This is a genomic window from Anabaena sp. CCY 9402-a, assembly GCF_963920945.1.
Taxonomy (GTDB): domain Bacteria; phylum Cyanobacteriota; class Cyanobacteriia; order Cyanobacteriales; family Nostocaceae; genus Trichormus; species Trichormus minutissimus.
This window is the reverse complement of the sequence record NZ_CAWUDL010000011.1, coordinates 1-57,671: the sequence shown is the minus strand read 5'-3', so window position 1 is coordinate 57,671 and position 57,671 is coordinate 1. Positions and strand designations below refer to the sequence as shown.

General features: G+C 41.6%; 53 protein-coding genes, 1 tRNA gene and 1 pseudogene (1 of these 55 running past the window's edge). 27 read left to right on the top strand and 28 right to left on the bottom strand.

Annotated elements, in window-relative coordinates; translation table 11 throughout:
- A protein-coding gene (gene aroB / locus ACM0OR_RS06170; RefSeq protein ID WP_414575447.1) for a 3-dehydroquinate synthase crosses the window boundary here: on the bottom strand, window positions 1–301 show its 5' end (the start). 791 nt of this gene lie to the left of the window's left edge; only the first 301 of its 1,092 coding nucleotides appear in the window; it begins with the start codon at window positions 299–301; its stop codon lies beyond the left edge, outside the window.
- Window positions 302–404: 103 nt separating this feature from the next.
- Window positions 405–1,007 (bottom strand): Uma2 family endonuclease, encoded by a 603-nt coding sequence (locus ACM0OR_RS06165; RefSeq protein WP_414575446.1) that lies wholly within the window; start codon window positions 1,005–1,007, stop codon window positions 405–407.
- 158 nt (window positions 1,008–1,165) lie between these two features.
- On the opposite strand from ACM0OR_RS06165, the gene petL reads away from it, so the two are divergent.
- Window positions 1,166–1,261, top strand: a complete 96-nt coding sequence (gene petL, locus ACM0OR_RS06160; RefSeq protein WP_190709847.1) for a cytochrome b6-f complex subunit PetL — start codon at window positions 1,166–1,168, stop codon at window positions 1,259–1,261.
- Window positions 1,262–1,385: 124 nt separating this feature from the next.
- Here petL and bioB read toward each other — a convergent pair whose 3' ends face one another.
- Window positions 1,386–2,399 carry a biotin synthase BioB gene (bioB, locus tag ACM0OR_RS06155; RefSeq protein WP_414575445.1) on the bottom strand — a complete coding sequence of 338 codons (1,014 nt, stop codon included), beginning with the start codon at window positions 2,397–2,399 and terminating at the stop codon, window positions 1,386–1,388.
- A 229-nt stretch (window positions 2,400–2,628) separates the two neighbouring features.
- Here bioB and ACM0OR_RS06150 point away from each other — a divergent pair, with 229 nt between their 5' ends.
- On the top strand, window positions 2,629–3,204 hold the full coding sequence (locus ACM0OR_RS06150; RefSeq protein ID WP_414575444.1) for a GNAT family N-acetyltransferase: 576 nt from the start codon (window positions 2,629–2,631) through the stop codon (window positions 3,202–3,204).
- 412 nt (window positions 3,205–3,616) lie between these two features.
- Here the strand turns inward: ACM0OR_RS06150 and hisA are convergent, their stop codons facing one another.
- The 3 genes from hisA to ACM0OR_RS06135 all read right to left on the bottom strand — a co-directional run bounded on the left by hisA (window position 3,617) and on the right by ACM0OR_RS06135 (window position 5,161).
- Window positions 3,617–4,390, bottom strand: a complete 774-nt coding sequence (gene hisA / locus ACM0OR_RS06145) for a 1-(5-phosphoribosyl)-5-[(5-phosphoribosylamino)methylideneamino]imidazole-4-carboxamide isomerase (protein ID WP_414575443.1) — start codon at window positions 4,388–4,390, stop codon at window positions 3,617–3,619.
- 121 nt (window positions 4,391–4,511) lie between these two features.
- Window positions 4,512–4,817: a DUF3593 domain-containing protein gene (locus ACM0OR_RS06140; RefSeq protein ID WP_414575442.1), complete on the bottom strand. Its 306-nt coding sequence runs from the start codon at window positions 4,815–4,817 to the stop codon at window positions 4,512–4,514.
- Complete coding sequence (locus tag ACM0OR_RS06135) at window positions 4,814–5,161, bottom strand: DUF2499 domain-containing protein (RefSeq protein WP_414575441.1); 348 nt, start codon at window positions 5,159–5,161, stop codon at window positions 4,814–4,816. Before ACM0OR_RS06135 ends, ACM0OR_RS06140 begins: the two co-directional genes overlap by 4 nt.
- Before the next feature lie 284 nt (window positions 5,162–5,445).
- Between ACM0OR_RS06135 and csaB the strand changes: the two genes are divergently transcribed.
- Window positions 5,446–6,486, top strand: coding sequence for a polysaccharide pyruvyl transferase CsaB (gene csaB / locus ACM0OR_RS06130; RefSeq protein WP_323265929.1), 1,041 nt, complete (start codon window positions 5,446–5,448; stop codon window positions 6,484–6,486).
- Window positions 6,487–6,650: 164 nt separating this feature from the next.
- Here the strand turns inward: csaB and psaK (ACM0OR_RS06125) are convergent, their stop codons facing one another.
- Window positions 6,651–6,929 (bottom strand): photosystem I reaction center subunit PsaK, encoded by a 279-nt coding sequence (gene psaK, locus ACM0OR_RS06125; protein ID WP_414575440.1) that lies wholly within the window; start codon window positions 6,927–6,929, stop codon window positions 6,651–6,653.
- Between the two features lie 251 nt (window positions 6,930–7,180).
- On the bottom strand, window positions 7,181–7,435 hold the full coding sequence (gene psaK, locus ACM0OR_RS06120; protein WP_414575438.1) for a photosystem I reaction center subunit PsaK: 255 nt from the start codon (window positions 7,433–7,435) through the stop codon (window positions 7,181–7,183).
- A gap of 153 nt (window positions 7,436–7,588) precedes the next feature.
- Between psaK (ACM0OR_RS06120) and ACM0OR_RS06115 the strand changes: the two genes are divergently transcribed.
- Window positions 7,589–8,215 carry a phosphoribosylanthranilate isomerase gene (locus ACM0OR_RS06115; protein ID WP_414575437.1) on the top strand — a complete coding sequence of 209 codons (627 nt, stop codon included), beginning with the start codon at window positions 7,589–7,591 and terminating at the stop codon, window positions 8,213–8,215.
- Between the two features lie 196 nt (window positions 8,216–8,411).
- On the opposite strand, the gene folE is transcribed toward ACM0OR_RS06115, so the two are convergent.
- The 5 genes from folE to ACM0OR_RS06090 form a co-directional block, all read right to left on the bottom strand.
- Window positions 8,412–9,119 carry a GTP cyclohydrolase I FolE gene (gene folE / locus ACM0OR_RS06110; protein ID WP_414575436.1) on the bottom strand — a complete coding sequence of 236 codons (708 nt, stop codon included), beginning with the start codon at window positions 9,117–9,119 and terminating at the stop codon, window positions 8,412–8,414.
- Window positions 9,120–9,219: 100 nt separating this feature from the next.
- The gene (locus ACM0OR_RS06105) at window positions 9,220–9,945 is read right to left on the bottom strand and encodes an SDR family oxidoreductase (RefSeq protein ID WP_414575435.1); all 726 of its coding nucleotides are present in this window, start codon (window positions 9,943–9,945) and stop codon (window positions 9,220–9,222) included.
- A 362-nt stretch (window positions 9,946–10,307) separates the two neighbouring features.
- A complete protein-coding gene (locus tag ACM0OR_RS06100; protein ID WP_190709866.1) occupies window positions 10,308–11,288 on the bottom strand; it encodes an acetyl-CoA carboxylase carboxyltransferase subunit alpha in 981 nt (326 codons plus the stop codon).
- A 149-nt stretch (window positions 11,289–11,437) separates the two neighbouring features.
- The gene (locus ACM0OR_RS06095; RefSeq protein ID WP_190709868.1) at window positions 11,438–12,457 is read right to left on the bottom strand and encodes a long-chain acyl-[acyl-carrier-protein] reductase; all 1,020 of its coding nucleotides are present in this window, start codon (window positions 12,455–12,457) and stop codon (window positions 11,438–11,440) included.
- 289 nt (window positions 12,458–12,746) lie between these two features.
- The gene (locus ACM0OR_RS06090) at window positions 12,747–13,442 is read right to left on the bottom strand and encodes an aldehyde oxygenase (deformylating) (RefSeq protein WP_323265839.1); all 696 of its coding nucleotides are present in this window, start codon (window positions 13,440–13,442) and stop codon (window positions 12,747–12,749) included.
- A gap of 349 nt (window positions 13,443–13,791) precedes the next feature.
- Between ACM0OR_RS06090 and ACM0OR_RS06085 the strand changes: the two genes are divergently transcribed.
- A complete protein-coding gene (locus ACM0OR_RS06085) occupies window positions 13,792–14,619 on the top strand; it encodes a carbohydrate ABC transporter permease (RefSeq protein WP_414575434.1) in 828 nt (275 codons plus the stop codon).
- Between the two features lie 49 nt (window positions 14,620–14,668).
- On the opposite strand, the gene ACM0OR_RS06080 is transcribed toward ACM0OR_RS06085, so the two are convergent.
- Both ACM0OR_RS06080 and ACM0OR_RS06075 read right to left on the bottom strand, forming a co-directional pair.
- Window positions 14,669–16,267 carry an iron uptake porin gene (locus tag ACM0OR_RS06080; RefSeq protein WP_414575433.1) on the bottom strand — a complete coding sequence of 533 codons (1,599 nt, stop codon included), beginning with the start codon at window positions 16,265–16,267 and terminating at the stop codon, window positions 14,669–14,671.
- Between the two features lie 391 nt (window positions 16,268–16,658).
- Window positions 16,659–16,787, bottom strand: a complete 129-nt coding sequence (locus tag ACM0OR_RS06075) for a hypothetical protein (RefSeq protein ID WP_323265836.1) — start codon at window positions 16,785–16,787, stop codon at window positions 16,659–16,661.
- On the opposite strand from ACM0OR_RS06075, the gene ACM0OR_RS06070 reads away from it, so the two are divergent.
- Window positions 16,774–17,757: a metal ABC transporter substrate-binding protein gene (locus ACM0OR_RS06070; protein WP_414575432.1), complete on the top strand. Its 984-nt coding sequence runs from the start codon at window positions 16,774–16,776 to the stop codon at window positions 17,755–17,757. The genes ACM0OR_RS06075 and ACM0OR_RS06070 overlap by 14 nt on opposite strands.
- A 109-nt stretch (window positions 17,758–17,866) precedes the next feature.
- Entirely contained in the window at window positions 17,867–18,637 is a 771-nt protein-coding gene (locus tag ACM0OR_RS06065; RefSeq protein WP_414575431.1) for a metal ABC transporter ATP-binding protein, read from the top strand.
- Between the two features lie 46 nt (window positions 18,638–18,683).
- Here ACM0OR_RS06065 and ACM0OR_RS06060 read toward each other — a convergent pair whose 3' ends face one another.
- Complete coding sequence (locus ACM0OR_RS06060; protein WP_414575477.1) at window positions 18,684–18,950, bottom strand: ArsR/SmtB family transcription factor; 267 nt, start codon at window positions 18,948–18,950, stop codon at window positions 18,684–18,686.
- Between the two features lie 232 nt (window positions 18,951–19,182).
- On the opposite strand from ACM0OR_RS06060, the gene ACM0OR_RS06055 reads away from it, so the two are divergent.
- The 5 genes from ACM0OR_RS06055 (at window position 19,183) to ACM0OR_RS06035 (ending at window position 22,463) form a co-directional block, all read left to right on the top strand.
- Window positions 19,183–20,052, top strand: coding sequence for a metal ABC transporter permease (locus tag ACM0OR_RS06055; RefSeq protein WP_414575430.1), 870 nt, complete (start codon window positions 19,183–19,185; stop codon window positions 20,050–20,052).
- Window positions 20,053–20,130: 78 nt separating this feature from the next.
- Window positions 20,131–20,203 (top strand) — tRNA-Phe (locus ACM0OR_RS06050).
- 320 nt (window positions 20,204–20,523) lie between these two features.
- Window positions 20,524–20,877 carry a chromosome segregation ATPase gene (locus ACM0OR_RS06045; RefSeq protein WP_414575429.1) on the top strand — a complete coding sequence of 118 codons (354 nt, stop codon included), beginning with the start codon at window positions 20,524–20,526 and terminating at the stop codon, window positions 20,875–20,877.
- Window positions 20,878–21,138: 261 nt separating this feature from the next.
- A complete protein-coding gene (locus tag ACM0OR_RS06040; protein ID WP_414575476.1) occupies window positions 21,139–21,930 on the top strand; it encodes a class I SAM-dependent methyltransferase in 792 nt (263 codons plus the stop codon).
- A gap of 23 nt (window positions 21,931–21,953) precedes the next feature.
- On the top strand, window positions 21,954–22,463 hold the full coding sequence (locus ACM0OR_RS06035) for a hypothetical protein (RefSeq protein ID WP_414575428.1): 510 nt from the start codon (window positions 21,954–21,956) through the stop codon (window positions 22,461–22,463).
- A gap of 199 nt (window positions 22,464–22,662) precedes the next feature.
- Here the strand turns inward: ACM0OR_RS06035 and ACM0OR_RS06030 are convergent, their stop codons facing one another.
- Window positions 22,663–23,829 (bottom strand): extracellular solute-binding protein, encoded by a 1,167-nt coding sequence (locus ACM0OR_RS06030; protein ID WP_414575427.1) that lies wholly within the window; start codon window positions 23,827–23,829, stop codon window positions 22,663–22,665.
- A gap of 579 nt (window positions 23,830–24,408) precedes the next feature.
- Here ACM0OR_RS06030 and ACM0OR_RS06025 point away from each other — a divergent pair.
- Complete coding sequence (locus tag ACM0OR_RS06025; protein WP_414575425.1) at window positions 24,409–24,783, top strand: hypothetical protein; 375 nt, start codon at window positions 24,409–24,411, stop codon at window positions 24,781–24,783.
- Window positions 24,784–24,869: 86 nt separating this feature from the next.
- Here the strand turns inward: ACM0OR_RS06025 and cobT are convergent, their stop codons facing one another.
- From cobT to ACM0OR_RS06010, 3 genes are all read right to left on the bottom strand, one after another.
- The gene (gene cobT / locus ACM0OR_RS06020; RefSeq protein WP_414575424.1) at window positions 24,870–26,033 is read right to left on the bottom strand and encodes a nicotinate mononucleotide-dependent phosphoribosyltransferase CobT; all 1,164 of its coding nucleotides are present in this window, start codon (window positions 26,031–26,033) and stop codon (window positions 24,870–24,872) included.
- A 186-nt stretch (window positions 26,034–26,219) separates the two neighbouring features.
- Window positions 26,220–26,951 carry a DUF2232 domain-containing protein gene (locus ACM0OR_RS06015; protein WP_323267422.1) on the bottom strand — a complete coding sequence of 244 codons (732 nt, stop codon included), beginning with the start codon at window positions 26,949–26,951 and terminating at the stop codon, window positions 26,220–26,222.
- Between the two features lie 13 nt (window positions 26,952–26,964).
- Entirely contained in the window at window positions 26,965–27,639 is a 675-nt protein-coding gene (locus ACM0OR_RS06010; protein ID WP_190702670.1) for a Crp/Fnr family transcriptional regulator, read from the bottom strand.
- Window positions 27,640–28,290: 651 nt separating this feature from the next.
- Between ACM0OR_RS06010 and ACM0OR_RS06005 the strand changes: the two genes are divergently transcribed.
- Window positions 28,291–32,469 (top strand): hypothetical protein, encoded by a 4,179-nt coding sequence (locus tag ACM0OR_RS06005; RefSeq protein ID WP_414575423.1) that lies wholly within the window; start codon window positions 28,291–28,293, stop codon window positions 32,467–32,469.
- A gap of 51 nt (window positions 32,470–32,520) precedes the next feature.
- On the opposite strand, the gene ACM0OR_RS06000 is transcribed toward ACM0OR_RS06005, so the two are convergent.
- The 4 genes from ACM0OR_RS06000 to gmd form a co-directional block, all read right to left on the bottom strand.
- Window positions 32,521–33,333, bottom strand: coding sequence for a carbohydrate ABC transporter permease (locus tag ACM0OR_RS06000; RefSeq protein ID WP_190702707.1), 813 nt, complete (start codon window positions 33,331–33,333; stop codon window positions 32,521–32,523).
- A gap of 119 nt (window positions 33,334–33,452) precedes the next feature.
- Window positions 33,453–34,028, bottom strand: coding sequence for a 5-formyltetrahydrofolate cyclo-ligase (locus tag ACM0OR_RS05995; RefSeq protein WP_414575422.1), 576 nt, complete (start codon window positions 34,026–34,028; stop codon window positions 33,453–33,455).
- Window positions 34,029–34,255: 227 nt separating this feature from the next.
- On the bottom strand, window positions 34,256–35,200 hold the full coding sequence (locus tag ACM0OR_RS05990; RefSeq protein WP_190702678.1) for a GDP-L-fucose synthase family protein: 945 nt from the start codon (window positions 35,198–35,200) through the stop codon (window positions 34,256–34,258).
- A 24-nt stretch (window positions 35,201–35,224) separates the two neighbouring features.
- Window positions 35,225–36,307, bottom strand: a complete 1,083-nt coding sequence (gmd, locus tag ACM0OR_RS05985) for a GDP-mannose 4,6-dehydratase (protein ID WP_414575421.1) — start codon at window positions 36,305–36,307, stop codon at window positions 35,225–35,227.
- Between the two features lie 515 nt (window positions 36,308–36,822).
- On the opposite strand from gmd, the gene ACM0OR_RS05980 reads away from it, so the two are divergent.
- Window positions 36,823–37,869 (top strand): isochorismatase, encoded by a 1,047-nt coding sequence (locus ACM0OR_RS05980; RefSeq protein ID WP_414575420.1) that lies wholly within the window; start codon window positions 36,823–36,825, stop codon window positions 37,867–37,869.
- A 193-nt stretch (window positions 37,870–38,062) separates the two neighbouring features.
- On the opposite strand, the pseudogene ftsH reads toward ACM0OR_RS05980, so the two are convergent.
- Window positions 38,063–40,025: pseudogene (gene ftsH, locus ACM0OR_RS05975) on the bottom strand (ATP-dependent zinc metalloprotease FtsH).
- A 185-nt stretch (window positions 40,026–40,210) separates the two neighbouring features.
- Here ftsH and ACM0OR_RS05970 point away from each other — a divergent pair.
- The 3 genes from ACM0OR_RS05970 (at window position 40,211) to ACM0OR_RS05960 (ending at window position 44,400) form a co-directional block, all read left to right on the top strand.
- Window positions 40,211–40,390: a hypothetical protein gene (locus tag ACM0OR_RS05970; protein ID WP_414575474.1), complete on the top strand. Its 180-nt coding sequence runs from the start codon at window positions 40,211–40,213 to the stop codon at window positions 40,388–40,390.
- 90 nt (window positions 40,391–40,480) lie between these two features.
- Complete coding sequence (locus ACM0OR_RS05965; protein WP_414575419.1) at window positions 40,481–41,605, top strand: AI-2E family transporter; 1,125 nt, start codon at window positions 40,481–40,483, stop codon at window positions 41,603–41,605.
- 269 nt (window positions 41,606–41,874) lie between these two features.
- A complete protein-coding gene (locus tag ACM0OR_RS05960) occupies window positions 41,875–44,400 on the top strand; it encodes a cyclic nucleotide-binding domain-containing protein (RefSeq protein WP_414575473.1) in 2,526 nt (841 codons plus the stop codon).
- A gap of 1 nt (window position 44,401) precedes the next feature.
- Here ACM0OR_RS05960 and ACM0OR_RS05955 read toward each other — a convergent pair whose 3' ends face one another.
- On the bottom strand, window positions 44,402–44,956 hold the full coding sequence (locus tag ACM0OR_RS05955; protein ID WP_414575418.1) for a Uma2 family endonuclease: 555 nt from the start codon (window positions 44,954–44,956) through the stop codon (window positions 44,402–44,404).
- A 108-nt stretch (window positions 44,957–45,064) separates the two neighbouring features.
- The gene (locus ACM0OR_RS05950; protein WP_414575417.1) at window positions 45,065–45,205 is read right to left on the bottom strand and encodes a hypothetical protein; all 141 of its coding nucleotides are present in this window, start codon (window positions 45,203–45,205) and stop codon (window positions 45,065–45,067) included.
- A gap of 343 nt (window positions 45,206–45,548) precedes the next feature.
- On the opposite strand from ACM0OR_RS05950, the gene topA reads away from it, so the two are divergent.
- The 5 genes from topA (at window position 45,549) to ACM0OR_RS05925 (ending at window position 52,933) form a co-directional block, all read left to right on the top strand.
- Complete coding sequence (gene topA, locus ACM0OR_RS05945; protein WP_414575416.1) at window positions 45,549–48,200, top strand: type I DNA topoisomerase; 2,652 nt, start codon at window positions 45,549–45,551, stop codon at window positions 48,198–48,200.
- Between the two features lie 295 nt (window positions 48,201–48,495).
- Window positions 48,496–48,633 carry a hypothetical protein gene (locus tag ACM0OR_RS05940; RefSeq protein ID WP_190709529.1) on the top strand — a complete coding sequence of 46 codons (138 nt, stop codon included), beginning with the start codon at window positions 48,496–48,498 and terminating at the stop codon, window positions 48,631–48,633.
- A 25-nt stretch (window positions 48,634–48,658) separates the two neighbouring features.
- Window positions 48,659–49,102 carry a type II 3-dehydroquinate dehydratase gene (aroQ, locus tag ACM0OR_RS05935; RefSeq protein ID WP_190709547.1) on the top strand — a complete coding sequence of 148 codons (444 nt, stop codon included), beginning with the start codon at window positions 48,659–48,661 and terminating at the stop codon, window positions 49,100–49,102.
- 121 nt (window positions 49,103–49,223) lie between these two features.
- Window positions 49,224–50,147: an ADP-ribosylglycohydrolase family protein gene (locus tag ACM0OR_RS05930; protein WP_414575415.1), complete on the top strand. Its 924-nt coding sequence runs from the start codon at window positions 49,224–49,226 to the stop codon at window positions 50,145–50,147.
- A gap of 131 nt (window positions 50,148–50,278) precedes the next feature.
- The gene (locus tag ACM0OR_RS05925; RefSeq protein WP_414575414.1) at window positions 50,279–52,933 is read left to right on the top strand and encodes an HD family phosphohydrolase; all 2,655 of its coding nucleotides are present in this window, start codon (window positions 50,279–50,281) and stop codon (window positions 52,931–52,933) included.
- Window positions 52,934–53,135: 202 nt separating this feature from the next.
- Here the strand turns inward: ACM0OR_RS05925 and ACM0OR_RS05920 are convergent, their stop codons facing one another.
- Window positions 53,136–53,642: a GNAT family N-acetyltransferase gene (locus ACM0OR_RS05920; protein WP_414575472.1), complete on the bottom strand. Its 507-nt coding sequence runs from the start codon at window positions 53,640–53,642 to the stop codon at window positions 53,136–53,138.
- Between the two features lie 397 nt (window positions 53,643–54,039).
- Between ACM0OR_RS05920 and ACM0OR_RS05915 the strand changes: the two genes are divergently transcribed.
- From ACM0OR_RS05915 to ACM0OR_RS05900, 4 genes are all read left to right on the top strand, one after another.
- Window positions 54,040–54,741 carry a CAP domain-containing protein gene (locus tag ACM0OR_RS05915; RefSeq protein WP_414575413.1) on the top strand — a complete coding sequence of 234 codons (702 nt, stop codon included), beginning with the start codon at window positions 54,040–54,042 and terminating at the stop codon, window positions 54,739–54,741.
- Between the two features lie 180 nt (window positions 54,742–54,921).
- Window positions 54,922–55,776, top strand: coding sequence for a phosphotransferase family protein (locus ACM0OR_RS05910; RefSeq protein WP_323267432.1), 855 nt, complete (start codon window positions 54,922–54,924; stop codon window positions 55,774–55,776).
- A 120-nt stretch (window positions 55,777–55,896) separates the two neighbouring features.
- Window positions 55,897–56,541: a CAP domain-containing protein gene (locus ACM0OR_RS05905; RefSeq protein ID WP_414575412.1), complete on the top strand. Its 645-nt coding sequence runs from the start codon at window positions 55,897–55,899 to the stop codon at window positions 56,539–56,541.
- A gap of 96 nt (window positions 56,542–56,637) precedes the next feature.
- Window positions 56,638–57,486 carry an alpha/beta fold hydrolase gene (locus ACM0OR_RS05900; protein ID WP_414575411.1) on the top strand — a complete coding sequence of 283 codons (849 nt, stop codon included), beginning with the start codon at window positions 56,638–56,640 and terminating at the stop codon, window positions 57,484–57,486.
- Window positions 57,487–57,671 lie beyond the last annotated feature (185 nt).

The window sequence follows — 57,671 nt, the reverse complement described above, 5'->3', positions numbered from 1 at the left end:
TCGTAGAGGAACGTTCTAGGCGATTTTCTAGGGCGATATCATAGAGTTTTTGAATAGAATTGAGGGTTTTGTAGCGTTCTCCGGCTGGTAGGCAATAGCTAGCCACCTGAAACCCAGCAGATTCTAGAGAATTTATGGCTCTTTCGCCATAATGCTTAAATATAGTGGGATTAGAAACCAGCAATACTTTTTTGCCTAGTTTCAAATCAGCCATCTGTTGACCAAGTTGTTCTAAACTTCCAGATGCGATCGCAATCTCATAAGACTGCTGTGGTAGATTCACATTAATTACAGAAGTCATTACCTAAACCCTAACAAGCACAGTGGGCTGTATTCTACCGCATTTTGGAAGAGTGCTGAGTTGTGTTAGCGGTAGCGCGGCGTTTAGCCGGTGCTGAGTTGTGTCAACTCCAAATTTCGGTTAAATCCAACACAAACCCCGGTAAAACATCTTCACCCGACAAACTCACAGGATGATTTAGCACTTCCACATCTTGACCTGGGCGATAAATCTCTACCTGTTGATTTTTGCGATCGATTAACCAACCTAAACGCGCACCATTATCTATGTATTCTCTCATCTTGGCGCGTAACTTTTCTATAGAGTCATTTTTAGACCGTAGTTCTAACACGAAGTCAGGACAGATTGGGGCAAAGGTTTCCTGCTGTTCTATACTGAGAGCATCCCATCTGTCTTGACGTATCCATGCAGCATCAGGAGAGCGATCGCTGTCATTAGGTAGATGAAAACCACTTGAAGAGTCAAATGCTACACCTAATTTAGTCTGACGATTCCACAACCACAGTTGTCCAGCAATATCCAAGTTTCTGTATCCTGTATCGCTGCCGGTTGGAGGCATAACAATTAACTCTCCCGTAGCAGTTCGTTCTAATTGTAAATCTCTGTTAGCCAGTGCTAATTTCACAAACTGCTCATGAGAGACTGTCAGCGTCAGATTAGGTGGAATATTAACCGCAAAGGTTGGGGATAAGTTAGTTTTTGTCATTTGAGGGTAGGAAGCAGTGGTTTGACAAGCTCACCAACCAGACAGTAATGAATATAGTTTTAGTCTAGTTTATCTTCCTTCATTAACTGTTGACTAATGACTAATGACCAAAAATTAATGATTCAATATAGTTAGTGAAGTATTGTGGAGAAACATAAATGTTAGCAGTAGTATCTTATATCCTCTTCTTGGCTTTGTTCATGGGCATAGCTGTAGGTCTGCTGTTCGGTCTGCGTTCTGCGAAGATCCTTTAAATAAGGGTATGGGGGTGTAGAGGTGCGAGTAAGTAATGATTCTACACCCTGACCGAACAATTGGTAATTCGCAATTCGCAGTTTAATTGCGAATTACGAATTACGAATTACGAATTATTTAGTCTTATCCCACAACCGCCGGACTGGCTAGGCGATTTGGTCTTTGGGACGGGGGACGCATTTCTAAGCCGAATAAATTCAGCATTTCTTGGTCTGCGTCGTAGTCTGGACAGGGGGTAGTGACTGTTAACATCTTGTTGTCGTCGCTGGAAAAGATGGAGTTAGCCCCCGCCATGAAGCAAAAAGCTTGTTCTACTTGAGACAGTCTCGCTCTCCCAGCACTTAAGCGCACGTCGGAAGTTGGCATAACTATCCGGGCTGTGGCTATCATCCTGACAACATCCCAAATGGGGACATCTGGTTGGTTTTCTAAGGGCGTACCTTCCACTTGGGAAAGAATATTAATTGGTACTGATTCTGGATGAGGATGGAGGTTAGCCAGGGTGTGTAACATGGAAACACGATCCTCGACGGTTTCGCCTAAACCCAGGATACCGCCGGAACATACGGTAACATTGGTTTGCCGGACATTTTCGATGGTGTTCAGGCGATCGCTATAAGTTCTACTAGTGATAATTGTGCTGTAATATTCTGCTGAGGTATCTAAGTTATGGTTATAAGCATACAGTCCAGCTGTTTCTAATCGTTTGGCTTGGTCTGCTGTCAACATCCCCAAGGTACAGCAAACTTCTAAACCCATGTCAGTGACATCTTTGACCATATCCAGAACTTGATCAAATTGAGAATTATCCCGCACTTCTCGCCATGCTGCACCCATGCACACACGACTAACACCTTTTTCTTTAGCGTTTTGGGCAATGTTCAGGACTGTTTCCTTATCTAACAGTGCTTGGGGTTTGACTTCAGTTTGGTAACGGGAAGATTGGGCGCAGTAGCTACAATCTTCTGGACACCCACCTGTTTTAATGGATATCAGCTTACAGACTTGGATTTGTTTGGGGTTGTGATATTGACGATGAATGCTAGCAGCTTGATAAATTAGCTCTAGCAATGGTGTATTATAGATTTCCCGAATCTCTACTTCTTGCCAATCGTAGCGTATTCCCGACATTAGCATCCTTCTTCTCGACTGGATTGATTAACAGCTGTCTTCTTGTTATATCCCCTAACGTACATCTTTTGGAGTACGGGATGGGCTACTGCGATGGCGTTCCGCCAGCAATATCCACAGCCAAGATTTGAGACATTTGATCACCCAGGGTAAGGAATATCGAGAAAATTTCTGTAAACTCAGTGACAATATATTTTAAATTTTGTAAAAAAAGTAAGATAAGTAAAGTAGCTATATGAAATCAGAACTACCCATAATCATTAGCGATCGCCTACTATTGCGAATAGGTATTCAAGAAGAAATACCCAAAATTCTCAAATATTTTATGGGAAATAAAAATTTTCTCACCCCATTTTATCCCACTTGGGCAGATCATTTCTTCACAGATGAATATTGGGAATATCAACTAGAAAATAATTTTTTAGAATTTATTCACGACCAATCTTTAAAGCTATTTATTTTTCCTAAAACTCAACCTACGGAAGTTATTGGTACTATCAACTTTAATAATTTTGTCAGAGGTGCTGCTCATTTCTGCCATGTGGGATATAGTTTAGCAGAAGCTGCCCAGGGTAAAGGCTATATGACTGAAGGCTTGCGGGCAGCAACTGAGTATGTTTTTCAAGAATTAGATTTTCATCGCATCATGGCCAACTATATGCCCCACAATCAACGCAGTGGAAATGTCCTCAAAAGACTAGGCTTTATTGTCGAAGGTTATGCCAGAGACTATTTATTAATTAACGGTAAGTGGCAAGATCATATTCTGACTAGTCTAATCAATCCTGACTGGCAACCCAATGAATATTAAACCAATTCAGAATACGAATTGTGAATTGATTTAATGGTCTGTTTTATCTGGACGACCGTTATTTAAAGGTTTTTTTCTACTCTTGTTTGTTTCGGTTGCTTTTTTATTGGATGGTTGGTTGGAATTGGGTTGTTGGCTAGACATAGGGTGGAATAGTGTAATTAACGATAATGACAAGTTTATCTACATATAGGATATGACCGTTTCCAGAAAGTTGTCAAAAATTTTACATAATAAAATAGAGACGTAAATTTAATTACGTCTCTATTTTGAAGAAAACCCATTACCGTAAATCTTTTTCAGTTAGAGAAGATTGAGAAAGATACTCAAACCGTTGATTAACTTTCTATGGAAGAACTACAACAGAGTTACTGAGTTTTCCAGAAATCAAAATTAATCATTTATAAGGATATCAAGCGAAGGAGGAAAACCCTAAATTGGGCGGTATATCTTGAATACGTCCTGGCCCGATGGCCTGTAATGCTTCTCTTAAAGAAATATCACCAGTATACAAGGCTCGTCCGACAATTACCCCTGTAACACCTTGAGGTTCTAACCCCAACAAACTTAATAAATCGGTGACAGAACTGACTCCCCCCGAAGCAATCACTGGAATGGAAATTGCGCCAGCGAGTTCGCGCAAAGCTTCCATATTTGGCCCTTCTAGAGTTCCATCGCGGTGAATATCCGTGTAAATAATAGCGGCTGCACCTAGTTCTTGCATTTGTACAGCGAGTTGGGTGGCTAAAACTTGTGAAGTTTCTAACCAACCGCGAGTTGCTACGAGTCCCTTACGAGCATCAATACCAATAATAATTTTTTCGGGAAATTCTTGACAGAGTGCTTGTACTAGCTGGGGTTGTTCTACGGCGACAGTACCGAGAATTGCCCAATGTACACCTAGATTAAACACTTGTTGCACACTAGCTTGATCGCGTAAACCCCCACCGATCTCAATCGGTACAGAAACAGCTTGAGCGATCGCTTCAATTGCACTCAAGTTTACTACTTTACCTGCTTTTGCACCATCTAAATCTACTATGTGCAATCTTGTTGCACCTTGATCCGCCCATTGTTTAGCCACATCAACAGGATTCTCGCTAAAAACCTGTGAGCGATCGTAGTCTCCCTGATACAGTCGCACACAGCGACCATCTAGTAAATCAATCGCTGGAATTACATCCATGTAAATTTTCCCCTGTTTAGTCAATAGTTATTAGGTGCTGGGTACTGAGTATACTTAACACTTCTTCCCCTGTCGCCTGTCGCCTGTCACCTGTCACCTATCCCCTGTCGCCTGTCACCTGTCACCTGTCACCTGTCCCCTGTCCCTGTAATTGCTTAACTGCTTGTCGAAAACCCAGCACAATCAAAATATTAGAAAGCGTCAAAAAAACTTCCGCGCCACCGTGTAGCCAATCTATGTTAGCTAAAGCTTCGTGGTAATGGATTTTGGCATATATTCCTGCCGGAATCGTCACAGCCACAAAAACCAGAGTGCCGTAAAATCCATACAATGCTAAACGGGGCATTTGCGGACTGCGGCTGATAAACCACAAGAAACCCAAGTAAGGAAACAGTGACAGGGCAAATAGGGTGTCTTTAGATATCATTGCTCTGATTTAATAGTTTTTGGTTCAAAAGAATTAGCTACTGTCTTGGGACTAGCGGAAGAACGCCAAATCCACACTGCCGCAGCCCAAAGTGTAAAATTACCAACAAGCGTCATAGTAGCTTGCAGCGTTACCAACCATTCTAGAGATTGAGGATTGTCGAAATAATGCCAGGTACAAGCACACATAGCACTCACCAAAGCCGGTAACATCGCCAGGGATAATCCCCACCAACTGCGGTTTCCTGAGAGTTCGCCATAAGTCCAGATTAACCAAATCGCAGCAATCCACTCAATAACGCTAGAAATATGAATAATCCAAGTAGGAATTGAAAGAGCATTCATAAATAAAATCAATAGTCAATGGTCATTAGACTGTAACTCAGGACTCCTCACTCCTCACTCAGCACCGACTAAACGCCGCGCTACCGCTAACAGCACTCCTCACTCAGCACTCCTCACTCAGCACTCCTCACTCAGCACTCCTCACTCAGCACTCAGCACTCAGCACTCACCTCATCTTCCCACACGGCAATTCAACTTTTTGTAGAAAGATTACTGTCAACTCGTTAAGTATTGAGAAAAAGTTGATAACCTTAAATCCAACATTCAAAATTTCAATGGGAACGATGCGATCGCTATTATCTGGGTATTACGGCAAAGGTAACGGTGGTGATGAAGCTTTATTAGCCACACTCCTGCAAATGCTACCATCTCATGTTACACCTGTGGTGCTTTCTGGTAATCCAGAAGAAACGCGCGATCGCTACAATGTGGAGGCGCACAATCGCATGGCTATTGTACCTGTACTGCAAGCTTTACGTTCCTGTGATGCTTTAATTTGGGGTGGTGGCAGTTTAATTCAAGATGTTACCAGCACTATCAGCCCCTTTTATTATGGGGGATTGATGGGGTTAGCTCAGAAAATGGGCTTGCAAACTATTGCTTGGGCGCAGGGTATTGGCCCTTTAGTTCGTCCGCAAACGCGCTGGATGGCAAGACAAAATTTTGCTGGTTGTACTAAAGTTAGTGTACGCGATCGCAGCAGTGCTGCTTTATTGTCTGATTGGCAAATTCCCCACATCCTTGCACCTGATCCAGTTTGGGCTTTAGCATCCAAGCCTGTACCGGAAATTGCGGATTTACCTACGCCTAGAGTTGCTGTGACTTTGCGACAACATCCCCAATTAACTCCCACACGCCTCAATAATTTAACTCGTGCTTTGGTCGATTTCCAAAAAGCAACTCAGGCTTTTATTTTATTGCTGCCATTTCAAAAAAGCGAAGATTTAGGTATTGCTCAAGCCATAAAACCATACCTTGCAGATGTCAGTCAGATTTTGTGTCTCGAAGATCCGCAGATATTAAAAGGCGTATTTCGGGGTGTAGAGATGGCAATTGGAATGCGGCTGCACAGTTTAATTATGGCTGCTGCTGAAGGATGTCGCTGTTTTGCCCTGAGTTATGATCCCAAAGTTAACCGCCTCATGGAAGATTTGGCCATACCTGGCTGGAATTTGTCAGATTTACCAGATGATCCCAATTTAATTAGTCAAACTTGGGTAGAACATTACAAAAATGGTCAGCAAATCTTACCAGAGAAAATCCAATCTTTAGTAAATAGCGCATTAACACATCGAGATGTGTTACATCAAGTTCTTAGTCCGTAATACTGTGAACTGACGCAGTGTAAATCTTTCTATGTTAATGCGTTTAGACCTATATTTGTCGACTACCAAGTTAAGGGGTGATATTCCTGCCGCAATACCGATATTAAGTAGTATTGAGGATGTAGAAACCCCACCCTCTAAGCGAAAGCGTAGGGTGGGGTGGTTCAAATTACACCGAGATTAGTTAGTCCCAAAACGGCAGCCACTCCAATAATATGACCAAAGCTCATAGACGCTAAGAATGTAGCAACACTAGGATTATTAAACAAAGAGGGGAAAGGTAAAGGCATTTTGGGGCCAACATGGGGATAGCGAATTGACCACCCAGCAATTAAAAGCACTAATAAACAACTGCCAATAATAATCGGTGTTCCAGTCCAGTTCCAGGTTGTACCAGTATTAGGAACAGTAACTTGCACTGCTAACAGTGTTAATGGAAACATAGTTCTTTCTCCTGCATGAGTAAAATGTCTCGAAGCTATGAGTTAATAGCCCAGTCAATACTCCACTAACAGGGGTTGGATCATCCTCTCTCAATAGAAAGGTTCAACAACCCTTCTTGAGTCGAGTTTGTTACTCAAAAATTAGCTTCACTCATGTATCGAGTCTCATGGCTGGAGAAAGAACAGAAATTAGTCTTGAGCGTTGTGGACTTGGTGATACGTAAGCTATAACGTATTACTTGTATCCCAACTTATAGACGACCAATGTTAGTCAATCCTAAGACAATACCAATACCAATCACATGACCAAAAGCCATAGCACCAACAAATGCGGGGAGACTTAAAGGTAGCCCAGGAAATTTGGGGCCGACTTGGGGCTTTTGAATTTTGAGCGTTAGCAAAACAGCTACTACGCTGCTAGCACTAATGATAATTCCTACAGTGGGATTCCATTCAGGGGTGATTGGTACAGATGCAGCAGCTGCTAATAAGGTAGATGTAATCAAGGTTGTGTCTCCTATGAAAAGTTATACTCAGCACTTAGGACTAAGTTTGGTCAAAGTTAACCTAGACCTAGAAAATTATAGAGTTAGTTAGGACACAACCGAAATTCATCAACCAAAATTCGGTTTTTTAAGTTTGCTGTATTTAAAATTTCTATGCGTGTAAAAATTTGCGGTATCACTCAACCACAACAATCAGTAGCGATCGCGTCTTTGGGTGCAACTGCACTAGGATTTATCTGTGTACCTACTTCACCTCGTTATGTCACCACAATGCAAATTCAAGCTGCGGTGGCACACTTACCCAAAAATATTGACAAAATTGGCGTTTTCGCTAATGCCAGTATTGCCGAAATTAGTCAGATTGTTTCCCGTACCGAGTTAACAGGTGTACAGTTACACGGTGACGAATCCCCCGAATTTTGCTCCGAGTTGCATCAAGCTTTACCCCAAGTAGAAATTATTAAAGCCCTCAGAATCCGCAATATAGAGCATTTGCAGCAAGCAATTATTTACACCCAATACATAGATACTTTATTACTGGATGCTTATCATCCTCAGCAGTTAGGTGGTACAGGGCAAACTTTAGATTGGCAGATGTTACAAAAATTTCACCCCAGTTGTCCTTGGCTACTAGCAGGCGGATTAACACCAGATAACATTCTAGAAGCATTGAGTCAGCTTCAGCCCGACGGTATCGATTTATCTAGCGGTGTAGAAATTAAACCCGGCGATAAAGACTTAGATAAGGTAGCATTACTGTTTGAAAAATTGGGGAATTAGGAAGTAGGGACTGGGAATTTTAGATTTTGCGGAAAGTTCTGTAGGCGGGTTTCCCAACCTAGGAACGCCACTTGCTACAAGCCGGGAAACCCGTCCAACGCAGTGGCTCAACTTTTCAAGACGGATTTTGGATTAAATCCCAATCCAACACCTAAAATCCACGCATTGAATTACCCAATTCCCAATTCCCAATTCCCTAAAAGAATGCTGGTTGATGACGAATCAAGTTAAAAAATTCTTCACGGGTTTTTTGTTCTTCTTGGAATACGCCAAGCATTGCACTAGTCACAGTCCAAGAACCAGGTTTCTGCACACCCCGCATCACCATGCACATATGACTAGCTTCCATAACTACTGCTACACCTTGAGGTTCTAAGATGGTTTGAACAGCTTCAGCAATTTGGCGAGTTAGCCTTTCTTGAACTTGCAAGCGGCGAGAATACATCTCAACGATACGGGCTAATTTACTTAATCCCACTACCTTTTGATTAGGGATGTAAGCAACGTGCGCTCTACCCATAAAAGGCAACATATGATGTTCGCAGAGGCTGAAGAAGTTAATATCCCGGACTAATACCATCTCGTTATGCCCTTCATCAAAGACTGCTCCGTTGATGAGTTCTTCTAAAGATTGGTTGTAGCCACTAGTCAGAAATCTCATTGCTTCTGCTACGCGCTTTGGTGTTTTTAACAAGCCTTCCCGTTCGGGGTCTTCACCAACGCCTACTAATATTGCTCTCACCGCATCCTTCATTTGCTCCATATCTTCCTCAGAAGGTGGATGCAACTCTGGTGTTCGCCCATCGTGAGTATTTCGGTCTGGTCTGGTGTTGATGGCTTCTGCTAAGTCAGGAATTAGTGGCGATTGAGAGCGATTAGAACCGTTGGAACTAGCAATAGTCATGATGTCAATACTTGGTTATGGTTTAATTGTGAGTTATTAGTCATTGGTCATTGGTCATTTGCAATGGGTCACAAACAAATGAGCAACAACCAAAGACTAGTTAAAGTGCGCCGCCACTGGGCATAAGAATCAATTCCTCAATGACTGCTTGTGGTGGTAATAAAGCAGTATGGAGAATCGATTGAGCCACAATTTCTGGGGTAAGCATTTGGGAACGGTCAAAATCAGCATGAACAGTTTCTGTGTCCCACAATGAGGTGTTGACAGAACCAGGGAAAATAGTAGTGACACGAATACCGTGGGCGCGTTCTTCTTGTGCCAGGGTTTGAGAAAGAGCTAATAAACCAGCTTTACTCACACAATAAGCTCCCCAGTTAGGAAAGGCTTGTTTGGCAGCAATGGAGGCTACATTGATGATTGTTCCTGTAAGTCTAGTTCGCATTCCAGGCAGAATCCCTTGAATACACTGAAATACACTCGTCAGGTTCAAGTCCATCACTTTTTGCCAGTCTACTAGAGGGGTTTGACTTAAGGTAGCTGTGTAGCCTATCCCCGCGTTGTTGACCAAAATATCTATATCTCCAAAATCTAGCGCGATCGCTTGCATTTTCGCTTCTACTTGCGATACTTCTGCTAGGTCTACAGCATAGACTTTTGCTGTTGCTCCGGTATGTTGTGTTGCTGCTGCTACAGCCGCCAACTCATCTAGAGAACGGCTCACTAAAGCTACATCTATGCCGGCTTTTGTAAAAGCTAATGCTGTTGCTTTCCCAATTCCCCTACTCGCCCCTGTGATTAAAGCGCGTCGTTTCTGCTCAAAACTCATGCTGTCTCCCAATTTTTTTGGCAGTTTTGCAAGCCCTTGCCACTCAATTATGAAAATCTTTCGGAGCAAATAGATTAATTTAATCTTAAATTCCGATAATTTTCCTTGAAAAGTGCTACTATTGTTTGTTATTATTAGCGTCCTGATTAAGCGTTTTCCCGCAAAGGACGACAAATAATAACCTGAAAACTCAGGTCATGTAATTAAAGCTAATTAATGAATACTGTCCAAACTACTCCCAAAGAGTTGATTTGTCAGATATACATACAAATGCCTATGGCTGGTAAGATTGTTAAAAATCGTTAAGAGCCACAGGCATTATAACACTGCTATGGTGTCATTGAGTCATTTTCTAACGCTTGTTAATGAGCAACTTCCGTAAAAACGCCAATTTTGCGGAATTTTTCATAGCGTAGTTGCCGTCTTTCTGGAGATGTTAAACGATTAAGTTCTTCTAAATTATCTAGTAATGCTTGTTTAAGGGTGTTAGCGGCTTGAAGAGGCTCGGTGTGTGCGCCACCGATAGGTTCAGTCAAAATTTGGTCAATAATGCCCAAGTTTTTCAGGTCATGGGAGACAATTTTCAAGGCTACTGCTGCTTGGGGAGCTTTGCTAGAATCTTTCCATAAGATTGCGGCGCAGGCTTCGGGGGTAGCTACAGTGTAGACGGCGTGTTCAAACATCAATAAGCGATCGCCGACACCAATACCCAAAGCACCACCAGAACCACCTTCACCAATGACTGTACAGATAATGGGGACATCTAGAGAGAACATTTCCCGCAGGTTGTAGGCGATCGCTTCCCCTGCACCTTGGCGTTCTGCTACCACCGTTGGCAAAGCTCCTGGCGTATCGATAAACGTCAAAATTGGCATACTAAACTTATTGGCGTGTTCCATCAAGCGCATTGCTTTACGATAACCGCCAGGGGTAGCCATGCCAAAATTGCGGGCGATATTATCTTTAGTATCGCGTCCTTTTTGATGACCCAACATCACCACAGGTTGCCCACCCAAACGAGCCACACCACCAATTAAAGCCGGATCATCACCACCAGAGCGATCGCCATGCAACTCCATCCATTCATCACTAATAGCCTGAATGTAATCTAACGTGCTGGGGCGACGAGGATGACGAGCAACTTGTAAGCGTTGGGCTGGAGATAGTGTACTAAAAATCTCCTCCCGCAGTTGCGTAGCGCGTGCTTCTAGTTTGCGAATTTCACCAGAAACATCGACACCATTTTCCTCTGCAAGTTGCCGAATTTGGTCAATCCGGTTTGCTAGTTCAGCTAACGGTTTTTCAAAATCCAACAGTAGCGGTTTGCGCTCGGTAGTAGCCATAGTTAGGGATTGGGTATTAGGGATTGGGTATTGGGTATTGGGTATTAGGAATGGGGTATTTAATGCAAAAATTTTGACCCTTCACTTCGTTCGAGGGCAAGATGCAAGAATTTTGAATTAATTTGTCCCCATTCCTGATTCTCCATTTATTAAACCAGCAGTGGTCTAAACCCATGTTTGACTGAAGCTCGACCAATCTGCTCCATTTTGTCTACGGTAATCTGATTGCGCCCCCAAGAAAAGTTCGTGTATAACTTCTCAAATTCCAAGAGCATTGATTCAGCAAAACAAGCAAATAACTGGCGTGCTGGCACGTCCATATTGACGATTTTCATGATCTTCCAGTCAATATCCAAAGAATGCTCAACAATGCCACCATTCAACACATACACACCAGGATGCTGAATTTTAGTTCCTAGATTTTTGGGATAGCCACCATCAATCAACAGACAAGGTTGCTTCAAGGTCTTGGGGTCAATTTCCACACCTTTAGGCATACTTGCCACCCAAACTACAATATCAGCTTGGGGTAGGGCTTCATCCAAAACCATGATTTTTCCGCGTCCCAGTTCAGCTTGCAATTCCTGGAGACGCTCTTGGTTACGTGCTATCAGTAACAGTTCCTTCACATCAGTTTTAGCATCCAGCCACCGAGTCACTGCACTGCCAATATCACCTGTAGCCCCACATATAGCTACTGTGGCTTGGGAAAGGTCAATTCCTATTTGTTGGGATGCCGCTTCTACCTGACGACAGATAATATAGGCTGTGTGAGTATTGCCTGTGGTGAAGCGTTCAAACTCTAGCTTGATGTTACGGACTTGGCTAAACTGCTCCAAGTTAAAATTTTCAAAAATAATTGAAGAGAAGCCACCCAAAGCCGTAATATCAATACCATGCTTTTGAGCATGAGCCATTGCATTGAGGATTTTCCTTGTCGCTGCTTTTATCCGGCGATTTGCTAGCATCTCCGGTAAAAAACAAGACTCTACATACCGTCCTTCAATTGTGTCCCCAGTAATACTAGTAACTTTAATGTGATCAACAATCTGGGGTGGTGCGCTACACCAAAAATCTAGCCCTTGATCGGCATATTCCGGGTATCCCAATTCTTGAGCTACCGCCTGAGCGTGTTCTAAACTTGTCAGATGTCCAATTAGACCAAACATGTAGTGATATATTAGGCGCGTGCCTTGTCAAAAGCGTGGATTCGGTGGGTAAGAGACTATACCTAACTCTTAAAAATACTATACAAAGCGTCAGAATACAGTGCTGAGTGCTGAGTGCTGAGTTTTGAGTGCTGAGTTTTGAGTTTTGAGTTTTGAGTTTTTATGTAGAAAGTCCTTTTAAATTTGGGTTTAGTTCTTCTTGACGGACTTTTTGTGTTGCACTACGGATAGAACTACTCAGGACTCCTCTCTCAGGACTCAGGACTCAGCACTCAGCACTCAGCACTCTTTAAACAGATGCGAGTCCGTAGGCTGACAAGCGCATGATATCTCTGGTAGTGAAGCCTATATTGCTTAAGGCTTCTCCATACTGAATCATAAAATCTTCCACTAGGGCATCTTTTTCCATAGCGAGAGTTGCCGCATCTGCTTCTACTTGGTTTAACATTTTCCAAACTATGGGCAGATTTTGACGATTGGCTGCTTCTAATTCTGCCTTAGAGTCAGTGAAATGTTCTTTTAGCCAAACTTCGCCAAAGTTGAGGTGACTATATTCATCTTTGACGACTCCCTCGGTGATTTTGCGAGCGAAATCATCGGCTACGGGGATGTATATGTTGTATGCTGCGATCGCAAAACATTCAATGATCAAAGATTGAATTAACAAGCAAGTAACCACTTTACCTTCTGCGGCTGCTACTTGGAAATTAGTATGCAACCCGGCAAAAAATTCTTTAGCAAATTGCATATCTGGCGACACTTCCAGATTCCGTCCACAAGCTTCAAACCCTTTTTTGTGGCGATTTTCCATTTTCGAGAGGCGAATCAGATCATCTTTTTGTTCTGGCAGCAGTTCAGCTAGTGTGATGTAATTCTCATAAGCTTCTTGTTCACCTTCAATTACGATCGCATTAATGCGACTATAAGCATCTTTATATTTTTCGCTCTTGAAATCAAGTTCTAAATTGGCTGCAAGCTGCTGCATAGTATGTTTACTCCTGTAAACTGAATCATTTAATACCAGAATTAAATTTACCCCATAAATTTAGGGTAATGTTCACTGTTGTTTAATTTTACTTAACAAGTCACTATGTTATAGATTAGCTTTTGTAGGGTGTGATAGTTATATCAATTTAACCAATTCAATAGGTCGCGCCCAATATTCCTGAAATTTAGTGCCGTAATTAGCTGACAATCGGCATTGGGTATTGGAGATTGTGTTTTTCTACCCCTGCTCCCCCTGCTTTCTTATCCTCTGTCTCCAGTCAGTCCCCAGTCCCCTTTCAGATATATTATTGCCACAAGAAAAGAAGAGAAGCTTTGTTGTGTAACTCATGCCTAAAACAAACTGGAGTCTGAAATCTGCCAATTTTTTGAGCCTAGCCGGACTAATACTGGGTGCGGTGATTGTCCTGTCACCACTGTTTGTGGTCTTTCTGACATCCTTTGCGCCTCCAGGAGCAAACATAGAACTTTTGCCCAAAAAAAATTGGTCTTTCGCTAATTACCGCGATGCGTGGCAGCGAGGGCAGTTTTTATTGGCATTTGCTAATTCTACCTTGGTAGCGATCGCAGTGACGGCATTTCAAATTGTGACTTCGGCGTTGGCGGGTTATGCGTTGGCAAGGTTGAAGTTTCGCGGTAGACAAGCATTGTTACTGGTAGTCTTAGCAACTTTAGTCATCCCCTTTCAGTTATTAGTGATTCCTATCTTTTTGGTATTGAAGTGGGGACACCTGATAAATACCTATGGCGCATTGATTTTACCAACTGCGGTCAACGGTTTTGGGATTTTTTTGTTACGTCAATATTTCCAGACAATTCCTGTAGAGTTGGAAGAAGCTGCAACTATTGACGGGGCGAATAGACTACAAATTCTTTGGCAAGTCATGTTACCTTTAGCTCGTCCCGCCTTAGTGACGCTGTTTCTCTTTACATTTATTGCTGAATGGAATGATTTATTTAAGCCACTTGTGTTTACAACGCGACCGGAACTAAGAACGGTGCAGCTAGCGTTGGCTGAATTTCAGGAACAGTTTACCAATAATTGGCCTTTGATGATGGCGGCGGTGACAATTGCGACTGTCCCGGTGATGTTGCTATTTCTAATTGGTCAGCGTCAGTTTATTAGAGGTATTGCCACAACAGGAATGAAAAATTAAAAAGAGACGCAAAGTTGTTCTTTGCGTCTCTTTCGTGAAATTTGAAAAATTAGAAACTAAATGTGGTTCTCAGCGCACCAATCACTACGCTATCGTTGTTATCGTTATGATCTGGTGCTGTTAGCCAGATAACACCGGGTGTGATGGTGATATTATCACTGACTTTGTATTGATAGAATGCCTCAACATGGTAGGAAGTATCACTATCTTCAGGTAGCGCAGCAACACTAGAACTTGTCACTTTAGGTTCCATGCCTACGATAATCCCGCCTAAGTTGCCTTTCTTACCAAGGTCAGGGAAGGCTAGAGTCACAGCATAGTTCCAAATATCAATATCTCCCCGATCAAACCCTGTCAAGGTGCGACTAGTGGTATAGCCAGCCCAACCACCTAAGATGATTTTCTCACTGATACCAACAGATGCTTGAAGACCGTAGGAGTTACTAGAAAAGGTTTCACCCAAAGTCTGAAAGGTTGCAGCATTGCTACCTGTAACTAGTGGCTGTCTGTAGGAATTAATATATGTTAACCCTACAGTGATGCGATCGCTTGGCTTGACAGTTAGCTGTGCCAATGCTCCGTAAGCACCATCAAACAAACCATTTTTGGGGGCTGGGTTATTAGCTGTACCACTCAAATAACCTAGACTCAGTGCTAACTTATCACTGAATTGATGGGTAACGCCTAAACCAGTCCCACCGATTTGACCGTAAATTGGGTTACGTGTACCAAAGGTAGACAAAGCACCGAAAGCTCCATCACCATCAAAAGGATTTACTGTGCTGGTGAGGTCGTCTGCTGCACCTCCGACAGCAATCAGCTTAACTTGAGTATTCTTGGTGGCGGGGAATCCGTACCATAAAGTACCTATGTTAGCGTTGGAACTGGGTTCAGCACTAGCAAAAAATAGGTTACCCTCTGGAGTATTAATGTTAGGTGTGGCAATATTATTAGCCTCAATTCTGGTAAACAGGGTATCTTGACCAGTGAAGCTAGTGACAAGTTCAAGACGCGCTCTGTATGCCAGAGTGGTATTCTTGTCTGTAATTTCCGCATCATTGACGCGATCGCCTGACAACACATCACTGACCACAGCTACAACTTGTCCTTGTAGTTTGGTTGTGGTAGAAAACTGATTGGCTTCCAATTCAGCAGTGCGTGCTTCTAATGCGTCTACTCGTCCTCTAAGTGTCGCTAGTTCTGCGGAAAACTCTTCTTGCAGTTTTTGCAAGGTAGCTAAATCTTCTTTGGTGACTAGATCACCAGTGGCGGTAGCAATTAATTCGTTAACTCTGTCAAGACAAGCATTTACACCTGCGGCGAACTCATACCGTGTCATAGCGCGATTACCACGATATGTCCCGTTGGGATAGCCTGCAATACAACCATAACGTTCTACTAATGATTGCAATGCTTGGAATGCCCAATCTGTCGGTTGTACGTCTGATAATTGAGACACAGAGGTAACTTGTGACATTACCTGGTCTTGAGAAGAGTTATCAGTTTTGACAACTGGTGTGGTGGTGCTTGATGATTCATTGATTTCTGTTGGGGTGGATATTTCCCCCGCAAATGCAGCAGTACCAGAAAATAGCACCATGCTGCAAAAGACTGGACTAGCTAGTAAATACTTCGATAATTTCTGCATTTTATCCTCACACTCAAAATATACTGAATTTTTACTTGGTAACACCAATACCAAGCCTTGGCTATCACAGAGGTTCTGAAAATGGATTCCCAAGATATTAGCAGTACCTAACAAATTTTGTAACAGTAAAAATCAAGAATTCATAAATTTCTTGTTTTAAGTAGGAGTTATGTAAAGGTTAAGCTTAGTAATCTGCTTTGATTGTTGTTCACGCAGCGTTGCCTACTCATACTTACCTGTGTAGGTAGGCAGTAGAAGCAAGTTGCAAAATATCATTTAATTTCCGCATAGGGTTGCTAGTACAGCACATTCTTGTGATTACTTACGCAGAGTCATGTTATCATCGAAATGAGAATGAGAATTATTATTACCAAGATAATAAATTTCATTCTCACTCAAAATCTATACTTAAATTGCGATGGGCTGCGCCCCGCCGTAGGCGATAAGCGAAGCTTAAGCCTTTGGCTATCGCAGCAGTTTCAGCATGGTTGCGGAAGGAAAATACTATGCAAAAAGGCATTCTGTCTTTAATCACCTTACTAATGTTGTCAGTGACATTTGGTTGTAACTCATCCAACAACATTGAAAAGACATCTGCTCAACAGTCACCAAAGACACAGGAAGCTGCATCTAATCCTGTAGCACAGCCACCAAATATCAAGGTTGTAGCCACATTTTTACCGACTTATCTATTTACAAAAGCTGTGGCTGGAGATGCAGCAGAGGTAGACATATTAGTGTCTCCAGGGACGGAAGTACATGACTACCAAGCAACACCAGATAATGTCAAAGCGATCGCTACAGCAGATGTTTTAGTCAAAAATGGGTTGGGATTAGAGGAATTTCTGGAAAATACCATCAAAAATGCCCAAAATTCTAAATTGAAGCAAATTGATGCTAGCGCGGGAATTAAACCCTTAAATGAAATCTCACCAGTTGTGAAAGCCACAAAAGGTGAAAAAGACCACGACCATGACCATGCTGAGGGTAATCCTCACGTTTGGTTAGATCCAGTGTTGGTAAAACAGCAGGTAACAAATATTCGTGATGGCTTAATTGCAGCTGACCCAGCAAATAAAGCTACCTATGAGGCTAATGCTAGTGCTTACATTCAAGAACTAGAAAATTTAAATACTGAATTTCAACAGACATTACAAAAAACTCCTAACTGCACCTTTGTCACCTTTCATGATGCTTATCCATACTTAGCTCAACGTTATAACCTCAAACAAGTGGCAGTAGTGCAAATTCCAGAAGATCAACTTTCTCCAGTAGATATACAAAATACTATCAAAGCGGTGAAAAAGTACAACGTCAAAGCTTTATTTAGTGAGCCAGGAGTAGACAACAAATTACTCACCAGTCTTTCCCAAGACCTAAAGTTAACCTTGGGTTCACTAAATCCTTTAGAAAGTGGCGAAAAAGACCCCCAGTATTATTTCCAAGCCATGAAAGCTAACTTAGAAACCATAGAAACAGCCTGTAAGTAGGGGTGGGTTCACAGATATCCTCAATTATTCACGATGATTCTAGTAAACCCACCCCTACTAAAATCTAAAATCCAAAATATTTTGTAATTTGAATTCGGAGTGAAGCGACGTGACATCCCCTGTTCTCAAAGTTGAGGGATTAACTGTATATCAAGGTAATTATTTAGCTGTGCGGGATGTTTCCTTTGAGTTAAGACTGGGAACTGACACAGCTATAGTTGGCCCCAATGGTGCGGGTAAAAGTACATTAGTTAAAGCAGTGTTAGATTTGATTCCCCGCAGTAGTGGGAAAATTGAAATATTTGGTCTTTCTATCACTAGATTGGGGAATTTACGCCATTTTTTAGGCTATATGCCGCAAAATTTTGTCTTTGATCGCAGCTTTCCTATTTCGGTCAAAGAGTTGGTAGGTTTAGGATGGGTATCCACAGGTCGAAATAAATATTCATTTTTATCTCAACTACGAAGTCAACCCAAGGAAAAATCTTTAGCAGTAGCCGAAGCTTTGAGGAGAACAGATGCTTATCACTTGCAAAATCAAGCGATTGGAACACTGAGTGGTGGTCAACTCAAGCGAGTGTTGCTAGCTTACTGTTTAGTTATCCCTAGGAAATTGTTGGTACTAGATGAAGCCTTTGCTGGAGTTGATATGCAAGGTGCAGCAGATTTTTATGCGTTGCTAAATGAATTGAAACGGGAAGAAAATTGGACTGTTTTACAAGTTTCCCATGATATTGATATGGTCAGCCGTCATTGCGATCGCGTCCTTTGCCTCAATCAAACCGTTGTCTGTACCGGACAACCAGAAATTGCTCTCTCACCCCAAAATCTTTTAGCTACCTACGGCCCAGGATTTAGCCGCTACCAACATCATCATTAAATTCAAAATAAATTTGCTGTATCTCTTAATTACGAATTACGAATTATTATTCATCCTTTTCATCTAAGTGTTCAGCTACAGCTTGATAAAGATGAAAAATATGATTGTCATGAAGGCTATAAAATACATTACGTCCTTGTTTACGATACGTCACTAAACGCATAGTTCGTAAGTTGCGTAGCTGATGAGAAACAGCCGATTCACTCATTTCTAACAAAGCTGCTAGATCACTAACACAAAGCTCTTTATTTGATAAAAAAGAAAGAATCCTGAGTCGATTAGCATCTCCCAAAAAGCTGAAAAAATCTGCCATACGTTGAGCTTTTTCTGTTGTGAGTAGCTCATTTGGTATGGATTGAACAACATTAGTATCTATAAGAGAGTATTTGGTATTTGATTGCAGCATTTGGGTTAGTGGAATTGAATTTTGTATATTAAAAAGTATTTAAATTTATACTTATATATTACATTTTTTTGTCCAATTATGTAAACACAAACAAATATATACTTTATTTATCACTTTAAAAGTTGTAAAAATTCATATTATGTATCTAATTTATAGTTGCAATCTCAACTGGATAGCTGTAGCCAGTAGCAGTGATTTAATAGATTTATTACAATTCCCATTTATGCAGCGTGCGATCGCAGGTGCTATTCTCATGGGCATACTTGGAGGCTTGCTAGGTAGTTTTGTTACCTTACGCCAGTTATCATTTTTTAGCCATGCTGTTGGTCATGCCGCATTAGTAGGCGTAGTATTGGGTGTGCTGCTACAGATCAACCCCACTTGGATGCTGCTACCTTTTACCTTAGTGTTTGGGGTGATTGTTCTTTACTTGATTGATAAGACCGATTTAGCCAGTGATAGCGTACTTAGTATAGTGCTTTCGGGAGCATTAGCGATCGGTGTAATTCTGACGAATCTCATCCAAGGTTATCGCGGTAACTTAATGAGTGTGTTGTTTGGGGATATTTTGGCAATTGATGCTACAGACTTGATTTTAACAATGCTGGTATTAGTAGCTAGCAGCATATTCTTACTATCAACGCTGCAACAGCAAATTTTGTTAACGCTAAATTTAGATGTGGCAAAAGTTCAAGGTGTCCCAGTCCAATTGTATCGCTACGGGTTTGTGGTGCTGCTGGCACTGGCTGTAGCAGTAGCAATTAAAGCTGTGGGTGTTTTATTGGTGAATGCCTTTTTAGTCATTCCTGCTTCTACAGCTAAATTAATGAGTCACCACTTTAGCAACTTTCTAATCTTATCAACAATAGTTGGTGCTACTAGTAGCATTGCAGGTATTATTGTGTCCGGTGCTTTTAACCTAGCCTCAGGCCCTAGCATTGTGCTGGTTCAGTTTCTCTTGTTTGTGGCTGTGTTCACCTGGGTAAAATTGCGCTGGAAATCTGCCTAAATGTTTTTTTTGCTGAAACCCCTTGGCAAATCATTTTTAGTTTGCTAAGATTATTAATCGTGGCCAATAAAAAAACACGCCGGGATAGCTCAGTTGGTAGAGCAGAGGACTGAAAATCCTCGTGTCACGAGTTCAAGTCTCGTTCCTGGCACTTAAGAAATCCCTTGAAACCGAACGGTTTCAAGGGATTTTTTGTGTACCTTTAAATACAAAATGGTTGTGAAACGGGTGTAAAAAAAGATCAGAGGACTAATTACCCAGATTTCTCACAGGTGAGAAGTGCGGGAATACATTTTCGGATCATCCATAACCCAAAGAATCATTTTATAGATGCTGTTAACAAATTGAATTTAGAGTTTGACTACCAAGAATTACAAAAAAACTTTTAATACTAGAAACTAATAAATATTATTTTGCAGGATAGTTGAATAGAGATTCTTTACTTGCTAAACTAAAACTCTCTAATAAATTTTGAGATTCCCAGATACTTCATCTCCAGCACAGCCACAAAATATGCACCCAGCACAACCGATAGAACCATCATTGCCAGCACCTATTAGTGGTGATTGGTATTTACTCACTGTTCGTTCTAAAAAAAGAGACTCATTTTTAAAATATCTAAATCTTGCCATTGCTCAACATAATTTACAAGAATTAATTTTAGAAATAAAAATTCCGCAGGATAAAGTTTATGAAGATATTGTTTTGCTGAATTTAAGCAACTTTAATACTGCAAATTCTCAATTACAAAAAATTGATCATTTTCAAAGTCTTCAACGCAAACCATTACCATTGGCACAGGTTAGCCGAATGACAGGAAACTAATAATCTGCTTTGATGAAATTATCTTGCTATTAAACCCTACCTAAGCAAAAAAATATAACTACGCCACGCTAACCCAGCAAAAATTAACTACAGTTACTATACCTCATTAACTTCCTGAACTATCTCTAAAAACTTATATAGTTTGGGAAGTCTCATTTTTACGCCACGCCAAATCATAGCGATGACCTCCGGTGTGCGGAACGCCATCGCCACTGGCAGTGCAGCCTCATGAATATCCTGTAATTAAGCAGTCATCAAAAAATTAACAATCTTATGAATAATTTTGTGAAATCCCAAAATTATTGGAATGCGGCTTTTTATGAAAATCAACATAACTTCGTTTGGCAATACGGCGCAGACTTGCTGCAATTACTCAATCCCCAGCCAGGAGAATTAATTCTAGATTTGGGTTGTGGAACTGGGCAACTGACAGAAAAAATTGCCCAGTTAGGATCTGACATCAGGGGAATTGATAGTGCAGTAACAATGATTGAGAAAGCTAGACAAAACTATCCCCATCTGCCTTTTGATGTCGCTGATGCCCGCAATTTTCTAGTAGAACAGCCATTAGATGCGGTCTTTTCCAATGCAGCACTCCATTGGATCAAACCACCGGAAACTGCTACACGTTGCATATATCAAGCACTCAAACCAGGAGGACGATTTGTAGCTGAATTTGGCGGAAAAGGGAATATTAGCGCAATTATTACAGCTTTATATCGTAGATTAACCGCCAATGGTATTTCTCACCCACAAATACTGAACCCTTGGTACTTTCCCAGTATAGCGGAATACGTTACCATATTAGAAGCACAGGGATTTGATGTAATCTATGCCACCTTGTTTAACCGTCCCACTCCCCTATCGGAAACAGAGGCAGGTCTAGCAAACTGGATAAGGATGTTTGCTAATGATTTCTTTGTCGATCTATCTTCTGAACAGAAAACCCAAGTCATTTATGAGGTGGAAAAGAGTCTGCAAGAACAACTTTATCACCAGGGAATATGGACAATAGATTATCGAAGAATTCGCATAATTGCTATTAAAATTTAACTCAAACAGGAGTGAATTTAGCTATGCTTAGACAGAAAATACTATCATTACTAACCATAACTCTCAGCCCAATTTTATTTTTCTCAACTCGACCGTCAATAGCGGAGACTTCATCAATTACAAAATATTCAGATGCACCTTTAAATCTAGATTTACTTAATAACCCCCAAGGCGGTGTATTGACAGCCAATACCATTAAATTAACAGGACTAACTACTCCTAGTTTATGGTTAGCAAAAGAAATTTCTGAGAACAAGTTATTGGATAACTGGATAGCATATCCATCTACTCTAGCTGAACCTAGTAGAGTAGACCTAGTAGTTAATCAACAAATTTGGAGTTTGTTAGATTATCTAGAACGTTATGAGTTTGTGAATCGCTTGGGTAACACAGCCAGGAAAGACAATTATAATTTGCGGGTTTTTAATTATCAAGGGGATTTATTGGCAAGCTATACCTGTAAATTTCCGACTAATCCCACTGCTTGTAATATCCAGATGAATGTTCAGTATAAGTTAGGTTTAAACCGCTAGAGCAATAGTATAGTCACACACCAAAACTTTAAAAATCTGAGGGATAAAGAGGTTGAAAAAATATTTTGCTACAACCTAAATTTTATTAATTTGTAGTGAATTTACTAGGCAAAAGCTCTGCCTTTCTCCTCGCTAACCTCTGCGTGCCTCTGCGGTTAAAAAAACTTAAAAAGACACCATTCATTTAATCATTGCATAGTTATGCTTTGATTTTGGTAAATAAATTTTCATACTGTTTGTTAGTTTCTGGTGAAACAGGAAGCAAAAATTCACTTTTGTCGAAAACTTCACGACTATTCAATAACAAACTGGCGAATGATGGCTGAATATCAGAAGCGGTGATATCTTTAGCCATTGGAGAATTACTTTTAGTCTGTAAAGCAATTTGCTTGGCAATCTTTGTTTGCCAACAAAAATCAATCCATTGCGATGATAAATCGTCCTTACCTACACCCTTGGGACTGACCCACAAATCTGACCAAATAGCTGTCCCAGAATTGGGAATAACCATACTCAGTTTTGGATAACGACTTAAAATTGGTACTATGTCACTTGACCAACCAACTGCCAACCAAGTATCGCCCATAATTAAAGGTTCTAGGTAGGTATTAGAACTGTAGAATTTTACCTGTTGGTTTAAGGCTTTAAGTTCTGCTGCTAATTGTGGAACTGAGTCTAGATTTGTAGTGTTGTAGGATTTGCCTAGTTTCTTGAGAACTAAACCAATTACTTCTCTGGGTTGGTTGAGTAAAGAAAAATGCGATCGCAATTCGTCCCGCCACAAATCACTCCAATCCTGCGGCGTCCATCCCAATGCTTGAAACTTTTCTCGGTTATACACCATAACTGTACTACCCCAACGGTAAGGCGCAGCCCAAACCTTTCCTTGAGGATCTGGGAAACCTTGGTCGTTGCGTGTCACTAATTCTTGCCATCTAGAATCTAAACCAGGCCAATTCTTTAACTGTTTTGGTTCTAGTGGTTGAATTAACTGCTGTTCAATTGCTGTTTGCAGCCAATAATCTCCCAATGTTACCAAGTTAGCTAACGTAGGAGTTTGCGATTGTCTAAATGGGATGAAGCGACTCCATCCTGCATCTTCATTGCTTTTTGGTTTCGGCTGCCAAGTTTGCAATTGCTTAAAAGCATCTTGGATCTGTGCAACTGGAGCAAACTTAAGTTGCACCTGTTGTTGCAAATTATTACGAAATTTATCAACTACTTGAGCAGGAATAGAACCTTTCAATAATTGGACATTAAGTTGTGTTTGCTTGTTGTTACCACACCCAATTAATAGTTGTGAAACTGCCAATCCACCCATGCTAAGGAGAAAAGACCGCCGATTAATAGATTCGAGATGATACATATATAAAAATGTATAAGAATATATTATTGATTAACTAACACAAACATCCCCATTTTTCAACATAGGTGTAGGGCGCAGTGAGTAGTCCATTAGGCTGCTGTGCCGATTGGAAGGGACTGCGAACCCGGATGGAGAAGCAGAGGAGATAAGAAGTAATTTTTTGACGGTTAACTTTTTTCTGCTCAATGCCCACTTCCTTTTCTCCGCTAAGAGCTTAACATTGTCAGCATTTCTTCATGATTAGATTGTTTATTTATACAACTTTATGTTAATAAACCTAAAAATCAATCATATAGGTCGATAAGCAATAATTTGGGCTTTTAGTCTATTTTTCTGTCAATTTTAAAGCAAATCAAAGAGCCAGTGACTAGAGAAATTTGCCAGAAATAACCTCTAAAGCTTAATTAATCTCAATATCTAATGAGCAATAGCTGGAAACAATGTTGAGTCATGTATAAAAATAATTAGCTAAGTATCATATTCCCCTGAAAGATTTGAATAATTAAATAATTCATAAGTATGTTTAACATTGTCAGTAAATTGAATAACATATAGAAAATGTGCAGCCGAGGGTATTAAATGGAGCTATTACAAGAACAAATCTTAACTGTAAGTAATAAACTGGATGCCCTCTATCAGTTTATTGAGCAACTCGACTTAAAAGTGGCTCAAGTTGTTTCAGAATGCTCCTTAGCAAGAACAGAAGCAAAGGAAAATGTCCAGGAAAGTAGCGAGCCTACTTACTCCCAGTTCAAAGGACAGATCAAGTTCAATTCGGAACTAGAACACAAGGATGTATTAATAGACGGCGTTTATCTAGAAATGAATCGCCAAAGTGGAGAGAAAAATTTATCACCAGAAATTCAAATACAGAGACTAACAGCACAATTAACCGCAGCATACAATCGTATTGCAGCTTTAGAAGAACAATTACTTAGAGAGAGAATACATTAATAGTGCTGAGTTATAAGTGCTGAGTTATAAGTTGGGGATTGACTCAAAATTCAGCATGGGATTTTGCCTGGCTAGACTAAAAAAATTTATAACTTTTGATTATTAATTTGGCTTAGTTGTTCAATTTGGGCTTCGATCGCAGCTAAAAGTTGCTCTTGCTGCCAATTTTGACTGAGATTGGCGGCTATACAAGCTGCGCCAGCACCAACTCCTTCCTTAACAAATCCCCGTTCATAGGCTTGGAGTTGGGGGTAAGAAGAATTAGCAAAACTCAAACTGGTAGCTAGTAAGGGAGGAGTTTGACTATCAGAATATTTGCTATTTTTGCCTAAACTGAGGGCGAGATTAACTGTATCACCCGTAAAATCTTCCGCTACCCATCGGGTTGTACCTACAACTACTGCGGTTGGTTGCCAAGATAATTTATAAGTCTGTGCGATCGCACTAGTGAGAGCATAAACCGCCAGCATTTGCGTCCCACCAGCCAACATTACACCACAACGACGACTAGCGGCGATCGTCATCCCAGCTACTACTATCTGCATCGGATCACCAACCGCCGCAACTAATTCTAGCGGATCAATTGGAGCAGGAGAAAGTAGAGATTGGGATTCTCCTTTGCTTTTCATACTCTCCAACCCTTCCTGCACCACTTGCCATTTTTGTTCGTGGTTACAAATAGGGTGGCTACTATTGACTTTTCCGACTGCGTTTATACCCAAGCCCGTTAAAATCGCTAAAGCTGTTGTAGTCCCACCAACAACACATTCACTCAAAATCAGATATCCTTTTTGATTTTTGTCCGCCAGGCGATCGCCCCAAAGCAGTCCTTGCTTAAATAATTTGTGTACAGTTGTTAACTCTATTGCTGTGCCTGTACTTAAACATCTAGCTGGACAACCGCCCAAATCAATGAGTGGCATAGATACAATTTGAGGCAATCCAGCATCAAATAAATATACTGGTATATTTAGCAACTCCACAACAGCGCGAGAAATCAACACAGGTGATGCTCCCGCCGTCAGTGGAGGTAAAGGATATTGGGGTTTGTGTTCTGCACCGTAGTATAAAAATTCAGCATCAGCACAGGCAGTATATTTCCGATCCTCTGGAGTGCAACCAGCTGCGGAAATTCCAGGAATCAACCCAGTTTCCGTAAAACCTAAAACACAAGCAAACAGAGGAACATGACCGCGATATTGCCTCAGCCATGCCTCACCCTGTTCTTTTTCGGTATAGATGTGAATCATACAATTTAAGTGCTGAGTGCTGAGTAGTGAGTGCTGAGTAGTGAGTGCTGTTAGCGGTAGCGGTAGCGCGGCGTTTAGTCGGTGCTGAGTCCTGAGTCCTGAGTGCTGATTGTATTTTTCTCCCCCTGCTTCCCCTGCTTCCCCTGCTTCCCCTACTTCCTCTGCTTCCTCAGTCCCCAGTCCTCTTCAATAATCCATCAAAACTTGTACCCAATGTGGTGGACGGGGGATAGGATTGCCTAGTCGATCTAACAATAACGATGCGGCTAAATGTACTACAAATAGGTAGATAAAGTTATTAATAATAATCAAGGCTACTGCCCCCATCTGAATGAAAAATACATTGGGGCTAGCTAATAATCCCAACTTGAGGAATAGCCACTCTGTTAGTTCTGTGACTTGGTTGATTATATAAATCCATAGGTCTTCTCCCGATAACACAGATAGCAACCACAGGCGAAAAAATACGCCTAAAGTACCTAATAGCGTCCCCAAGGTGATAGATACTAGCCAAGGAACACGACGATACCATGTAGCCCCAAGTAGCACACCCATAAATGCAAAGGGCATAACAAATAATAGACTGCGAACTGGCCCCATCAGTACCGATAGGAGTAACCCAGAGGTGACAGCCGCCATCCATGCAGCTCGTTTGCCCCAACGCAGGTAAACTAAAGCGATCGGTACAGGGAAGAATATCCGCAACACTGGCCCTAGGGGAAAGTAAAAATTGATGAACCAAATCAAGCTAGCCGCACTGGCTAAAAATGCTGTTTCTACCATTCTTAAGGGTGCATCAACTTTTAATTGCGGTTGCTTTAACTGTGCTGGCTGATCTGGCCATTGATGGGGTGAAGGTTGAGACTCAGGGGATGGATTTTCCTGTGAGTCATCTGGCAGAGAATCTAAAATACTCATCTGGAAAAAGTTGTTAAACGATCATTTTCTCTAAGGCTGACAAATCTGGGATACAAATGTTGTCTTGATCTCGCTTAATCAAGCCTTTTTTTTCTAGTCTTGTCAATACTCTAGTGACTGTCTCTCGCGCTAATCCACTCAAACTACTCAGTTCTCTGTGGGGTAAATTGGGAATTTCTGTTCCTGTTTGTCCGCGTTTTCCTTGGCCTTCTGCCAAAAACAGTAATGTGTCTGCTACCCGTGACAGACTATCAGATTCTCGCAACCGCAGTCGTCGATTTACTTGTCGTAAACGCCGAGCCATAAGTTGTGATAAGTGGACTCCCGCTAAAGGTTCTGCATAGATTAACTTCACAAAATCCTGGGATGGCATACTGCCAATTATTGTAGGAGTTAAGGTGATGACATCTGTAGAGCGGGGTACTTCATCTAATGCCGCCATTTCGCCAAATAATTCCCCTTTACCAAGAATATTTAATGTTACTTCTTTGCCTTCTAGATTGTAGGTACGGATTTTGACCCAGCCATCGACTATAAAATACACAGAACCACCCCAATCATTTTCTAGCAGAATCACTTGATTAGCTGGGTGTGTGCGTGTCACAAGATGGTTAAGGGCTATCTCCACTGAGGTTTCTGGTAACCCTTGAAAAAAGGGAGCTGAGTTTATCCACGGATTTTCTTCCATTACGACATTATTTAAAGCGGTTATATAAAACAAGCAAGAACGCTAAGTTTTGCCTAAGCGTGATAAATACATTTAATTGTAAAAGAACACTAAGTTATATTACACAAGCAGGGGCTTTAGAGTGTTTTTTCTCAACAATTGTGACCTACTATTATACAGTCTGTACTTTCTTACACACTGTTTTCGACTTGAGGAGTAATCCGGGAAAAGGCCAGCTGCATTGCTAACAGAAGTACTCAAAAATATAACTAAACAACAATTATGATACTCAAAGTTGCTAATTTTTGCTAATTTAAAGTTTTTGCGGTTGGCTAGCGAAAGGTAGTCAGTAATCTGGCTTGGCGATTTGGATTTTTTTATGTTTTTATACTATTGAAGTTATCAAGGCGATGTTATCCCCTTAAGAACTACCTGATACGAGCAATCTAAGAATACTTTTGTGTTCTAGGATTACTACTTGCTCAAACATATGTTACTAAATGGCGATGGCATAACCGCCCAGCATAGCTGATAGCCTCCGGCAAATTTACATAATGCTACAACTTGCAGTTATCCATCAAACAATTACACTGAGTTACATTTAACACTTAAGTAGTTGTAAATTAATTTCCACCATCGGTTAACCTAAAATTTTAGCTAAGGTAATTTAAAGTGACTTTCCGCAACGATGAAATTCAAAAACTAATTGCAGATATTGACAACTTACTGAACAGCAATGGTAAGCGCCTGTCTAGGCTTCTGTCTAGTCAGGCGCAAGAGCCGAAAGAGGTTTTAGAAAGAACTCGCGATTTTCTAATTCAGCTACAAGAGTCTGAGAGATCAGAACACTCTCAACAAAATTGGTCTGTGGGACAGTCTCAAAAATCGCCGTTGTTGGAGAAGTTTATCGACCAGGGTCAGAATCAGGCGACATCACCACCAATCGCAAGTCATCAAGAATCTACTCATTCCCTCACTGAACAAATAAAAAATGAATTGTTGACCTGTATACAGCCATTGCAAGCAGAAATTACAGCACTGTTGCAAGAGCGGACAGTTTTGGCACAAGAAATTAGACAGCTAGAGCAAAGGCGACTACATAACTACTCTTTAAGTCAACAACTGGCAAACCAAGAGCAAATCATTACCGAATTTTTACAAGTGCTGATGAGTCGCCTAGCACCAGCGTTAATGCCCAAAATAGCTGAGGCAAGAGTAAATTATTCTAGTGATGTTAATAATCATCATCAAAGCGATCTAGAACCTACAACTGCTACTAATCAAGCCTTCTGGGAATCCTCATCACAAACAGAACACTTAACGCAACTAACTCAAGACTTAGATCAACGTTTGTTGTCTTTGGACGGCACTGTAAATGTTGTTTTTGATGCCTTACAGCGAAATGTTAATACTTATCATGAATCTTTATCTCAAGCACTCGTAAGAATGCACAGTCGGGGTTTGCAAGGCGAACAATTGCTGGTAAGCCTACTAAATAATTTGACGCAACATATACAGCAAAATTTATCTAGTTTTTCAGCACCTACTCCTAAGTTAGAAAATCAAACTCCTGCTGTTTCACCATCAAGCGTTAGTCCAGTTGCTCCAGACTTATTGCAGCCAACTGACGTTAACCTATCTGTAGAATCGGAACTTTTATTTACAGACAATATCAATGAAGAATCTCCCATCTTAGCAGCAGATTTAGATGCAACAATGAGCGATCGCGTTCCGCCCACCATAGGCGTTGGCGCAGCCTCTGTCTCCGAGACGATCCGCGAACATGAAGATAGTCTGCAACCGACGGTCGATCATCGCCTGTTGGAAACGGCCGAATTTGAGGACTTAATGACCGATGAATTAGATAAAATGCTTTTGCAGCTTGGTGTTGATGAGTCTATATCTGCTGAAAATTTGACTATCCCAGATATTTTATCTGAGGATAGTGGGGAATCAACTGATGATGAAGTTGATCGGATTTACGCCAGTTTATTTGGTAGTGATAATTATTTAATTAATGCCCTTCTGGAATTAAATTCCGAGTCAGTAATGGCCGATTTACCAGGGTTAGAGGAATCTGATAGTGTAGCGATCGCACCTCAAAATATTCTCTCCGAGGTCGATACGGCGGCAATGATGCCAGAAGCCTGGTTTGACGAATCAGATACTGATTTTTTTGATGATACTAACCCTGAGAATATCCCAGATCCGCCCATTGAATCCACAGACTTATTATTATTTGCAGAACCAACTCCAACTAGTAGTTTTGTAGACGCGGTAGACTTGCCAGCAATACAGCCAAGCCATGAAGATACAATTACATCTTTAACAGATTTATTTGCAGATGTAGATATTGAAGAACTGGCGAAAAGCTGGCAATTAGAGGAAACTGCCCCACCGCCCACTCTCTCGACACCAGAACTTGTGATTGCAGAACAGTTACCAGTAGCTTCTGCTGTCGAGGATGTGAAAGCTTTAATTGTGGAAACAGTTGAGCAAAAGCCACCAGCATTAACTCACAAAGAACCGGAACAGCTACCAGCACAATTTATTCCGGCTTCACCCCAAGAAAATTTACTGTCACCAGAAGTCACTCAATTAGCCAATCTCCCCGAAATTGCTCTGAACGAAGAGCAATGGCTCAAATTACACCAAGATTTGGCCAAGCTTGACGAACCAAACCCACAGACACCACAATCACCAATAATTGGGTTGGAAAGTGCGGAGTTTTGGGTAAGCGATGGGCTACGCGATCGCCAACAATTAGATCAAGAAGTAACAGAAAATACCTTGACTGTGGACTTCTCCCCGCCAGAAGTTTCCCCAGCTAACCCCATTTCCACACCACAAACAGAAGCGGCCTTAGACTTTAGCCCCACTGAAAAAAAAAAGGAAGTCACAACAACCGCTTACGACAGTTCTGTGATCACTCCTGATAGTCCCATCGATAGTACAGAAATTGCACCTGATACTCTAGACTCCGTTTGGTATTTAGGCATTGATTTGGGGACTACAGGGATTTCTGCCACTTTATTAAATCGCTCTACTGGCGTTGTCTATCCGATTTGTTGGTCAGCAGAACAGCAACCGGGAACGAATAACTTCCAGCAATCCTTCCGTTTACCCGCAGAAGTTTATCTGCCTAACACTTCTTTACCTCCCAAACAGACTGACGGCAGCGATGAGAAAGCATCTCAGCTAAAAAATCATCTTTATTCAGCACAGTTAAAACCATATTTACAGGTAGCGATTCCCTATAAAAATGAGCAACAAAAATGGCAACCTGTATTGCAATTTAACGAATTTTCAGCAGGCCCGTTAATTTGGATAGTGCGATCGCTCTCGAAGTTACTTTTGACCCTGAAAGCAGACCGTGACAGCACAACTCAAGGGTTAATTGCCACAGCCGTAGGCTTGGATGAAAGCAGCTTCCACAGCATTATTGATCAGATTGCTGGTGTGATTTGTAACTCCCCCTCTAGTTGGTCTGAACAATATCGCTTCAATGTGCGGGAAGCTTTACTCACAAGTAGATTAGTCCAACATCCCCAGCAAGTATTTTTTGTAGAAGAAGCGATCGCTAGTCTACTGAGTATCCTCAATGGTGCTAATGGTGAAACAGTACAATTTAGCACCAATGAAGGTTTAACCCCGGCTCAAAGCAGCGATTATGCGATCGTCGGCAATACTCTCGTGATTAATATTGGTGCAACTGCCACAGAAATGGGATTGGTCGATGTACCAGATAGGTTAGAACAACTTACCCACAATCATTTCATGCTTCATGGTTTTGCCTATGCCAGCAAAGGGATTGAGCAAGACATTATCTGTCAGTTATTATTACCACCCAAATACCGCCAATCGCGTGGAGAAAACCCAGAAGATCACCAAAAAATCCATAGTAACCCTTGGCAATGGCAATCAGCCTTTCCAGATTTAGACGAAGCGCAGTGGGAAAGTTTGGGTTTAGAAGATTTAGAATTACCGCGTGTGGGAGAACCAGATATCGAAGCGCGGATTCTCCTACAGCAGCGTCTCGAAAGTTCCCTACTAGGACAAGCTGTACTAGATGCAGCCCTAGCTTTAAAACTGATTTTACAACGCCAAGAGACTTTTAGCTTTGAATTGGCTGACCAACGCTGGATTTTACAGCGTCGAGATTTAGAAACTCAAGTATTTGTCCCCTTTGTTCGTCGCCTCAACCGGGAATTAAATAAGTTGTTAGTAGCGCGTGGTATTCCCACTGAAGCGATTAACCAAGCCATTTTAAGTGGTGGAGTAGCAAATTTAGGCGTAATTAATCGTTGGTTGCGGCAGAAACTCCCCAACGCCAAGATGATGCAAGATACGTACCTAGGTGACAACGGCATTCCTAACTGTAGTCGTGTCGCCTATGGTTTGGCTGTACTACCTCTACATCCCCAAGTTTTAGAAGAATCTCGCCATCAATATACAGATTATTTCCTGTTTACAGAATTACTGCGGCTTTTACCAGACCGAACTCTGGCATTTGGGGAAGTTCTACAACTATTTGAGGCTCGTGGTATTAATACCAGCACTTGTCAACAAAGACTTTTGGCTTTCTTAGAAGGAGAACTACCTCCAGGTTTAATTCCTGTCTCCCCCGAATCTACTTGGCTTACCCAAGACTCTCAAGCTAATTCAGATTATCAGGCGATCGCCTCCACACCCCTGTTTGCAAAACAAGGTAATCTCACCTATCGTCCCAATTTCTCGCAACTGCAAATTTTCCACCGCTATCTAAATGCAATAAAAGCCAGCACTCAGCAGTCCTTGGATGAACCGTACACTATTAATTTTAGGGGTGTAGGGGTGTGTAGGGGGAGATAAGGTAGAATTTTTACCAGTTCTAATTACGAATTACGAATTACGAATTACGAATTATCCCTTAACTCCACTACCCGTGTCGGTAGCTACGATATAACGCTGTAAAACTAGGAATACTAACAAAACAGGTGCGATCGCAATTACTGAACCAGCCGCTACTAAACGCCAGTCTAGAGAAAATGTCCCTGCTAACTTGGCTACTCCCAAGGGTAAGGTGTATAAATTTTCATCTTGAATGACGATCAAAGGCCAAAGAAAGTCACTCCACGAACCGATAAAGACGAAAATAGCGAGAGTTACTAGGGCTGGTCTAACGGCTGGTAACATAATATGCCACCACAAGCCTAATTCTGAACTACCATCCATCCGCGCGGCTTCTTCTATCTCTTTGGGAACTCCCATAAAAGCTTGTCTAAGTAGGAAGATACCAAAGGCAGAAGCCACGCTGGGGAAAATCATTCCCAAATAAGTATTTCTCAGCCCTAACTGGACTGTCAAAATATACAAGGGTATCATCACAATTTGGAAAGGAATCATAATCGTAGAAACGATCGCAATAAAGATTCCATTCCTTCCCGGAAATGATAGCCGTGCTAAAGGGTAAGCAGCTAAGGAGCAAAACAGCAGATTTAAACCTACAGTCAACATTGCCACCAATGTACTGTTATAGAGGTACTGCCCAAAAGGTAAAGATTGCCACACCTTAGAGAAGTTTTCTAAGGTAGGTTGACTGGGTAATAACTGCGGTGGCGACTGTAAAATATTTTCTGTCGGTGATTTTAAAGCAGTGCTGATCAGCCACAGTAGAGGAAAGAGTGTGATGATTGCGATCGCACCTAATAAAAAGTACATCATCACAGGTGGCATTCTCGTATTTTTCAATCGAAAATTAGTCACGTCGCTTTCCTCCAATCCAAATTTAAAATTAACAAATTACGTAAAGCCTGCGGCATAGCTGCGCTTAGAACGTAGCGAGGCGCAACCCATTACGAATTAATATAAAATTCCGTTTCAGTAGCCACAGCAAGTAAAGGTTGATCCCAAGGTTGAATAGGTAGTTGAGTTAAATAAGCAGATTCAAAGACAATTCCTACCGTGGGCTTGTTTGCCCATTCGGTCGAACTCAACAAGCGATCGTAATAACCACCACCATAACCTAGACGATATCCACGGCGATCGCAAGCAACACTAGGAACAATAATTAAATCAACTTCTTGTGGATTGATAGTTGGTGTTTCAGGATGGGGTTCTTGAATGCCGTAGGAATTAATCTGTAACGATTCCCCAGATTGCCAACTATGCCAGTGTAGCGATTGACCGATGCAGCGCGGAAATCCCCAGCGATATTGATTATCTGCAAATAGGGGACTAAGATCAGGTTCTTGGCGAAAGCTGAAATAAGCAAGTATGGTTTTGGCTTCGGTGAAGAGGGTAGAAGCTTGTAAAAGTTTACAGATGCGATCGCTTTTTTCTCGCCATTCTCTAATAGACATCGACTGTCGAGTTTTTAAAAGAGTCCGGCGTAATTTTACCTTATTTAGTTGATGATCAACTTTGTCCATTTAGATTCGTTTAGTGCATCAAGTTTAAATTGATGGATAAGTAAGTTTGTAGTAAGGACTTTAGTCCTGATTTTTCTAAGGACTAAAGTCCTTACTACGAACAGTCAAAACTAAATTGACACAGTAGTAGTTTAGGGTTACAGAACCCCGGCTTCTCTAAAAAACCGGGGTTCTAAATTTGCACTTAACTAAACCGTATGCGGTTAGAAGTTACAATGACCTATTCCTTAAGCAGCATTTTGACGATACCAGTCAATAGTATTCTTTAATCCCTGCCGGAAATCGATTTGCGCCGTGAAATTAAAAGCTTGTTTTGCCCGTTCAGTATCCAAACAACGACGAGGTTGACCATTTGGCTGATCTGTTTGCCAAATTATTTCACCGTCAAATTCCATCAGTTCGCAAATTAAGGTGACTAAATCGCGGATAGAAATTTCATAACCCGTTCCCAAGTTAACTGGTTCGGAGTCATCATAAAATTGTGTCCCCATAACAATGCCTCGTGCCGCATCTTCTGAATAAAGAAACTCGCGGGTAGGGCTACCATCACCCCAAACTGGAAGTTGTTTGTCTCCCCGAACTTGGGCTTCATAAACTTTATGAATTAAAGCGGGGATGACGTGGGAACTTCTCGGATCAAAATTATCTTCAGGCCCGTATAAATTTACTGGTAGTAAGTAAATACCATTAAAGTTGTACTGCTGACGATAAGATTGCAGTTGTACTAAAAGTGCTTTTTTGGCCACCCCATAGGGAGCATTAGTTTCTTCTGGATAACCATTCCACAGGTCATCTTCTTTGAATGGTACTGGGGTAAATTTTGGGTAGGCGCAAATTGTACCCACACAAACGAACTTTTCTACGCCTCCTTGATAGGCCGCATGGATGAGTTGAGTCCCCATGATCAAGTTGTCGTAGAATAACTCGGCTGGTTTTTCGCGGTTGAGACCGATACCACCGACGTGAGCCGCTAAGTGAATGATGATATCTTGCTGGTCTACTGCGCGTTGACAGTTTTCTAAGATACGTAAATCTAATTCCCGCGATCGCGGTACAGTAATCTTGGCTACGTCAGCCCCAGCTTTGCACAGCTGATCTATGACCTGACGACCTAAAAACCCTGCCCCACCAGTCACGAGAATCCGTTTATTTTGTAGCTCTAAGGCGGTCATATTGTTATCCTTGGCAAGAGTTCATTAGAAGTGCATAGCACCCAGTTCTTGACGAATGGTAGCAAGGTCTTGGGGCAGGAGTGAACCACCATTACCATTGGGTGAAGTTTGACCTAATACTTGCAAGTCTGCTTCTACCATCAGTGAAACTAACTCTTTAAACGTGACTGAAGGCTTCCAACCCAATTTTTGCTGGGCTTTGGTAGGGTCGCCAATTAATAAATCTACTTCTGCTGGACGGAGATAGCGATCGTCAAATTCTACATAATCTTGCCAATCGAGATTTACGTGATTAAAAGCTAGTTCGAGAAATTCCCGGACTGAATGGGTTTCACCTGTGGCAATCACATAGTCATCTGGTTGTTCTTTTTGCAACATCAACCACATTGCCCGCACATAATCTTTCGCATAGCCCCAATCTCTTTTGGCATCGAGATTACCCATGTAGATTTTTTTCTGCTTGCCAGCCACAATGCGAGCAATTGCCCTGGTAATTTTACGAGTAACAAAGGTTTCGCCTCGTCGCGGTGATTCGTGGTTAAACAAAATCCCATTGCAAGCAAACATTTTATAAGATTCACGGTAATTTATCGTTTGCCAATGGGCGTAAACTTTTGCACAGGCGTAGGGACTGCGGGGGTAGAAAGGTGTAGTTTCGCTTTGGGGTACTGCTTGCACCAAACCATACATTTCTGAAGAACCAGCTTGATAAAAACGTACCTCAATCCCAGTCCGGTGTTGATAGTCGCGGATGGCTTCCAGCAATCGCAGTGTTCCCATCCCTACTGCATCTACTGTATATTCTGGAGAATCAAAGCTCACCCGCACATGGGATTGTGCGCCCAAGTTGTAAATTTCTGTAGGCTGGACTTCTTCTAGAATCCGTCGCAGAGTTGTACCATCTGTCAAATCACCGTAATGCAGAAATAACCGCACGCCTTCTTTATGGGGATCTTCGTAAATATGGTCAATACGGTCAGTATTGAAGGTAGAAGTCCGGCGAATTATACCATGCACTTCGTAGCCTTGCTCTAGTAAAAATTCACTCAGATAAGAACCATCTTGACCAGTAATACCAGTGATTAAGGCGCGTTTGTTTTGCGTCATGCTTTCTTTATTCCTTTTTGTCCCTATTAAATATATGTAGTCCAATTTACACAACGTAGCAGCTAATTGCCAAATTGCCTAATGGGAAACCTACGAGTTTTAAGGATAGGTGGATTCTATCGTAAATAAATATACTGACAAAAAAGTAAATTTTATGCAGAAATCTACCCTTAAGTCGCTTTGATAAAGATATGTAGAGCTTTGATAAAGATTTATCTTTGTGAAAAATTCATACATTTAGGAATGTTTATGAAGAATGAATAAACCGAGTAATTAAAATCTCAGAACTTTAGAGATCAAATAAAATTACGTATGTGATTTCTAATCAGATAAAGCAAAGCTTCAAAATCTCAGTATAGCTCAGATACCAAGATTATTTTTGACAACTAATATTTTAGTAATGTTATATATATTTTAGATGTTGCTAATGCCATGTATGAAATATAACTTTATAAGATAATAAATTTCTATGGCAACAATTATTGAGAACTAACAAAAGTAATAAAAAATGTCATATGAACAATCAAACAACAACTAAATTACCCATTCACTTCAATTCTGATAAAGTAGGCAAAGTCTGGCGCGTACCTTACCAACAACGCGCAGCCGAAGCAGAATTATGGGCAGAACAACACAGCATCAAACCTGCATCTGTTGATGAAATGCGTATTTGTCTATTATTGATAGATGTACAAAATACTTTTTGTATACCTGAATTTGAATTATTTGTTGGAGGTCAATCGGAAACGGGAGCAGTAGATGATAATCGACGATTGTGTGAGTTTATTTATAAGAACTTAGGCGTAATTACAAAAATTATTCCTACCCTAGATACCCATACAGCCATGCAAATTTTTCATCCTATTTTTTGGTTAAATAAGGCAGGCGAACATCCAACACCAGCAGCTACTAGTATTACTCCAGCAGATATTGAAGATGGTATTTGGCAAGTGAACCCAGATATTGCGAATAGTATTAATAGCAACTATGAATTATTGACAAAACACGCCTATCATTACGTTAAGCAACTCAGTCAAGATGGTAAATATCCTTTGACAGTTTGGCCTTATCATTCTATGTTAGGTGGCATTGGTCATGCTTTAGTTTCTGCGGTGGAAGAGGCAATATTTTTCCACTGTATTGCACGGCGAAGTCAAACACAATTTGAAATTAAAGGTGACAATCCGTTAACAGAAAACTATTCTGTTTTACGTCCAGAAGTCTTGCAAAGTTTTGACCAAAGTCTACTTGCTAACAAAAATACACGCTTAATGCAGCAACTTTTAGAATTTGATGCAGTGATTGTTGGTGGTCAAGCTAAAAGTCACTGTGTAGCTTGGACAATTGATGATTTATTAACAGAAATTCAACAGATAGATCATACCCTTGCTCAAAAAATCTATCTACTAGAGGATTGTACTTCGCCTGTTGTAGTACCGGGAATTGTAGACTATACAGAACAAGCAGATGCAGCATTTGCTCGATTTGCAGCAGCAGGCATGAATATTGTCAAATCCACTGAATCTATCTGCAACTGGCTAAAAAATTGTAGGTTGTGTTAAGAGGATGTTTGAAAAGTCTGTTTCTTTGTCATTCCTATATAGGACTTACGCACAAATTACGTAATAACAAACCACAGAGGCACAGAGAACACAGAGAAATAAGGGTTTGAGAGAGTTTTTGCGTAAGTCCTGCTATAAAAAAAGCGATCGCTCCCCAAATAGCGATCGCCTTTTTTCAATCCATCTACAATTTTTAAACCAAGAGTGTTTGTAATAGTGGTTTTTCTGGGGACAATTTACCTGTCCTTAGCCATTCTGATAATTCTTCTGGGGTTTGAGCTTGCTGGAGACGTTCCCGTAGTGAAGCACCTTCGAGGATTTCTTTTTGCAACAATTCCTGTGCTGTCTCTTCTAATAAATCACGATTGTATTGCAAAATACTCAAGGCGATATGGTGGGCATTATCGACAATCTGCTTAACTTCGCGGTCAATTTCTTCAGCCACTTTGGGACTAATAGAACGGCGGGGATTACCGTAACCTTCGATAAATTGTTGTTGAGTTTTCTCAAACGCCACTGGCCCTAGGTGGTCACTCATTCCGTAAAGGGTAACGTAGCGTTCTGCTAAATCCGTGGCTTTTTGAATGTCATCACTCGCACCGGTAGAGACTTTACCAAAGACAACTTCTTCGGCGGAACGTCCACCCAACAAGGTAGCAATGCGACCGCGAATTTCATCTTCGATCATCAAGAAGCGGTCTTCTTCGGGCATTTGAATTGTATAACCCAATGCACCGACACCACGGGGGACAACAGAGATTTTTTCAACTCTACCAGCACCAGGCATCAACGCCCCGATGATGGCGTGACCGACTTCGTGATACGCTACAGTTTTCTTCTCGGTTTCGTTCAAAACACGAGAGCGTTTTTCTAATCCAGCAACTAAACGCTCAATGGCTTCATTAAAGTCTGCCATTAGCACAGCTTGGCGATTTTGTCGTGCTGCTAACAGTGCAGCTTCATTAACGAGGTTGGCTAAATCTGCACCAGCAAAGCCGGGAGTTTTGATCGCGATATTACCCAAGTCAACATCATCAGCCAATTTGACATTTCTGGCGTGGACATTGAGAATTGCTTCCCGACCAATTTTATCAGGACGATCAACCACAACTTGACGGTCGAAGCGACCAGGACGGCGCAAAGCTGGGTCAAGAACTTCGGGACGGTTGGTAGCGGCGATAATAATTACCCCTGTGTTGGCATCAAAGCCATCCATTTCGGTGAGTAACTGGTTCAGGGTTTGTTCTCGTTCATCGTTACCACCAACAAAACCGCCAGCACCACCGCGAGATTTACCTAGTGCATCTAACTCATCGATGAAGACAATACAGGGAGCTTGTTTTTTGGCTTGTTCAAACAAGTCACGCACCCGCGCCGCACCCACACCCACAAATAACTCAATAAACTCTGAACCAGAGATACTGAAGAAGGGTACGCTAGCTTCTCCTGCGATCGCTTTTGCTAATAGTGTTTTACCAGTTCCCGGCGGCCCCACTAACAGCACACCTTTCGGAATTTTTGCCCCTAATTTAGTATATTTCCCAGCATTTTTCAAGAAATCAACGATTTCTTCCAATTCAGCTTTAGCTTCATCTACACCAGCTACATCGAGGAATTTTACCCCAGTGCTACCTTCAGAGTAAATTCGGGCTTTGCTTTTACCTACCGTCAATGCAGCCGGGCCACCACCTTGACGATTCATTAAAAAGCCCCAAATGCCAAAGAAAATCAACGGAGGAGCAACCCAGCTAAGTAAAGTGCCAATCCAACCATTTTGGTTTGGTGGGGGTGCAGCAAACTCGACGTTATTTTCACGGAGAATTTTAGGTAAATCTAAATCAATAGCTACTGGTGTGGTGATGAATACCTGCTCAGTGGGTTGCCCATCTGGGGTTTGAGTTTTGAGAGAATACTCAATGCGATCAGCTACGCTGGGCGGGTACGCCATCGCCACCCACAATCGCCCGATTTACATTACCAGCTTGGACTTGAGCAATAAAATCACTATAGGGGACTTGTGGCGATCGCTGTCCAAAGAAACTTGGCACAATAAAATTCAGTAGTAAAAGCAAAGTCAGCAGAATCAAAAAACTGCCACCGAATTGCGGTAATCTAGGCGGTTTAATTTTTTTATTATTATCAGTTTCCACAGGCATTTTGATATTACCTCAATTTGAATTACGAATTACGAATTACGAATTACGAATTGATCAGTCCCCTGTCACCTAATTTGTAAAGGTTTGTGTAGTTATAGATTTATTGTAGATACTAGATAATGCAGCCTAAATTAGTGGACACCCCACCGCAAAATGTGTATTGCCGTACTCTTAAGGATAATCAGATGGGTTTTATTGTGAAGTTGCTGGTACTCTCAGCATTGTTATCAGCGTTGATTAAGTATGCAGCACCGAGTTTACCGATTCCCTCAACGGATGCTATTGCTTTAATTATCGTTTTGTTGCCTACAGTAATGATAGCGATCGCTCTAGCCTGGCGATTCCAAACCCAAAAACAAACTTAACTAAAAACCTCTAGGCGATAGCAACAAAAATCAGCTAACCTACTGGAACTGCTAGGAATCAGCATCACGCCAAAAGTTGGGAGTCAGCCTGTGAACCTTGGTCAATGGATCGGCTTAATCGCCATAGTTATCTCTTTATATATATTGTGGCAAATCAAAGAAGTTTTGCTACTGATGTTTGCTGCTGTCGTCTTGGCTACCACTTTAAATCGGTTAGCTAGGCGTTTCCAACGAGCCGGACTCAAGCGGGGATTTGCTGTTTTGCTGGCGGTAACTATATTTTTTGCCCTTGTGATCGGCTTTTTCTGGTTGATTGTCCCACCTTTTGCCCATCAGTTCAACGAACTCACCTCGCGCGTACCCCAAGGTTTTAACCGCTTTAATACTTGGTTAAATGAATTAAGACCCCGTATTCCACCGCAGTTAGTTTCCTATATACCGGATATCAATAGTCTGATCCAACAAGCACAACCTATTGTCAATCGTGTGTTAGGTAGTTCTTTTACCTTTGTCTCTGGTTCTTTAGAAGTTGTCTTAAAGGTTTTACTAGTCCTGGTGTTAACGGGAATGTTATTAGTTGACCCATTGGCTTACCGCCGAGTATTTGTACGCCTGTTTCCCTCATTTTATCGTCGCCGAGTCGAAGGGATTTTAGATCAGTGCGAACTCTCCTTAGAGGGATGGGTAACAGGTGCAATTATTGCTATGGGTGTAGTGGGACTAATGAGTGTTGTTGGCTTATCAATTTTGCAAGTGAAGGCGGCTTTGGCTTTAGGAGTTTTAGCCGGATTTTTAAATTTAATTCCCAATATTGGCCCAACACTGAGCGTAGTTCCAGCAATGGCGATCGCACTTCTAGATAATCCTTTGAAAGCTCTTGCTGTCTTAATTTTATACTTTATTATTCAACAGGTAGAAAGCAGTTTAATCACCCCTATTGTGATGGCAAAACAAGTTTCTTTGCTACCAGCAGTAACATTAATTGCCCAATTATTTTTCGTGACTTTCTTCGGCTTTTTAGGATTATTTTTAGCTTTGCCGTTAACTGTTGTCGCTAAAATTTGGGTGCAAGAAGTATTGATTAAAGATGTTTTAGATGAATGGAGAGATAACCATGCTCAAGAAACTGAGTTAGTGATAGTTTCTCACTCTCCTGAAGTTGATGAAAAATGGACAGAGGATAAACCAGCTAATAATTTAAATGATGATGCTTGATCTTAGGAAGATTAGTTAATTTTCCCCTTTCTCTAGTAGGGAAGAGGGTTAGGTTTTGCGTTAACTTTTCCACATAACGTAAAAAGCCAGGAAGTTCCTTCGTACTTTCATTTAAATTTATTCGAGCTAAAAAACACCGCCGCCAGCACAATTAAACCCAAAAGGACGAAGGGAACAAAGAGATTAGGTAGATCGGATAAATTCATTACGCAGCTGTTTTCAGGGATAATTCCTGTTATACAGCAAGCAGAGAACACGGGGGAATCATGATGACATCTCCAGACATGGTTATCTGGCTACAGGAGCGGACACATTTAGGTATTCTCTCATCAGAAGTGTTGAATGCGATCGCTCCCCTGATTCAAGCACAAGTTATACCCCAGGGAAGCACTCTGAGTAAAGAAGGTACTCCCCCAACAGCACTTTATATTCTTGTCGATGGTCAACTAGAAAGCGAAATTACTAATAAAAACAACCCAGTTTTCCCCTGTGGCTTCCTTCCAGGTGCAGTCATTCACCTCAAGGAATTACTTTTAGATGAATTGACCCCATGCACAATTACTGCTGTCACAGAATCTCACGTCTGGGTTATTCCGGCGGCTGAGTTTCGCGCTTTAGTTAGTCAATATCCCCAAATTACTCAGGCTATTTCTCGACAACTGGCGCAGGAATTAGCCCAGGTGACATCTGCGTTAACTTACGAACAAGAACGTTCCGTAGCTTTGCGACCATATTTAGTTACCAAAGCACAACGGGGAATTGTTGGTACAAGTCGCTATGCGGTGCGGTTGCGAGAGCAAATTCGAGAAGCGGCCTCTGACCGAGAACCTGTTGATATTTTCGGTGAACCTGGCTTAGAAAAAGATAATATTGCTGCCCTAATTCACTTTAGTTCTCCCAAACGACGTGAACCAATTATTAAAATCAATTGTGGGATTTTGCAAACAAGCGGTGCAGATTTATTTGGACGTGCTGGGGGAAAGCCGGGACTGTTGGAATGGTTAGGGGAAGGGACTTTAGTTTTAAACAATATTCAAGAGTTACCCCCAGAGTTATTACCGGCTGTGGCAAAGTTATTGAAAACAGGGACATATACCCCCGTGACTCGTCAGGGAGAAGCAACTGCTGCACCCCTGACTAGCAAAGCAAGGATTTTGATAGTTTCCGAAAAAGCCCAGTCTCAAATAGAACGCTGTGTGGGTCATATTATTAAAGTGCCACCGCTACGGGTACGAAAGGCGGATATTCAAGCACAGGTAGAATATTACACGAGTTTGTATGTGCGATCGCGTGGAGTTGCTAAACCCCGCATCACGCCAGAAGCCTTGCGTCGTTTACAATCCTATGATTTTCCTGGGAATCTCAAGGAACTGAAAAACCTTGTAGAACGGGCAATTGTGCAAGCTGGGAAGGGAAGAGAGTTAACAGAAGAAATTTTCTGGGCGGCTCAAACGAAGAAAAAGCAATTTCGAGTGAATCTGTTAAACCTGTATCCTGGATTACGGCGATTTTTGCGGAGTGATTGGTGGCCGGATAGAATTAACTATGGTTTTACTGTGGTGGGATTTGCGTTTATTGTGGGTGTGTTATTTCTAGGGCCGCAAACACGCGATCGCAATTTTGCTTTAAATTTATTTTGGGCTTGGTGGTGGCCTATCGGTTTATTTATCTTCCCCTTTTTCGGGCGGGTGTGGTGTGCTGTCTGTCCTTTCATGATTTATGGCGAAATCACCCAAAAACTATCTCTGTGGCTATTTCCGCGTCAACTCCAACGCTGGCCGCGAGAGAAGGCTGAAAAATGGGGCGGTTGGTTTTTGTTTGGGTTATTTACTCTCATTTTCCTCTGGGAAGAACTCTGGAATTTAGAAAATACTGCCTATCTTTCCGCCTGCTTACTGTTATTAATTACCTCCGGGGCGATGATTTTCTCAGCCCTGTTTGAAAGGCGGTTTTGGTGTCGTTATCTTTGCCCCATTGGGGGGATGAATGGTTTATTTGCTAAACTCTCAATGACGGAACTCAGGGCGCAACAGGGAATTTGTTCTGCTACTTGTACGACCTATCAATGTTATAAAGGTGGTGCGGAAAAAGGCGAAGGGATGGAAACTGATGGCTGTCCCTTGTATTCCCATCCCGCACAGTTAGAAGATAACCGCGATTGCGTGTTGTGCATGACTTGTTTAAAAGCCTGTCCCCATCGTTCCGTTGAGTTTAACTTGCGTCCCCCAGGGATTGAACTGTGGACAACTCACGTACCCCACAACTATGAAGTGGCGTTATTGTTGTTGCTGTTCGGGGGAATATATCTGCATCGTTTACCAGAGTTGCAAACTTGGCTGGGGTTACAGTTAGATTTAACTCCATTTTGGCTACATTTGGGGATATCACTGTTAGCTTTGTTAATTCCCACGGTGGTTGTATTTGTCGCCTATGGTTGTATGAAAATATTCAATCTTCACCGTAAAGCCCGACCATTTATTGAACTCGCTTATGGTTATTTACCCTTGGTGTTGGGAGGGAACTTAGCCCATTACTTGCGTTTAGGTTTGGGTGAAGGGGGTAAGATTTTGCCTGTAACCTTTGCAACCTTTGGTTTTAGTGGTGAGCAATTGCCGATATTAGTAGCTCATCCAGCCGTGATTGCTTTTTTACAAGGTGCAACCCTGATTTTTTCCGTGCTGTTGACAATTGTGTTAACGCAAAAGATTGCGCGACAATCATGGAGAAATATACTTTGGCAACATCTAGCTGCGATCGCTTTAGGTTTGAGTATGTGGGTGATAATTGTATTTTGACTTAATTGCCCAGTAATTTCGCAATAGAAACCGTAATTTCCGGAAATGCTAAGGGTGTAATACTACCTTGAGTTAGTATTTCTTGGGACTGATAACCTTCTGCCATAGGTTCTCTAAATATAATCAGTTGCATACTGCGCAAATTAATCACCCAATACTCTGGAATACCTGCGGCGGCGTAAATTTTGGTTTTTACTTCTAAATCTTTAGTCAGACTTGAATCTGAATATTCAATTAGCCAAAAAATATTTTCTGGATAAGGGTGATGTTCTCTGTAATTTTGACCCAAGCGTTGTGCGATCGCAATATCGGGTTCTGGTTCAGAGTTACTATCAGGTAAGGTGATTGGTTTTGCTTGTCGAACTTTTGCTTTATTTCCTAACAGGTAAATCAGGTATTCTCCGGCTTCATCACTGCAATAAGCATGGGATTCTCCTTCTGGGGACATTTCTATAATTTCTCCACTTAGCAATTCCACCTGTCGCCCTGCTAAAATTCCAGAGGCAATCATGCGATGATAGTCTTGAATGCTCCACTTCGCAGTTGTTAGGGTCACAGCGATCGCTCCTATTGTTCCTATCCCATCCTCAATTTAACCTACAAGCGACTTAAACCAATTCGCCATCAACGTGTTGTAACGGGGATTTAAATCCTTATACTTTGTTTATTCCGTCGCCGATAATGCCGAACTAAAGACCATACCGTGAGTGATACCTTCGTGCAGTTGTAGCTGAATAGAACGGTAGTAAATTGATGAGTAAAGATGTATAAAGGAGACAATAGATACGGGGATGCTTCGCTTCACTACGTTATAATCGCCATCACAAATTTTAGAGCATTGATATTGTGAGGTATTTTGAAAACAGTAGTCGCCAATTTGCCTTTGATAAGTTAAAGATTAGAAATAGTGGAAAATTTCGCATCCAGGAATGTGTTTTACCTTATTCTCTAGAAAGCGTCCCACTGTAGGCGCACTAACGCCGATGAATAGAAGGAACAAATTAAATCCTTTTTCCCCAGTCCTCATACATCCTGGAGTTTTTATGAGGATCAAGTTACAGTCAGTGTGATCTTACCTCTTGACATTTCGTTGAAATTACCCCAATTTGACTGTTTAGCTTCATAGCTATTTTTTTATTGAAATTTCCATGTCAACTCTCGTCATCGTCGAATCTCCAACCAAAGCTCGTACCATTCGCAACTACTTACCAAAAGACTATCGGGTAGAAGCGTCGATGGGTCATGTGCGTGACCTACCCCAATCGGCTAGTGAAATTCCTGCTGCTGTCAAAGGGGAAACATGGGCGCAGCTTGGGGTAAATGTGGACGCAGACTTTGAACCTGTATATGTTGTCCCCAAAGACAAAAAGAAAATTGTCACTCAGCTCAAAGAAGCTTTAAAAGAAGCAACTGAACTGATCCTGGCAACTGACGAAGACCGGGAAGGTGAAAGTATTAGTTGGCATTTATACCAGCTACTCAAGCCGAAAATCCCGACTAAGCGGATGGTGTTTCATGAGATCACCCAAGAAGCAATTAAAAAGGCTCTGAAAAACTGCCGTAATATCGATGAGCAGCTAGTACGCGCCCAAGAAACCCGGCGGATTTTAGACCGATTAGTGGGGTATACCCTTTCCCCCTTGTTGTGGAAAAAAATAGCCTGGGGATTATCTGCGGGGCGGGTGCAGTCTGTGGCTGTAAGCCTATTAGTCACCAAAGAACGCCAACGCCGGGCTTTCCGGGAAGGTGCATACTGGGATTTAAAAGCTTCCCTGGAGCAGAATAAATCCCCATTTACATCACTGTTAGTCACCCTAGGAGGCACTAAAGTAGCAACCGGGAGTGATTTTGACTCATCCACTGGACAAATCGCTACTGGACGCAATGTAGTGCTGCTTTCGGAAGAAGATGCGATCGCTCTGAAGGACAGACTAACTGGTAAACCCTGGACAGTCTCAGATGTGGAAGAACGCCCAGTTACCCGCAAACCTTCGCCACCATTTACCACCTCCACATTGCAGCAAGAATCGAACCGCAAACTGCGCCTCTCCGCACGGGACACCATGCGGGTTGCCCAAAGTTTGTACGAGCAAGGGTATATTACCTATATGCGTACAGACTCGGTGCATTTGTCAGATCAGGCGATCGCAGCTGCCCGTGATTCTGTAGAAAAACTATACGGCAAGTCATATCTCAGCCCCCAACCAAGGCAATACACCACCAAATCCAAAGGCGCACAGGAAGCCCACGAAGCCATTCGTCCGGCTGGTAGTAGCTTCCGCACCCCCCAAGAAACCGGATTAAGTGGTCGGGAATTAGCCCTGTATGACTTGATTTGGAAGCGCACCGTCGCCTGTCAAATGGCAGACTCCCGCCAAACCCAAATCACCGTCCAGTTAAAAGTTGAAGATGCTGGTTTCCGTTCTTCCGGTAAACGCATCGATTTTCCTGGCTATTTACGCGCCTACGTCGAAGGTTCTGATGACCCCGAAGCCGCATTAGAAGACCAAGAGGTGATTTTACCTAGCTTAAAAGTTGGTGATCATCCCAACTGTAAAGACTTAGCCGCCGTTGATCACGAAACTCAACCTCCCGCTAGGTACACTGAAGCGACCTTAGTCAAAACCCTAGAAAGTGAAGGCATTGGTCGTCCTAGTACCTACGCCAGCATTATTGGCACAATCATTGATAAGGGTTACACCCAACTGGTGAATAATGCCCTGATTCCTACATTCACCGCTTTCGCCGTCACCACTCTCTTGGAAAAACATTTCCCGGATATTGTCGATCCCAGTTTTACTTCCAAAATGGAGCAAACCCTGGATGATATCGCCGAAGGTGAAGCTAAATGGCTGCCCTATTTGCGGGAATTTTATCTCGGTGATCAAGGTCTAGAAACCCTAGTCAGAGAACAAGAAAGTCAAATTGATGCCACTAAAGCTAGAACCGTAGAACTAGAAAATTTAGTCGCCAAAGTTCGTATTGGTAAATACGGCCCTTACATTGAGGTAGACAACGGTGACGGAGTAATCACCGCCTCAATTCCCAAAGACCTGACTCCAGCCGACCTTGACCCCAAACAAGTCGAAGTTCTGCTAAGGCAAAAAACCGTAGGGCCAGACCAATTAGGCCGTCATCCCGAAACTGGTGAACCAATTTACGTCAAAATTGGTGCTTATGGCCCTTACGTCCAGTTAGGCGACAAGTCAGACGAAAACCCCAAACCCAAGCAAGCATCTTTACCCAAAGGTGTCACACCAGAAACCATCACCCTAGAGACAGCCATTGGTTTGTTGTCACTACCCCGCAATTTGGGAGTACATCCAGCTACCGGCGGCAAAATCCAAACCAGTTTAGGACGTTTTGGCCCTTATGTCGTCCATGACCAAGGTAAAGAAGGCAAAGATTACCGTTCTTTAAAAGCTAGTGATGATGTCTTGACAATTACCCTAGAACGAGCATTGGAATTGTTATCAGAACAGAAAAAGACTCGTGGTTCTGCCAATAGCAAGTCCAAAGCCGCTTTAAAGGAATTGGGTACACATCCAGACGATGATGCACCAGTAAATATCTACGACGGCCCCTATGGCCCTTACATCAAACACAACAAAACTAATGCTGGGCTACCAGAAGGTGTATCAGTAGAAGATGTCACCCTATCCCAAGCCTTGGAATTGCTAGCGGCTAAAGCATCGACGAGTAAATCTACCCGCAAAACAACTAAATCTACCACCACTAAATCAAAGTCAACAACGGCTAAATCAAAAACGGCGACGAAGAAAAAAGCGGTGGAGGGTTAGTGATTGGTCATTAGTCATTAGTCATTAGTCATTAAATAATTAAATGGTGTCATGGCTTTGAACTATTGGCTAATTCCCAATCCCCAATCCTCAATCACTATTACCGTCCGATTAGTTGCGAATGTGATACTCTAAAAAGTAAGGGAGATAACAACACTAAAGTTTTAAAAGTGGCTTATGCCCAAAATACAAAAGTGTGTATCATCCACGGAGTCAGCCAGAGGTGCAAAATTACGCCAGTTTTTAAGTAGCTGTAAACCAAAATTGAGGTAGTATCTCAGGAGCAGTCAGTTTAATGGACTATATAGAAAAGGTACTGGAAAAGCTAAAAGAATTGGCGCGTAAGCTGATTGAGTCCCTACTGGGGCCTGAAGTAGAGCCGGAACCAGAACTGATTCCGATCCCTGTAGATCAGCGATCGCGTCGTCGTTAGTAGACTGAAGGTACAATCATTGACAATACAACCTCTAAATATTTTGGTGCTGCACGGGCCAAACCTGAATTTGCTGGGACAACGAGAACCAGGCGTTTACGGTTCTACTACCTTGTCTGAGATTAACTGCCTATTAGCAGAAGCAGCACTAAATTTACAGGCAAAGGTGTTTCCTATGCAGTCAAATCATGAAGGTGTGTTAGTCGATGCAATTCATGAAGCACTAGGAAAACACCAAGGAATTTTGATTAATGCCGGGGCTTATACTCATACGAGTGTGGCGTTGAGAGATGCGATCGCTGCTGTAAATATACCGACAGTAGAAGTCCATCTCAGTAATATTTATCGCCGAGAAGAGTTCCGCCATCACTCTTACATAGCTCCGGTAGTGATGGGACAAATTAGTGGTTTTGGTGTACAAAGTTACCTTTTAGGTTTACAAGCTTTAGTGCATCATTTAAATTCGTAATTCAAAAAGACTAAATTTGGGTTATTTTTGGATTTTGTCGGCGTCAGCCCAGCAGTAGGCCATCTTCAATTTTGAATTTATATGCCCAATGCCCCATGCCCAATTAACAGTTAGTTAAACCATGCGCTATTTACTTGGGAGTCGGTTCAGGGGTGTCTTCTTGGGGGGATTAGTAGGGGAAGCTTTAGCCCAAAGTAGTCAGCTAAAACATCCAATTGGTGGTGACTTTGCCCAAAGTGTAGTTCCTGGTGCTACCAGTTTAATTAAATTAGGAAAATTTGATATAGATGATTGGTTAGAAATTTATCAACAAAAATTTACACATTTAGAACCATCAAAAATAATTTTCGCTACAATTCCTATTTCTGTTTTTTTTCACGAAAATCCGGTAAAACTACACCAAAATTTACTGCGGCTGTTAAAAAATTGGGATAGTAACCTAGAAATTAGGGATAGCACCCTAGCAATAGGATATGCGATCGCGCAATCGCTGACAGAAAAACTCCATCCCCAAACCCTCATTCCCCAAATAATTGCCTTTATTGGCGAGACAAACACCTCACTTCCACAAAATTTATTAAAAGTAAATAATCTGTTAGAACGAAGGGCTAGCTTAGAAAGAGTACAAGCTGAGTTAGATAGCCAAGGAACGTTCTCCAATGAAATAGCTCTCGCATTTTATTACTTTCTTAGCACCTTAGAAGACTTCCCTTTAGCCGTTTTACGGTCTATTCGCCATGATGAAATCTGGCAAAAACACTCTGATAATTTATATTTTCCGAATACAAGTGTAATCACGGGTCTGTTATCTGGAGTGTATAACAGTAATACTAGTATTCCGGTAAATTGGAGAGTTTCGCTAACCAGACAATTGAGCCAAATTTCGCAAGTGCTAGAATTAGCTGATGCGCTTGCGACTACCTGGTCGGGAGTGTATGAACCTGGGCTAAATTCCCAGGAGTTTGCACACGAGGAAAGCTTAATGTCTAACGAAAATATACCACCTTGCGTCTATGCTGCTCCTCGCGTCATTCGGGCGCGTTAAGATTAATTCGTAATTGGGCATAGGGCATTGTGTAACATTCCTTATTTTTCCCTGTCACCCTTCCCCTGTACCCTGTCCCCTTTTTAACGATTGTCCTATTTTGACATATCGAAACTAAGCAGCCATAGGTAATGAAAACACAGCGATTTTTGCAGTCCTTGAATCGGCAGTTGACCCATTGGCGGCGGCGATATAGACTATTTAGCCGTAAAGGAAAATTACTTGTGGCGGTGAGTCAAAAAGGCAAAAACTCTCATAATGACGCAACAAAAGCTATCTTCAAAAATATAGTCTGGCATTTATTCCCGCATAACAACAACGGCGGCCAGAAAAAACGCAAAATCGACCTCAGAGCAATGACAAAATTGGTCAAAAATCAGAGTAGGATTGAGGTAATAGGTCTGGGTTGGGTACATGAAAAGCGTTCCTCTTTAGTTTTAGCGATCGCAGTTGTATCACTGACTGGTGTAATGGGTCATAGACTATACAATCAGCCTAAATTAAAAGTAGGAACTCTTGCACCACAGACAATTAAAGCCCCTTACCCTGACAAAATTGAGGATCAGCAAAAAACCGCAGATAAACGCAAAAATGCAAGTAAAAGTTCCACACCAGTATTAATGGTTGATGCTGAAATCACTGAACAAATCAACCAAAAATTACAAAAATTACTGGATGAGGGTAACGCAATTCGTAACATTGCTGGTTCTTTTCCGTTCTATGATGTTTCCGTTTTGTCTGTATCTACTCAGCATTATCTACGCTCTTGCTCGGACTTGGAATGGCAGGCTTTGTTGACTACTATAAAAAATACTACCCAATTACAGCAAAGTAATCGCTTCCGACAAAATACTGGTAAACAACCTGCTAACAGTAACCCAGTTACCAAAAATCAAGACGGTCGTGTCCAGGGCGATCAACCCATTAATATTTTTGCTAAAAGTGAGCTGACACAAGCCTTAGCAGAAATATTAGCTTACCGAGTCATGATTGGTGAAAAAAACCTATCCTCTGTCATAGATCACATATCCCAAGCTCGCCAAGCATACTCCCAAGCTAGCAATCAACTACTCAGACTCAATAGTGTGACTCCACAGACAATATATAGTGAAACAGTTCTGCTGGAATTATCAGATGATGAGTGGACAAAAACCCAATCAGGAATTCATCAAAGTGCAGAACGTATTCTTACTCAAGGTATTCCCAGAGGCTTACCAGATAGTATTTTAAATAATGCTGTCAGCTTACACGTACAAGCCTTCGTCCCCAGAAATGCCGAAGCTTTAGCAAAACAAATATTATTAGCCATCTTAGAAGCTAATTTAAAAACAGACGAAGAACAAAGCAAACAACAAGCTCAAAAAGCAGCAGCTGGTGTAACACCCGTGTTCATTGATGTGAAGCGAGGCCATATCATTGTGAATAAGGGAGACATCATTACAGCATGGCATTTTGAAATATTAGAGCATTATCAACTGATTCGCCGAGAAAATAACTGGTGGGGATTGCTGAAGTTAGCAACCTTGGTAACTGGCGCAATTGGCGTATTTATTTTGGTAGAAAGACGAATTAAGTACAACTTGCGACAACGCGATCGCCTGTTAGTTTTACTATTAACCTTGAGTACACCGGGAGTTTTAGCATTTGGCGTACCTTATGCTACTTGGGGTGCTGTAGGTTTGCTTCTGGGGAGCTTTTATGGCCCTAGCTTGGGTGTGACAGTGATTGTTTTACTGTTATTTTTGTTACCATTCAGCTTAGAAATTAGTGCCATCACGTTGTTGACTGGAGCAGTTGGGGGAATTTTAGGTAGTTGTGCGGCTCAAAGATTGCGATCGCGGGAAGAATTAGCACTTTTGGGTGTGGCGATCGCGGTGGCTCAAGGTGGTGTTTACTTAATTATTAAACTCCTGATTGGTGCAGCCTTTGGTGCAGCTTGGTATATTGTGCTGCAAGAAGCCGGATTATTTGCCTTATCTGGCCTAGCCTGGAGTATTGTAGCTTTAGGTTTAAGTCCTTATCTAGAAAAACTATTTGATTTAGTTACCCCCATTCGGTTAGCAGAGTTAGCCAATCCTAATCGGCCTTTACTCAAGCGACTCGCCACAGAAACACCAGGAACTTTTCAGCACACCTTGTCAGTAGCGACATTAGCAGAAGCGGCTGCTAAACAACTCGGATGCAATGTGGAATTAGTCAGGGCGGGGACTCTATACCATGATATTGGTAAAATGCACGACCCTTTAGGATTTATTGAAAATCAAATGGGCGGGCCGAACAAACACGAAACAGAGATTAAAGACCCTTGGAAGAGTGCAGATATCATCAAAAAGCACGTCAGCGAAGGGTTAGTTATGGCGAGGAAACACTTGTTACCAACAGCCATTCAAGCGTTTATCCCCGAACATCAAGGGACAATGCTGATTGCCTATTTTTATCATCAAGCAGAACAGATGGCACAAGCTGACCCCAGCATTATTGTCAATGAAGCCGATTTTCGCTATGCTGGCCCCATTCCCCAATCGCGGGAAACAGGAATTGTCATGTTAGCTGATGCTTGTGAAGCCGCACTGCGATCGCTCAAAGATGTCAATCCCGAACAAGCATTAACCGTATTAAATAATATTCTCCGCGCGAGATGGCAAGATAATCAACTTATTGATTCAGGGTTGACGCGAGAAGAAATGTCACAAATCGCCGAAATATTTGTAGAAGTTTGGCAACAATTCCATCACAAACGCATTGCTTACCCTAAGTTAAAAGCACAGAATAAAGTCAATAGTTAAAACCATTCGTAATAGCCTGCGCCCTACTACGCTGAAGCAATTACATTTTGTAACGGGTATTTTAATGAAGGATCAAAACGTGATGCTTATAGAAATAGGGGGCTTTAACTCACAACTCAGCACTTAGCACCGGCTAAACGCCGCGCTACCACTACCGCTAACACAACTCAGCACTCACCACTCAGCACTCACAACTCACAACTCAGCACTCTTCAAAAGCTGGTGGATAAACAACCTTACCCCGATAATTTTTTTGATATTTTTGCAGTGGTTTGACCATAAAAACTTCCTCTGGAACAGGGAAAGGTGATTCAATACCATAATTCACCGATGGCTCAAAACCAAACCGAGTATAAAAATGGGTATGACCTAAAACAATAACTAAAGCTTCTTGCTTTTCTTCAGCTTTTGTTAATCCTGCTTTTACTAATTCACTACCAATTCCTTGTCTTTGAAATTGTGGATGCACAGCTAGAGGTGCTAAAGCTAATACTTGTAGTTTATCTTCACCTACTAATTGAATATAACTTAACAGGATGTGGGCAATTATAAATTGGTCTACTTCAGCAACTAGAGAAAGTTCGGGAATATAAAATTCAGAATTGCGAATGGCTTCTATAATTTTAACCTCTGTTTCTCCACCAAATGCTAATCGATTTACTTCAGCTATGGCATGATAATCTGATAGTATTTCACAACGAATATTCATCATTTTTAAACTAAAAGTAGTTTTAGCTATCTACAATACCCAAGATACTTTATCATAATACTAATTATTACAAATTGTAATACTGTTTCAACTCCAAGACAAAATCCCTGCTAGGATAACAGCACTCACTATAAACCTTTAATTATTAAGTCCGTTTTACTTAATTTATTTTCTCCTATTAAATTAAATGTAACTTCAAAGGATGTTGGTAATTACAAATTGATCTACTTCAGCAACTAGAGAAAGTTCTGAAATATAAATCAACTACTTGTATTTACTAGTTACATTTTATCTAAATTAAAGCTACAAATATTATGATAAACAGGAAAGAGTTTTTGCGGAAAAATTCTATGTTTACTAAAATTTGTGCTGGATTATAAAAAATGAGGTTTTTGATATGCTAAGTAAGTTTTGCGTATTAACACTGGGAACTATAGCAACCTTCTTGTCGAGCGCATTTATATTATCTACTCCCTCTGTATCACAATCTACTTTAGATGTAAGACCAACAGCCAGTTCAATGCTGTTAAGCAACGCGAGTATTATTTCACCTTTAGAACAGCAGGTAGTTCAAGAAATGAACAAAGTGCGGACAAACCCCAAGGCATATATTCCTATCATAGAAAATTATCAAAAACGCTTTCAAGGCAATCGTGTGAGAATTTCTAATAATACCTATCTCGTCACCCAAGAAGGAGTGAAACCTGTTAATGAGGCGATCGCGTTTCTCAAGTCAGTCCGTCCTGTGGGAACATTAAGGATATCTAAGGGAATGTCTTTAGGTTCTAGGGATCATATTAAAGATCAGAGTACAAAAGGCACAACTGGCCATAATGGTAGCGATGGTAGCACCCCTTTCACTCGCATTAATCGTTATGGTAGGTGGCAAACTACAGCAGCCGAAAATATCAGTTACGGCCCTAACACTGCTCAAGATATTGTCATGCAATTAATTATTGATGATGGCGTACCATCACGGGGTCATCGCACCAATATTTTTAATGGTAATTTTAAAGTGACCGGTGTTGCCTATGGGACTCACAAGATTTATAGAACAATGTGTGTGATTACTTATGCTGGAGGCTATCTAGAAAAATAGCTGTGGCATAGTCTGAGGATTGCACACAGATGCTATACTTATCACTAAAGATTTTTCAGGGAGTTTAACTACAATGATGCGTTGGTAGTGCAACAAACATAGAAATTAGTGAACCCGCTTCAATCGGATATTTCATCCGATCAGTTCTAACTGTTTGTTGTAACTATTTACGGAGTTGTTGTGAATATTCCCCCTGCTTATTTAGAAAAAATTTGTACTGTTTATCCAGGCATTTCTTTTGAACATCTTGATTTTAACCAAGATGGGATGGTTAATGATGTGGTGGTGGTCAATCATGACCTAGTATGTCGTTTTGTCAAAGTAGACTGGGGAACAGAGTCGCTAGCTCATGAGGCGAAGGTGTTGAAAATTGTGCAAGGTTATGTTGATTTACCAGTTCCGCACTTTGAACACCTGGAAGAAACCTTTGTCAGTTATCGATTTATCAAAGGTGAACCTCTTTCTCGCCATACCTTACTGAAATTAGCTCCAGCCGCAAAGGCGCGTGTGATTTCTCAAATTGCCAAATTTCATCAACAGTTACACAGTATTCCCTATGAAGTTTTAGTGAGTTCTGAGATATCTTCATCAGGTGCGGAGCGATCGCGTGCAGATTGGTTAGAGTTGTATGAGCAGGTTCAGGACATCTTGTTCCCTCACCTATGGCGTTATCAAAAAACATGGATCAACGAACTGTTTGCACCAGTAGTCTCAGGTGAACTCGACCTCAGCTACACACGCGTACTAATTGATGGCGACTTGCCAGTGTATCACATACTATTTGATTCAGGATCAGAAAGTATTACGGGCATGATCGATTTTGGTACTGCCGGTTTGGGTGATCCAGCTTGTGACATTGCAGTGCAATTAAGTAATTACGGTGAGAGCATTGTACGTTGTATGCAAAGTAACTACCCTTTATTAAATAATGTCATCGAACGGGCGCGATTTTGGGCAGGGACATTTGAACTTCAGTGGGCATTAGCCGGAATCAAGTATAACAATATTTCATTATCGTTAGCTCACATCGGTTGAGCCAGAGAGTTTCAACCTATAGGTGTACAGATGTAGAGACGTACATTTTGTACACCCCTATGTCCGAAAACTGCTGTCCACACCGTGGAGCTAAATATATCTTGTTGACAACTTCCAGTTATGAAATTACTAAATCAGCAACTGCAATTTCGGCAACTTATACAGGGGATTTCGCCAAAAAGTTCGGAAAGGTTGAAACAAACATACAATATCTCCCCATTAGAACAACTAGTAGCAGAGGAGACGAACAAAGTCCGCACCAATCCTCAAGCATATATCCCTCTCTTGGAAAATTATCGCCGGCGGTTTCAGGGAAATAAAGTTAAACTTGGCGATCATGTTTATTTACAAACCCAAGAAGGGGTAAAAGCAGTAGATGAAGCGATCGCTTTTCTCAAGTCTGCTCATCCAGTAAAATCATTGACTATATCTGAAGGTATGTCTTTGGCTGCTAGAGATCACGTTCTAGACCAAGGGAAAAAAGGTTCTGTAGGTCATGATGGTAGCGATGGTAGTAACCCGTTCACTCGTATGAGTCGCTACGGTAATTGGCAGGTGACAGCCGGGGAAAACATTAGTTATGGTTCTCACACTGCCCAAGATATTGTCATGCAATTAATTATTGATGATGGAGTGCGATCGCGGGGTCATCGTACCAATATTTTTAACCCAGCTTTTCAGGTGACAGGGGTAGCCTTTGGTATCCACGCTACATATAGGCAAATGTGTGTGATTACCTACGCCGGGGGATTCACATCAAAGTAAGTTTTATTAGAAATTCGTATAATCGTTGTGTCTGTGGACTGCAAGCTATGAGACAGTCTCTAACAGCAGCACCAATATTGCTCAGAACCTAACATAATGCCTGATAGTTATACGAAAGCTGTAAACCTCAAAGTTGATATTCAAGGTGAAGGATTTCCGATTTTGTGTTTACACGGTCATCCTGGCTGTGGTCGTAGTCTTTCCGTATTTACCAATCATTTAGCAAAACGCTACCAAACTTTTGCTCCAGATTTGCGCGGATACGGCAAAAGTCGCTTTCAGGGAAATTTTGTGATGCAGGATCATTTAAGTGACTTAGAAGCCCTGATAGACTCTTTCCAAATCGAAAAATGTTTGGTGTTGGGATGGTCATTAGGTGGCATCTTGGCAATGGAGTTAGCTTTGCGTTTACCACAACGTGTCACAGGGTTAATTTTGATAGCGACAGCCGCTAGACCTCGTGGGAATCATCCCCCCATTACTTGGCAAGATAATCTTTACACAGGTGTTGCTGCGCTTTTGAACTCTGTTAAACCTGGCTGGCAATGGAATATTGAGACTTTTGGTAAGCGATCGCTATTTCGTTACCTCATCCAGCAACATACAAATACAGCATATAATTACATTGCACAAGATGCCGTACCAGCTTATTTACAAACTTCCACATCTGCCACTCGCGCCCTTTATAGTGCCTTACGTTTGGGATATAACCGACTAGAAGACCTGAAGCAAATTCATTGTCCCAGTCTGGTACTTGCTGGCTCTCAAGACCGTCACATTACAGCCGAGTCCAGCTTAGAAACGGCTCAAAACCTTAAAAATAGCCAGTGGCAATGCTACCCTAACACGGCTCATCTTTTTCCCTGGGAAATACCCCAGCAGTTACTGGGTGATATTGACGGATGGTTAGCAAATCATTCCCAAGTAATGAGTAATGAGTGCTGAGTGCTGAGTGCTGTTAGCGGTAGCGCGGCGTTGAACAGCGTGCTGAGTGTTGAAAGGTGACACTCACTCATTAGTCAGCAATCTCTTATATATAAGTAAAACATATAAAATATATTGCATTTTATATGTCAATAGGACTTACGCATTGACAAAAAACATCATCTATAGAACCTAGGGATGCTAGA

What these genes read in the sequence shown, in the direction of transcription:
- ACM0OR_RS05960 (WP_414575473.1), top strand. Translation starts at nt 41,875, where the DNA reads ATGACATCTCCAGACATGGTTATCTGGCTACAGGAGCGGACACATTTA.
- ACM0OR_RS05900 (WP_414575411.1), top strand. Translation starts at nt 56,638, where the DNA reads ATGCCTGATAGTTATACGAAAGCTGTAAACCTCAAAGTTGATATTCAA.
- ACM0OR_RS05990 (WP_190702678.1), bottom strand. Translation starts at nt 35,200, where the DNA reads ATGACCGCCTTAGAGCTACAAAATAAACGGATTCTCGTGACTGGTGGG.
- hisA (WP_414575443.1), bottom strand. Translation starts at nt 4,390, where the DNA reads ATGGATGTAATTCCAGCGATTGATTTACTAGATGGTCGCTGTGTGCGA.
- ACM0OR_RS06035 (WP_414575428.1), top strand. Translation starts at nt 21,954, where the DNA reads ATGCTTAGACAGAAAATACTATCATTACTAACCATAACTCTCAGCCCA.
- ACM0OR_RS05925 (WP_414575414.1), top strand. Translation starts at nt 50,279, where the DNA reads ATGAAAACACAGCGATTTTTGCAGTCCTTGAATCGGCAGTTGACCCAT.
- ACM0OR_RS06080 (WP_414575433.1), bottom strand. Translation starts at nt 16,267, where the DNA reads ATGCAGAAATTATCGAAGTATTTACTAGCTAGTCCAGTCTTTTGCAGC.
- ACM0OR_RS05940 (WP_190709529.1), top strand. Translation starts at nt 48,496, where the DNA reads ATGGACTATATAGAAAAGGTACTGGAAAAGCTAAAAGAATTGGCGCGT.
- ACM0OR_RS05905 (WP_414575412.1), top strand. Translation starts at nt 55,897, where the DNA reads ATGAAATTACTAAATCAGCAACTGCAATTTCGGCAACTTATACAGGGG.
- ACM0OR_RS05920 (WP_414575472.1), bottom strand. Translation starts at nt 53,642, where the DNA reads ATGAATATTCGTTGTGAAATACTATCAGATTATCATGCCATAGCTGAA.
- ACM0OR_RS06075 (WP_323265836.1), bottom strand. Translation starts at nt 16,787, where the DNA reads ATGCCTTTTTGCATAGTATTTTCCTTCCGCAACCATGCTGAAACTGCT.
- ACM0OR_RS06095 (WP_190709868.1), bottom strand. Translation starts at nt 12,457, where the DNA reads ATGTTTGGTCTAATTGGACATCTGACAAGTTTAGAACACGCTCAGGCG.
- ACM0OR_RS06000 (WP_190702707.1), bottom strand. Translation starts at nt 33,333, where the DNA reads ATGCCACCTGTGATGATGTACTTTTTATTAGGTGCGATCGCAATCATC.
- ACM0OR_RS06025 (WP_414575425.1), top strand. Translation starts at nt 24,409, where the DNA reads ATGGAGCTATTACAAGAACAAATCTTAACTGTAAGTAATAAACTGGAT.
- ACM0OR_RS06165 (WP_414575446.1), bottom strand. Translation starts at nt 1,007, where the DNA reads ATGACAAAAACTAACTTATCCCCAACCTTTGCGGTTAATATTCCACCT.
- ACM0OR_RS06100 (WP_190709866.1), bottom strand. Translation starts at nt 11,288, where the DNA reads ATGGCTACTACCGAGCGCAAACCGCTACTGTTGGATTTTGAAAAACCG.
- ACM0OR_RS05930 (WP_414575415.1), top strand. Translation starts at nt 49,224, where the DNA reads ATGCGCTATTTACTTGGGAGTCGGTTCAGGGGTGTCTTCTTGGGGGGA.
- petL (WP_190709847.1), top strand. Translation starts at nt 1,166, where the DNA reads ATGTTAGCAGTAGTATCTTATATCCTCTTCTTGGCTTTGTTCATGGGC.
- ACM0OR_RS06105 (WP_414575435.1), bottom strand. Translation starts at nt 9,945, where the DNA reads ATGAGTTTTGAGCAGAAACGACGCGCTTTAATCACAGGGGCGAGTAGG.
- ACM0OR_RS06090 (WP_323265839.1), bottom strand. Translation starts at nt 13,442, where the DNA reads ATGCAGCAGCTTGCAGCCAATTTAGAACTTGATTTCAAGAGCGAAAAA.
- ACM0OR_RS06140 (WP_414575442.1), bottom strand. Translation starts at nt 4,817, where the DNA reads ATGATATCTAAAGACACCCTATTTGCCCTGTCACTGTTTCCTTACTTG.
- ACM0OR_RS05995 (WP_414575422.1), bottom strand. Translation starts at nt 34,028, where the DNA reads ATGGACAAAGTTGATCATCAACTAAATAAGGTAAAATTACGCCGGACT.
- cobT (WP_414575424.1), bottom strand. Translation starts at nt 26,033, where the DNA reads ATGATTCACATCTATACCGAAAAAGAACAGGGTGAGGCATGGCTGAGG.
- csaB (WP_323265929.1), top strand. Translation starts at nt 5,446, where the DNA reads ATGCGATCGCTATTATCTGGGTATTACGGCAAAGGTAACGGTGGTGAT.
- ACM0OR_RS06070 (WP_414575432.1), top strand. Translation starts at nt 16,774, where the DNA reads ATGCAAAAAGGCATTCTGTCTTTAATCACCTTACTAATGTTGTCAGTG.
- ACM0OR_RS05915 (WP_414575413.1), top strand. Translation starts at nt 54,040, where the DNA reads ATGCTAAGTAAGTTTTGCGTATTAACACTGGGAACTATAGCAACCTTC.
- ACM0OR_RS06010 (WP_190702670.1), bottom strand. Translation starts at nt 27,639, where the DNA reads ATGGAAGAAAATCCGTGGATAAACTCAGCTCCCTTTTTTCAAGGGTTA.
- bioB (WP_414575445.1), bottom strand. Translation starts at nt 2,399, where the DNA reads ATGCTAATGTCGGGAATACGCTACGATTGGCAAGAAGTAGAGATTCGG.
- ACM0OR_RS06015 (WP_323267422.1), bottom strand. Translation starts at nt 26,951, where the DNA reads ATGAGTATTTTAGATTCTCTGCCAGATGACTCACAGGAAAATCCATCC.
- ACM0OR_RS06030 (WP_414575427.1), bottom strand. Translation starts at nt 23,829, where the DNA reads ATGTATCATCTCGAATCTATTAATCGGCGGTCTTTTCTCCTTAGCATG.
- ACM0OR_RS05980 (WP_414575420.1), top strand. Translation starts at nt 36,823, where the DNA reads ATGAACAATCAAACAACAACTAAATTACCCATTCACTTCAATTCTGAT.
- ACM0OR_RS06115 (WP_414575437.1), top strand. Translation starts at nt 7,589, where the DNA reads ATGCGTGTAAAAATTTGCGGTATCACTCAACCACAACAATCAGTAGCG.
- folE (WP_414575436.1), bottom strand. Translation starts at nt 9,119, where the DNA reads ATGACTATTGCTAGTTCCAACGGTTCTAATCGCTCTCAATCGCCACTA.
- psaK (WP_414575440.1), bottom strand. Translation starts at nt 6,929, where the DNA reads ATGTTTCCATTAACACTGTTAGCAGTGCAAGTTACTGTTCCTAATACT.
- ACM0OR_RS06085 (WP_414575434.1), top strand. Translation starts at nt 13,792, where the DNA reads ATGCCTAAAACAAACTGGAGTCTGAAATCTGCCAATTTTTTGAGCCTA.
- ACM0OR_RS06150 (WP_414575444.1), top strand. Translation starts at nt 2,629, where the DNA reads ATGAAATCAGAACTACCCATAATCATTAGCGATCGCCTACTATTGCGA.
- topA (WP_414575416.1), top strand. Translation starts at nt 45,549, where the DNA reads ATGTCAACTCTCGTCATCGTCGAATCTCCAACCAAAGCTCGTACCATT.
- ACM0OR_RS05970 (WP_414575474.1), top strand. Translation starts at nt 40,211, where the DNA reads ATGGGTTTTATTGTGAAGTTGCTGGTACTCTCAGCATTGTTATCAGCG.
- ACM0OR_RS06135 (WP_414575441.1), bottom strand. Translation starts at nt 5,161, where the DNA reads ATGAATGCTCTTTCAATTCCTACTTGGATTATTCATATTTCTAGCGTT.
- ACM0OR_RS06055 (WP_414575430.1), top strand. Translation starts at nt 19,183, where the DNA reads ATGTATCTAATTTATAGTTGCAATCTCAACTGGATAGCTGTAGCCAGT.
- gmd (WP_414575421.1), bottom strand. Translation starts at nt 36,307, where the DNA reads ATGACGCAAAACAAACGCGCCTTAATCACTGGTATTACTGGTCAAGAT.
- ACM0OR_RS06060 (WP_414575477.1), bottom strand. Translation starts at nt 18,950, where the DNA reads ATGGCAGATTTTTTCAGCTTTTTGGGAGATGCTAATCGACTCAGGATT.